General features: G+C 70.9%; 46 protein-coding genes (1 of these 46 cut by a window edge). 28 read left to right on the forward strand and 18 right to left on the reverse strand.

Annotation, left to right across the window (positions count from 1 at the left end; translation table 11 throughout):
- Positions 1–567, forward strand: the final stretch of a protein-coding gene (locus ABEA33_RS05195) for a sensor histidine kinase (RefSeq protein WP_345525565.1). The gene continues 915 nt to the left of window position 1, outside the view; 567 of the gene's 1,482 nt are visible here — the last part of the coding sequence; its start codon lies beyond the left edge, outside the window; the stop codon is at positions 565–567.
- 82 nt (positions 568–649) lie between these two features.
- Here the strand turns inward: ABEA33_RS05195 and ABEA33_RS05200 are convergent, their stop codons facing one another.
- Together ABEA33_RS05200 and ABEA33_RS05205 are read right to left on the reverse strand one after the other, a co-directional pair.
- Entirely contained in the window at positions 650–2,731 is a 2,082-nt protein-coding gene (locus tag ABEA33_RS05200) for a 3-hydroxyacyl-CoA dehydrogenase NAD-binding domain-containing protein (RefSeq protein WP_345525566.1), read from the reverse strand.
- A 1-nt stretch (position 2,732) separates the two neighbouring features.
- Complete coding sequence (locus tag ABEA33_RS05205) at positions 2,733–3,944, reverse strand: thiolase family protein (protein WP_345525567.1); 1,212 nt, start codon at positions 3,942–3,944, stop codon at positions 2,733–2,735.
- A gap of 189 nt (positions 3,945–4,133) precedes the next feature.
- On the opposite strand from ABEA33_RS05205, the gene ABEA33_RS05210 reads away from it, so the two are divergent.
- From ABEA33_RS05210 to ABEA33_RS05240, 7 genes are all read left to right on the forward strand, one after another.
- The gene (locus ABEA33_RS05210; protein WP_345525568.1) at positions 4,134–4,802 is read left to right on the forward strand and encodes a hypothetical protein; all 669 of its coding nucleotides are present in this window, start codon (positions 4,134–4,136) and stop codon (positions 4,800–4,802) included.
- A 53-nt stretch (positions 4,803–4,855) separates the two neighbouring features.
- Entirely contained in the window at positions 4,856–6,049 is a 1,194-nt protein-coding gene (locus ABEA33_RS05215) for a proprotein convertase P-domain-containing protein (protein WP_345525569.1), read from the forward strand.
- 88 nt (positions 6,050–6,137) lie between these two features.
- Positions 6,138–7,097, forward strand: coding sequence for a proteasome assembly chaperone family protein (locus tag ABEA33_RS05220; RefSeq protein ID WP_345525570.1), 960 nt, complete (start codon positions 6,138–6,140; stop codon positions 7,095–7,097).
- 1 nt (position 7,098) lies between these two features.
- Positions 7,099–7,947 (forward strand): acyl-CoA thioesterase, encoded by an 849-nt coding sequence (locus ABEA33_RS05225; protein ID WP_345525571.1) that lies wholly within the window; start codon positions 7,099–7,101, stop codon positions 7,945–7,947.
- On the forward strand, positions 7,947–8,825 hold the full coding sequence (locus ABEA33_RS05230; RefSeq protein ID WP_345525572.1) for an acyl-CoA thioesterase: 879 nt from the start codon (positions 7,947–7,949) through the stop codon (positions 8,823–8,825). Before ABEA33_RS05225 ends, ABEA33_RS05230 begins: the two co-directional genes overlap by 1 nt.
- Positions 8,826–8,838: 13 nt before the next feature.
- Entirely contained in the window at positions 8,839–9,954 is a 1,116-nt protein-coding gene (locus ABEA33_RS05235) for a DNA glycosylase AlkZ-like family protein (protein WP_345525573.1), read from the forward strand.
- 51 nt (positions 9,955–10,005) lie between these two features.
- A complete protein-coding gene (locus ABEA33_RS05240; RefSeq protein ID WP_345525574.1) occupies positions 10,006–10,662 on the forward strand; it encodes a sigma-70 family RNA polymerase sigma factor in 657 nt (218 codons plus the stop codon).
- Positions 10,663–10,674: 12 nt separating this feature from the next.
- Here ABEA33_RS05240 and ABEA33_RS05245 read toward each other — a convergent pair whose 3' ends face one another.
- A complete protein-coding gene (locus tag ABEA33_RS05245; RefSeq protein ID WP_345525576.1) occupies positions 10,675–11,178 on the reverse strand; it encodes a PaaI family thioesterase in 504 nt (167 codons plus the stop codon).
- Positions 11,175–11,549: a winged helix-turn-helix transcriptional regulator gene (locus ABEA33_RS05250; RefSeq protein WP_345525578.1), complete on the reverse strand. Its 375-nt coding sequence runs from the start codon at positions 11,547–11,549 to the stop codon at positions 11,175–11,177. Before ABEA33_RS05250 ends, ABEA33_RS05245 begins: the two co-directional genes overlap by 4 nt.
- Before the next feature lie 18 nt (positions 11,550–11,567).
- Here ABEA33_RS05250 and ABEA33_RS05255 point away from each other — a divergent pair, with 18 nt between their 5' ends.
- The gene (locus ABEA33_RS05255; protein ID WP_345525580.1) at positions 11,568–12,926 is read left to right on the forward strand and encodes an MFS transporter; all 1,359 of its coding nucleotides are present in this window, start codon (positions 11,568–11,570) and stop codon (positions 12,924–12,926) included.
- Positions 12,927–13,116: 190 nt separating this feature from the next.
- On the opposite strand, the gene ABEA33_RS05260 is transcribed toward ABEA33_RS05255, so the two are convergent.
- Positions 13,117–13,926: a MaoC/PaaZ C-terminal domain-containing protein gene (locus tag ABEA33_RS05260; protein WP_345525581.1), complete on the reverse strand. Its 810-nt coding sequence runs from the start codon at positions 13,924–13,926 to the stop codon at positions 13,117–13,119.
- Between the two features lies 1 nt (position 13,927).
- A complete protein-coding gene (locus ABEA33_RS05265; RefSeq protein WP_345525583.1) occupies positions 13,928–15,292 on the reverse strand; it encodes a 3-oxoacyl-ACP reductase in 1,365 nt (454 codons plus the stop codon).
- Positions 15,293–15,388: 96 nt separating this feature from the next.
- On the opposite strand from ABEA33_RS05265, the gene ABEA33_RS05270 reads away from it, so the two are divergent.
- Positions 15,389–16,681 (forward strand): acetyl-CoA C-acetyltransferase, encoded by a 1,293-nt coding sequence (locus tag ABEA33_RS05270; protein ID WP_345525585.1) that lies wholly within the window; start codon positions 15,389–15,391, stop codon positions 16,679–16,681.
- A 64-nt stretch (positions 16,682–16,745) separates the two neighbouring features.
- Here the strand turns inward: ABEA33_RS05270 and ABEA33_RS05275 are convergent, their stop codons facing one another.
- The 3 genes from ABEA33_RS05275 to ABEA33_RS05285 all read right to left on the reverse strand — a co-directional run bounded on the left by ABEA33_RS05275 (position 16,746) and on the right by ABEA33_RS05285 (position 19,279).
- Entirely contained in the window at positions 16,746–17,426 is a 681-nt protein-coding gene (locus tag ABEA33_RS05275; RefSeq protein WP_345525586.1) for a TetR/AcrR family transcriptional regulator, read from the reverse strand.
- Positions 17,427–17,524: 98 nt separating this feature from the next.
- Positions 17,525–17,752: a PLD nuclease N-terminal domain-containing protein gene (locus tag ABEA33_RS05280; RefSeq protein WP_345525587.1), complete on the reverse strand. Its 228-nt coding sequence runs from the start codon at positions 17,750–17,752 to the stop codon at positions 17,525–17,527.
- Between the two features lie 9 nt (positions 17,753–17,761).
- Positions 17,762–19,279, reverse strand: coding sequence for an ATP-dependent DNA ligase (locus ABEA33_RS05285; RefSeq protein WP_345525588.1), 1,518 nt, complete (start codon positions 19,277–19,279; stop codon positions 17,762–17,764).
- A 41-nt stretch (positions 19,280–19,320) separates the two neighbouring features.
- Here ABEA33_RS05285 and ABEA33_RS05290 point away from each other — a divergent pair, with 41 nt between their 5' ends.
- Complete coding sequence (locus ABEA33_RS05290; protein WP_345525589.1) at positions 19,321–20,337, forward strand: App1 family protein phosphatidate phosphatase; 1,017 nt, start codon at positions 19,321–19,323, stop codon at positions 20,335–20,337.
- Entirely contained in the window at positions 20,334–21,320 is a 987-nt protein-coding gene (locus ABEA33_RS05295) for a 5'-3' exonuclease H3TH domain-containing protein (protein ID WP_345525590.1), read from the forward strand. Before ABEA33_RS05290 ends, ABEA33_RS05295 begins: the two co-directional genes overlap by 4 nt.
- An 89-nt stretch (positions 21,321–21,409) precedes the next feature.
- Here ABEA33_RS05295 and ABEA33_RS05300 read toward each other — a convergent pair whose 3' ends face one another.
- Both ABEA33_RS05300 and ABEA33_RS05305 read right to left on the reverse strand, forming a co-directional pair.
- A complete protein-coding gene (locus ABEA33_RS05300; protein WP_345525592.1) occupies positions 21,410–22,105 on the reverse strand; it encodes an alpha/beta fold hydrolase in 696 nt (231 codons plus the stop codon).
- A gap of 63 nt (positions 22,106–22,168) precedes the next feature.
- Positions 22,169–22,954, reverse strand: coding sequence for an enoyl-CoA hydratase/isomerase family protein (locus ABEA33_RS05305; RefSeq protein ID WP_345525593.1), 786 nt, complete (start codon positions 22,952–22,954; stop codon positions 22,169–22,171).
- Positions 22,955–23,007: 53 nt separating this feature from the next.
- On the opposite strand from ABEA33_RS05305, the gene ABEA33_RS05310 reads away from it, so the two are divergent.
- The 7 genes from ABEA33_RS05310 (at position 23,008) to ABEA33_RS05340 (ending at position 28,487) form a co-directional block, all read left to right on the forward strand.
- Positions 23,008–23,937 (forward strand): DNA-3-methyladenine glycosylase family protein, encoded by a 930-nt coding sequence (locus ABEA33_RS05310; protein ID WP_345525594.1) that lies wholly within the window; start codon positions 23,008–23,010, stop codon positions 23,935–23,937.
- Positions 23,938–24,007: 70 nt separating this feature from the next.
- Complete coding sequence (locus tag ABEA33_RS05315; protein ID WP_345525595.1) at positions 24,008–24,769, forward strand: DUF4397 domain-containing protein; 762 nt, start codon at positions 24,008–24,010, stop codon at positions 24,767–24,769.
- 25 nt (positions 24,770–24,794) lie between these two features.
- The gene (locus tag ABEA33_RS05320; protein ID WP_345525596.1) at positions 24,795–25,409 is read left to right on the forward strand and encodes a class F sortase; all 615 of its coding nucleotides are present in this window, start codon (positions 24,795–24,797) and stop codon (positions 25,407–25,409) included.
- Positions 25,406–26,281, forward strand: a complete 876-nt coding sequence (locus ABEA33_RS05325) for a hypothetical protein (RefSeq protein WP_345525597.1) — start codon at positions 25,406–25,408, stop codon at positions 26,279–26,281. Before ABEA33_RS05320 ends, ABEA33_RS05325 begins: the two co-directional genes overlap by 4 nt.
- A 127-nt stretch (positions 26,282–26,408) precedes the next feature.
- A complete protein-coding gene (locus ABEA33_RS05330) occupies positions 26,409–26,849 on the forward strand; it encodes an STAS domain-containing protein (RefSeq protein WP_345525598.1) in 441 nt (146 codons plus the stop codon).
- Between the two features lie 167 nt (positions 26,850–27,016).
- Positions 27,017–27,703 carry a GAF and ANTAR domain-containing protein gene (locus tag ABEA33_RS05335; protein WP_345525599.1) on the forward strand — a complete coding sequence of 229 codons (687 nt, stop codon included), beginning with the start codon at positions 27,017–27,019 and terminating at the stop codon, positions 27,701–27,703.
- A gap of 52 nt (positions 27,704–27,755) precedes the next feature.
- Entirely contained in the window at positions 27,756–28,487 is a 732-nt protein-coding gene (locus tag ABEA33_RS05340) for a GAF and ANTAR domain-containing protein (protein WP_345525600.1), read from the forward strand.
- On the opposite strand, the gene ABEA33_RS05345 is transcribed toward ABEA33_RS05340, so the two are convergent.
- From ABEA33_RS05345 to ABEA33_RS05365, 5 genes are read right to left on the reverse strand one after another with little or no spacing between them, the layout of a single operon-like run.
- On the reverse strand, positions 28,484–29,746 hold the full coding sequence (locus ABEA33_RS05345) for a phospholipase D-like domain-containing protein (protein ID WP_345525601.1): 1,263 nt from the start codon (positions 29,744–29,746) through the stop codon (positions 28,484–28,486). The two genes, ABEA33_RS05340 and ABEA33_RS05345, sit on opposite strands and share 4 nt — an antisense overlap.
- Positions 29,747–29,776: 30 nt before the next feature.
- Entirely contained in the window at positions 29,777–30,364 is a 588-nt protein-coding gene (locus ABEA33_RS05350) for a GTP-binding protein (RefSeq protein WP_345525602.1), read from the reverse strand.
- Positions 30,345–30,722, reverse strand: coding sequence for a DUF742 domain-containing protein (locus ABEA33_RS05355; protein WP_345525603.1), 378 nt, complete (start codon positions 30,720–30,722; stop codon positions 30,345–30,347). Before ABEA33_RS05355 ends, ABEA33_RS05350 begins: the two co-directional genes overlap by 20 nt.
- 4 nt (positions 30,723–30,726) lie before the next feature.
- Positions 30,727–31,161 (reverse strand): roadblock/LC7 domain-containing protein, encoded by a 435-nt coding sequence (locus ABEA33_RS05360; protein ID WP_425577333.1) that lies wholly within the window; start codon positions 31,159–31,161, stop codon positions 30,727–30,729.
- Positions 31,158–33,707: an ATP-binding protein gene (locus tag ABEA33_RS05365; protein WP_345525604.1), complete on the reverse strand. Its 2,550-nt coding sequence runs from the start codon at positions 33,705–33,707 to the stop codon at positions 31,158–31,160. Before ABEA33_RS05365 ends, ABEA33_RS05360 begins: the two co-directional genes overlap by 4 nt.
- A 183-nt stretch (positions 33,708–33,890) precedes the next feature.
- Between ABEA33_RS05365 and uvrB the strand changes: the two genes are divergently transcribed.
- From uvrB to ABEA33_RS05405, 8 genes are all read left to right on the forward strand, one after another.
- Positions 33,891–36,032, forward strand: a complete 2,142-nt coding sequence (gene uvrB / locus ABEA33_RS05370) for an excinuclease ABC subunit UvrB (protein ID WP_345525605.1) — start codon at positions 33,891–33,893, stop codon at positions 36,030–36,032.
- Entirely contained in the window at positions 36,029–36,466 is a 438-nt protein-coding gene (locus ABEA33_RS05375; protein WP_345525606.1) for a VOC family protein, read from the forward strand. The genes uvrB and ABEA33_RS05375 overlap by 4 nt, the downstream gene beginning before the upstream one ends.
- 67 nt (positions 36,467–36,533) lie before the next feature.
- Entirely contained in the window at positions 36,534–37,328 is a 795-nt protein-coding gene (locus ABEA33_RS05380; protein WP_345525607.1) for a hypothetical protein, read from the forward strand.
- A gap of 34 nt (positions 37,329–37,362) precedes the next feature.
- Complete coding sequence (locus ABEA33_RS05385) at positions 37,363–37,755, forward strand: DivIVA domain-containing protein (protein ID WP_345525608.1); 393 nt, start codon at positions 37,363–37,365, stop codon at positions 37,753–37,755.
- A gap of 563 nt (positions 37,756–38,318) precedes the next feature.
- On the forward strand, positions 38,319–39,614 hold the full coding sequence (locus ABEA33_RS05390; protein ID WP_345525609.1) for an MFS transporter: 1,296 nt from the start codon (positions 38,319–38,321) through the stop codon (positions 39,612–39,614).
- 178 nt (positions 39,615–39,792) lie between these two features.
- Entirely contained in the window at positions 39,793–40,605 is an 813-nt protein-coding gene (locus ABEA33_RS05395) for a hypothetical protein (protein ID WP_345525611.1), read from the forward strand.
- Positions 40,606–40,910: 305 nt separating this feature from the next.
- Positions 40,911–41,459, forward strand: a complete 549-nt coding sequence (locus tag ABEA33_RS05400) for a hemerythrin domain-containing protein (RefSeq protein ID WP_345525613.1) — start codon at positions 40,911–40,913, stop codon at positions 41,457–41,459.
- A 3-nt stretch (positions 41,460–41,462) separates the two neighbouring features.
- Positions 41,463–41,840, forward strand: a complete 378-nt coding sequence (locus ABEA33_RS05405) for an MmcQ/YjbR family DNA-binding protein (protein WP_345525615.1) — start codon at positions 41,463–41,465, stop codon at positions 41,838–41,840.
- On the opposite strand, the gene ABEA33_RS05410 is transcribed toward ABEA33_RS05405, so the two are convergent.
- Together ABEA33_RS05410 and ABEA33_RS05415 are read right to left on the reverse strand one after the other, a co-directional pair.
- Complete coding sequence (locus ABEA33_RS05410) at positions 41,837–42,511, reverse strand: ion channel (protein WP_345525617.1); 675 nt, start codon at positions 42,509–42,511, stop codon at positions 41,837–41,839. The two genes, ABEA33_RS05405 and ABEA33_RS05410, sit on opposite strands and share 4 nt — an antisense overlap.
- Positions 42,508–43,062 (reverse strand): DUF1707 SHOCT-like domain-containing protein, encoded by a 555-nt coding sequence (locus ABEA33_RS05415; protein ID WP_345525619.1) that lies wholly within the window; start codon positions 43,060–43,062, stop codon positions 42,508–42,510. Before ABEA33_RS05415 ends, ABEA33_RS05410 begins: the two co-directional genes overlap by 4 nt.
- Positions 43,063–43,315: 253 nt before the next feature.
- On the opposite strand from ABEA33_RS05415, the gene ABEA33_RS05420 reads away from it, so the two are divergent.
- A complete protein-coding gene (locus ABEA33_RS05420) occupies positions 43,316–43,645 on the forward strand; it encodes a GIY-YIG nuclease family protein (protein WP_345525621.1) in 330 nt (109 codons plus the stop codon).
- Positions 43,646–43,700: the final 55 nt, after the last annotated feature.

Below are 43,700 nucleotides of genomic sequence, written 5' to 3' on the forward strand. Positions count from 1 at the left end.
GTCGCGCACGTCCAGGTCATCCGGCGCAACGCCACCCGGCTCCAGACCCTCCTGTCCGACCTGTTGCAGGTCGGACAGGTCGCCGAGGTCAGCCTCCAGCTGCAGCGCGCCGACGCGGACCTGGTCGCCGTCGCGCGCGAGGCCGTGGAGGCGGCCCGGTTGTACGCGGACCAGAGCGGCGTGGGCGTCGAGCTCGACGTACCCCACCGGCTCCTGACGCTGGTCGACGCACAGCGCATCCGGCAGGTGCTGGACAACCTGCTGTCCAACGCCGTGAAGTACAGCCGCGCGGGCGGCACCGTCACCGTCTGCCTGCGTGAGGCGGCCGACGGGATCGTGCTCGAGGTCAGCGACACCGGGATGGGCATCGCTGCCGACGAGATCGACCAGGTCTTCGGACGGTTCTTCCGGGGCGGCGAGGCGCTGCGCCAGCAGATCCCCGGGACCGGGCTCGGCCTCAACATCGTGAGCTCGATCGTGGCGGCTCACGGCGGCGAGGTGACCGTCGACAGCGAGCTGGGTCGGGGCACCACGTTCCGCGCCACCCTGCCGCACGTGACCGACTGACGACGCCGGGACGTCATACGTTTCGTGGGCCCCGGGCCTCGATTCGTATGACGTCCCGAGCGGTCGTCAGTGAACTCGCCCATCAATGGAACTGGCCGAGGCCCTCGCGCTCGAGCAGCATCGTCAGGCCGCCGTTCCAGAACGAGAAGCCCGCGCCGGTGATCATCGCGAGGTCGAGGTCCTCGGCCGCGACGACGACGCCCTCGTCGAGCATCCGGCGGGCCTCATCGGCCAGGCCGGTGAGCACCCGCGTGCGCACCTCGGCGGACGACAGCACCACCGGATCGGGCGGCGACTCGAGCAGCGCGACGACCTCGGGGTCGAGAGCGCCGTCGGGGCCGTAGTACGACGACTTCCCCGCTGCCACCACGCGCTCGAGCGCGGGGGAGACGTAGAAGCGATCCGGGAACGCGCTGTGCAGGGTCTCGTTGTTGTGCAGCGCGATCGCGGGGCCGACGAGCGACAGCAGCACGAAAGGCGGCATCGGAGCGACGCCTGCGAAGGCGCCATCCACCACCGGCACGGGCGTGCCCTCGTCGACGATCCGGCCGACCTCGCCCATGAAGCGCCCGAGGAGGCGGTTGACGATGAACGACGGGCTGTCGTTGACCAGGATCGTGGTCTTCTTCAGGGCCTTGCCGGTGCCGAACGCCGTCGCCAGCGTGGCGTCGTCGGTCCGCTCGCCCTTGACGATCTCGAGCAGCGGCATCACCGCCACCGGGTTGAAGAAGTGGAAGCCGACGACCCGCTCGGGGTGCTCGAGGTCGGCGGCCATCTCGGTGATCGACAGCGACGAGGTGTTGGTCGCCAGGATGCAGGTCGGCGAGACGGCCTTCTCGACGTCGGCGAAGACCGACTTCTTGACCGACATCTCCTCGAAGACCGCCTCGATCACGAAGTCGGCGTCCGCAAAGACCTCCGACTTGTCGATCGCGCCGGTGACGAGCGCCTTGTGCCGGTTGGCCTTGTCGTGGTTGATCCGCCCCTTGGCGAGCAGCTTGTCGATCTCGGCGTGGACGTAGCCCACGCCCTTGTCGACGCGCTCCTGGTCGAGGTCGGTCAGCACGACCGGGACCTCGAGGCGACGTACGAACAGCAGCGCGAGCTGCGATGCCATCAGGCCGGCGCCGACGATGCCGACCTTGGTGACCGGACGCGCGAGCGAGCGGTCGGGCGCACCGGCGGGCCGCTTGGCCCGCTTCTGCACCAGGTCGAAGGCGTAGAGCGAGGCGAGCAGCTCCGGTGTACGCGACATTGCCTCGAGCGCGTCGTCCTCGGCGGCGAAGCCCTCGTCGCGGGTCGCGGTCCGCGCACCGGCGATCAGCTCGACGACCTTCGCGGCGGCCGGGCTGGCCCCGCCGGTCTTGGCCTCGGCGAGCTGGGTCGCCCGGGCCACGGCGGCGCTCCACGCCTCGCCCTTGTCGACCTCCGGTCGCTCGACGACGAGCTCGCCGTTGAGCACCGAGGCCGCCCACAGCAGCGACTGCTCGAGGTAGTCCGCGCCCGAGAAGCATGCGTCGGCGAGGCCGATGTCGTACGCCGCCTTGCCGCCGAGCGTCTTGCCGTTGTTGAGCGGGTTCTCGAGGATCACGGTGACGGCCTTGTCGGCGCCGATGAGGTTGGGCACCAGGTAGGCGCCGCCCCAGCCGGGGACCAGACCGAGCATGACCTCGGGCAGGCCGAGGGCCGGCGCACTGTCCATCACCGTGCGGTAGTCGCAGTGCAGGGCGACCTCGAGGCCGCCGCCGAGGGCGAGGCCGTTGATGAACCCGAACGACGTCTTGCCGCCGTCCTGGAGCTTGCGGAAGACCGCGTGGCCGAGCTCCGCCACGACGCGTACGGCGTCGGAGCCGCCGCCCGCGATCGAGGTGAGGTCGGCGCCGGCCGCGAGGATGAACGGCTTGCCGGTCACGCCGATCGAGGTGATCTCGTCGTCGGCCAGGGCCGCGTCGATCGCCGCGTTGAGCGCGATCAGCGAGCGTGGGCCGAAGGTGTTGGGCTTGGTGTGGTCCTCGCCGTTGTCGAGGGTGATCAGGCCCATCACGCCGGCGCTCTGCCCATTGCTGGCGGGGAGGGTCACCTTGCGCAGGTGCGCCTCGGTCACGCGCTCGGCGTCGGACGAGATCTCCTGGGCGCGGTTCAGCAGGTTCTTCAGGTCAGTCATGTCAGGCCACCTGTCCGGTGTAGTGCGGGTTCTCCCAGATCACGGTGCCGCCCATGCCGATGCCGATGCACATGGTGGTCAGGCCGTACTGCACCTCGGGGTGCTCCTCGAACGTGCGGGCCAGCTGCGTCATCAGGCGTACGCCGGAGGAGGCCAGCGGGTGGCCCATCGCGATCGCGCCGCCGTACGGGTTGACTCGGGCGTCGTTGTCGGCGATGCCGAAGTGCTCGAGGAAGGCCAGCACCTGCACGGCGAACGCCTCGTTGACCTCGAACGCCCCGATGTCGTCGATGGTGAGGCCGGCCTGCTTGAGGGCCTTCTCGGTCGCCGGGATCGGGCCGGCGCCCATCACCTCGGGCTCGACGCCCACGTAGGAGTACGAGACCAGCCGCATCCTGATCGGCAGGCCCAGCTCCTTCGCGGTCTCCTCGTCCGCGAGCAGCGACGCGGTTGCGCCGTCGTTGATGCCCGCGGCGTTGCCGGCGGTCACCTTGCCGTGCGCGCGGAACGGCGTCTTCAGCGAGGCGAGCGTCTCCATCGTGGTGCCCGGACGCATCGGCTCGTCGGTCGACGCCAGGCCCCAGCCGAGCTCGGCCGACTTCGTCGCCACAGGTACCAGGTCGGGCTGGATCTTGCCGGCGTCGTACGCGGCGGCGGTCTTCTCCTGGGAGCGGACGGCGTAGGCGTCGACGCGCTCCTTGGTGATCGTGGGGTAGCGGTCGTGCAAGTTCTCGGCGGTCTTGCCCATCACGAGCGCGTCCGGGTTGACGATCCGCTCGGACAGGATCCGCGGGTTGGGGTCGACGCCCTCGCCCATCGGGTGCCGGCCCATGTGCTCGACGCCGCCGGCGATGGCGACGTCGTACGCGCCGAAGGCGATGCCGGAGGCGGTGGTCGTCACGGCGGTCATCGCGCCGGCGCACATCCGGTCGATCGCGAAGCCGGGCACGCTCTGCGGCAGCCCGGAGAGCAGCGCAGCCGTACGGCCGATGGTCAGGCCCTGGTCGCCGATCTGGGTGGTGGCGGCGACGGCCACCTCGTCCACGCGCTCGGGCGGCAGCGACGGGTTGCGTCGCATCAGCTCGCGGATGCACTTGATGACGAGGTCGTCGGCGCGGGTCTCGGCGTACTGGCCGGTGGCCTTGCCGACGCCGAAGGGGGTTCGGACGCCGTCGACGAAGACGACCTCTCGCAGCTGTCGGGCTGATGCCATGTCGGGGGAGTCTCCTCGGGGATTCGGGCGGGTCCGCCCAACATTACCGGGTGGTAACAACCGTCCCCGCGGGTGGTCAGGTGCCGCCGCGAGTCCCCCATTCGGGTCATGCGCCGGGGGTGGCGTCGACAAAAGACTGGCCCGCGATGGACGAGAGCCGTCCACCGCACGGACGCAACGGAGGTTGCCATGCGCAAGCTCGTCTACATCGCAGTCGGAGGGATCCTGGGACTCGCCCTGTCGGGAGGGGCCGCGGTCGCAGGAGGCCTGATCCACGGCAAGGACCTGGCCAAGGGGACGATCACGAGTCGCGAGCTCGGGGCCAAGAGCGTGACCAGCGCCAAGCTGTCCAAGAGCGTGAAGAAACAGCTCGGCAAGCCCGGGCCGGCAGGACCGGCTGGACCGGCCGGAGCGCGAGGGCCGGCGGGCGGGTTCGACTTCGTCGACCAGAACGGAACCGTCATCGGTGAGTCGGTCGGCTTCTACAGCGGGGTCTACCCCATGGTGCGGATGGGTGACGGGACGATCGTGCTCTACGACAACGACCCCGCCACCTCCAGCGCGGTCGCCCTGGTCACCTCGATCTACTACCCGCAGGCGGGCTGCACGGGCACCGGCTACGCGAACGCCGGCGGCCAGGCCTTCCAGACAGCCATCATCACGGCCAACCCGGCGATCGCCGGCTCCCAGATCTACAAGCAGGTCCCGGGCACCCCGCAGAACTTCACCGCGGCGTCGGTGAAGAACAGCAGCGGGTGCTCGGCGAGCACGACAGCCGTCACGAAGGCGTACGCCGTGACCGAGGCCGGGAAGGTGCCGGCGGCCGCCAAGCCGCTCATCCTGAAGCCGGTGGGCTGATCGCGCCCATGCCCTGGTGACCGCGCGCAGGACCGGTGGCCGACACTGGCCCCATGAAGTCGCAGCACCTCGGCAGGTCCCATCGGTGGCAGGCAGCTCTGCTTGCGCTGGGGGTCGCGGCCGCCGGACTGGTCATGACCACGACGGCGGTCGCGCCCGCCCAGGCGGCATCGACGTGGTCGACCTACGCCGGGACCGGGACGGGCCCGATCGCGGACGGCGGGAACGATCCCTGCACGCCCGGGGATCCGCTGGCGGTCCAGTTCGAGGCCTCTGGCATGCCGCTGGGGCCACTCCGCGGGGTGAGGGTCGCCGACCTGATGATCGAGCACACCTGGGTCGGTGACCTCACGGCGACGCTGACCGCCCCTGGTGGCAGCAACGTCGTGCTGTTCTCCCGGACGGGTGCGGACCCGGCGGGCGCGGGCTACCTGAGCGACGTACGCGGTCCGTACACCTTCTCGGACGCCCCCACCCCGAACGACTGGTGGGCCGAGGCTGGGGCCCAGGGCGACGCGGGCACCATCCCGGCCGGCCGCTACCGCGCCAGCAGGCCCGGCGGTGCCGAGGGTGGGGGCGCCGTGCAGCCGATCACCGCGGCGTTCGCGGGGGTGACGAACCCCAATGGGACATGGACCCTGACGGTCACCGACCGCTGCTTCGGCGAGACGGGCGCCGTCAGTGCCGTCAGCCTTCAGCTCCAGCCATCGGCTCTCAGTGGTGCCTGTGCGGCCTACCAGGAGGCGGTGGACAGCGCGGCCGGTGCCGTGAGCGGTGCCACCACCACCGCGGCGACCGCGCGGACGACGCTGGTGCAGCGCTCGGAGGCGGTCGGCATCGCACAGTCGAGCAGGCAGCTGGCCGCGGCCGATGCCACCAGGACCACGGCCGCCCTCACCGCGGCAGTGACGGGGCTGAAGGTAGCGAAGACCCGCGTGGCCAAGGCGGCCAAGACGCTGAAGACCGCCAAGCGGTCGCACCAGCAGAAGAGGATCGCCAAGGCGGTGACGGCGCTCAAGGTGGCGCAGGCGAAGCAGAAGGTCGCGCAGACCGTCGTCGCCGTCAGGCAGGAGGCCGCCTCGGCTGCCGGCACGGTCCTGGCCACTGCCACTCAGGCTCAGCTGGACCGGCAGCAGGACCGCGACACCGCGATGGTCGGGCTGACCGCTGCCCAGAGCGCGCTGACCGATGCAGTCGCGGTCCAGGGGGAGAGGCAGCGCGAGCTCGCGCAGTGCCTCGATGCCTAGGTCGATGTGGAACAAGGAGCACGCCCACTACGGTTAGGCGAGAGCATCGGCGACCCGTTCGCCGACCACTGACCGGAGAAGGGGACCCGTGAGCAAGCTCGAGCGCCTGGTGCACATCGTCGACGAGGTGCCGGAACTGGACGCGGTGCGCGAGGCGGGCGGGGATCTCGTCATGGTGCTGGTGCTCGACGGCTTCCTGGACGCGGGCAACGCCGCCGCCCGTGCTGCCCAGCACCTGACCGACCTCTCGGACGGGCCGGTGGTGGCGACGTTCGACGTCGACCAGCTCCACGACTACCGCGCCCGGCGCCCGGCGATGACGTTCGCCCGCGACCACTACGAGGGGTACGACGCCCCGCGGCTGGTCGTCCGCCAGCTGCGCGACACCGGCGGGACGCCGTACCTCCTGCTCAGCGGGCCGGAGCCCGACAACCGGTGGGAGGCGTTCTGCCGTGCCGTCCGCGAGGTCGTGGAGCGGCTCGGCGTCACCCGGGTCGTCGGCATCGGCTCGGTACCGATGGCGGTCCCGCACACCCGGCCGATCGCGCTGACCCCGCACGCCAACGACCCCGACCTGCTGACCACGGTCAGCCCATGGCGAGGCGAGCTGCGCATCCCGAGCAGCGCCCAGGCGCTGCTGGAGATCCGGCTGGGCGAGTGGGGCCACCAGGCGATGGGCTTCGTCGCGCACGTCCCGCACTACCTGGCGCAGATGGACTACCCGCTCGCCGCGGCGGTGCTGCTCGAGCAGGTCGAGATCGCGGGCCGGCTGACCATCGACCTGTCCGGGCTGCGGGCCGAGGCCGAGGACAAGGAAGCCGAGATCGCCGGCTACCTGACCGCCAACGAGGAGGTGGCCGAGGTGGTGGCCGCGCTGGAGCGCCAGTACGACGCCTTCGAGCGTGCCGAGCAGGACGGCTCCAGCTTGCTGGCCCGCGACGAGCCGCTGCCGACCGGCGAGGAGATCGGCCGGCAGTTCGAGCAGTTCCTCGCCGGGCTCGACGGCCCCCAGGACCAGCAGGGCGACACCGACCAGGAGCGCGACTGACATGCCCGGTGACGCTGCCGAGCTGCTCGCCCTGCTCGACCTCGAGAAGCTCGACGACGACCTCTTCCGTGGCACCCAGATGCCGACGTCGCGGTCGATGGTCTTCGGCGGACAGATCGCCGCCCAGTCGCTGGTCGCCGCGTCGCTGACGGTCGACACGCCGTACGTCGCGCACTCGCTGCACTCCTACTTCCTGCAGCCGGGAGACCCGAGCGTGCCGACGGTCTACGACGTCGAGAACCTCCGCGACGGACGCTCCTTCGTCACCCGGCGGGTGATCGCGCAGCAGCACGGCTGCCCGATCTACGCGCAGACCGTCAACTTCCAGAAGGACGAGCCGGGTTACGACCACGAGGAGCCGATGCCCGACGTGCCCGGCCCCGACCACGAGTCGGTCCGTCCGGCCAGCCGCCAGGTCCAGGAGGAGCTGCACGCCGACCAGTGGAACGTCGCCGACATCCGCTTCGTCGGCTCGTCGTCCGGCAGCCTGGAGCCGGATCCGCGTCACCCGGGTCAGCAGCAGGTGTGGCTGCGGGCATCATCCACGCTGCCCGATGACCAGTTCTGGCACCGGGCCGCGTTCACCTACCTCTCCGACATGACGCTGATCGGGGCCGCGATGGCGCCACACGGCATCAGCTTCGGCCGAGGGGACGCGTTCGTCGCCTCCCTCGACCACGCGGTCTGGTTCCACCGGCCGTTCCGGGCCGACGAGTGGTGGCTCTACGACCAGGTCTCGCCGTCGGCGTCGGGTGGTCGCGGGCTGACCCTCGCGCGGGTCTTCCAGGACGGCCACCTGGTGGCCTCGGTCGCCCAGGAGGCCGTGCTCCGTCCTCGTAAGGAGTCGTGATGAACCCCACCGAGGAGCTCGTGGACCTGCTCGACCTGGAGCGGCTCGACGGCGATCTGTTCCGCGGCAAGCAGCCGGAGTCCGCGCGCGCCCGGGTGTACGGCGGGCAGGTCGCCGCCCAGGCCCTGATGGCCGGCATCCGCACAGTTCCGACCGAGTTCGCCGTGCACTCGCTGCACTCGTACTTCCTGCTCGGCGGCGACTACGCCGTCCCGATCGTGTACGACGTCGAGCGGATCCGCGACGGCCGGTCGTTCATGACCCGGCGCGTGGTCGCCCGCCAGCACGGGCGCCCGATCTACTACCAGACCCTGAACTTCCAGCTCCCCGAAGACGGCTATGAGCACCAGGACGCCATGCCCGAGGTCGGCGCGCCGGAGACCGGGTTCGACCTGGTCGAGGTGATGCGCAAGGGCGGCAACGACGAGGCCGACGCGCTCGGCAAGGAGTGGGGCGCGCTCGACGTGCGCTGGCTGGGCAACACCCTCTTCGGGCTCGAGCCGGACGACGGTCACGTCTCCCAGGCCCGGATGTGGATCCGACTGCGCGAAGGGCTGCCGGACGACCCGGCCATCCAGGTCGCCGCGTTCACCTACGCCAGCGACGTCAGCCTGCTCGGCGCGACCCTGTCGGTCCACGACGTGAACCCGTCGAAGACGCAGATGGCCTCGCTCGACCACACGCTGTGGTTCCACCGGCCCTTCCGGGCCGACGACTGGTGGCTCTACGACCAGTGGTCGCCGTCGGCTCAGGGTGCCCGCGGGCTCGCCTTCGGCCGGATCTTCACGGCCGACGGGACGCTCGTGGTCACCGCCGCGCAGGAGGGTCTGATCCGGCCGCGGCGCCCCGGCAGCGAGGGTCCGGGCGTCAGGGAGTAGCGGGGAGCAGACAGTGCCGGAGCCGCACCAGCTGACCCGCGCCGACGCGCGGCGGATCGCGGTGCGGGCCCAGCTGCTGGCGACGCCCCGACCGACCGACCTGCTCGACGTCGTACGCCACCTGACGGTGCTCCAGGCCGAGCCCACCAGCGCCGTCGCGCCCAGCGCCGACCTCGTGCTGTGGAGCCGCCTCGGTCCGTCGTACGACGTGGGCGCGCTGCGCGACGCGATCGACGAGCAGGTGCTGATCGAGCATCAGGGTTTCATCCGCCCGGCGGAGGACATGGCGCTCTTCCGCGCCGAGATGGCGCAGTGGCCGGGGAGCGGCGACCTCAAGGAGTGGCAGGTCGCGCGGGCTGAATGGGTCGAGGCCAACGACGGCTGTCGACGCGACGTCCTCGACCGGCTGCGCAGCGACGGCCCGCTTCCGACCAGCGAGCTGCCGGACAGCTGCGAGGTGTCGTGGAAGTCGTCGGGCTGGAACAACGACCGCAACGTGCGGATGCTGCTGCAGCTCATGGTCGCGCGCGGCGAGATCGCGACGGCAGGACGGCAGGGGCGCGAGCAGCTGTGGGACCTGGCCGAGCGGATCTACCCCGACGACCCGGTGCCGGACGTCGAGGAGGCGCGCCGGATCCTGGACCGGCGTCGGCTGAGTGCGCTCGGGATCGCGCGGGCAAAGGCCGCGGCGTCGCCGGGGGAGCAGCACGGCGTCGGGGAGGCCGGCGAGCCCGCGGTCATCGAGGGGGTGCGGGGTGCCTGGCGGGTCGACCCGGCGTTGCTCGAGGTGCCGTTCGAAGGTCGGGCGGCGCTGTTGTCGCCGTTCGACCGGCTCGTGCAGGACCGCAAGCGGCTGGCCGAGGTCTTCGAGTTCGACTACCTGCTGGAGATGTACAAGCCGGCCGCGCTGCGGCAGTGGGGCTACTACGCGCTGCCGATCCTGTACGGCGACCGGCTGGTCGGGAAGCTCGACGCGACCGCCGACCGGGCCGAGGGGGCGCTGGTCGTCACTGCCGTCCACGAGGACGAACGCTTCTCGGCGCGGACCCGGGAGGCCATCGACACCGAGATAGCGGCGCTCGCCGGCTGGCTCGACGTCGAGGTGGTCGGGCCGGCCGAACTGGTCTAGTCAAACGGTGAAGTACCCCGGCAACCTGCCGATGGGATCTTCATGTCCAGCATGAGTGGTGCGAACGAGACCGACCCTGGCGCGCGGATGAGCGCCCAGGAGCTGGCCCTCGAGTCGATGTCGATGGTCCGGTCGATCGTGGACGGGGTCATCGCCCGGGTCCCGAAGTCGGTCCGGCGCGACACCCTCGAGTCCGCTGGACTGGTCGCGCTGACCAACGCCGCCGGTACGTTCGACCCCGAGCGTGATGGCGCGTTCGAGGTGTACGCCACGGCGCTCATCCGCAGCGCGCTGCTTGACGTCGTCATCGCCAGCCAGGCCCAGCAGGTCGAGGCTCGGATCCCGGCCGAGCCCCCGGTGCCGGCCGTCGACCCCGCCGAGACCGACGACCGGCTGGTCAGTCTCCGCGCGGCCGTCGGCGAGCTGTCCGAGCGGCACCGCCGCGTGGTCGGCCGCTACTTCTTGGACAACGAGCCCGTCTCGGGCATCGCCTCCGAGCTCGGCGTGGCCGAGGCACAGGTGGTGCAGCTCCGCACCGAGGCGCTGATGCTGCTGCGTGACTCCCTCGCCGCGAGCATCGACCCCAAGGCCGAGCCGTGGGAGCGGGACGGCGCACGCCGCGCGATGTACGCCGCACTCGCGAGCCGCCGGTGCCTCGTGCAGGCGAGCTCGATGCCCGACACCCGCGACCTGCGCCTCGAGGCCTGATCCTCGAGAGAACTACAGGTCGAAGACGAGCAGCGTGCTGCTCGCGGTCGCGACCAACGCGCCCGAGCCGTCGGTCACCGTCGCCTCGGTGAAGCCGACCCGCGACCCGGCCTTGACCACGGTGCCGGTCGCGGTGAGCAGGCCGCTGCTGGCGCGCACGGCCTTGAGATAGCTGACCTTGATCTCGACCGACGTGTAGCCCTTGCCCTGGGGGAGCGTCGTGTGGAGCGCGCAGCCCGCCGCGGAGTCCAGCAGGGTGCACACCAGCCCACCGTGCACGGCTCCGATCGGGTTGTAGACCGACTCGTCCGGCGTGCACGTGAAGACGGCTCGTCCGATCTCGGCCTCGACGAGCTCGAACTGCATCGTCGCCGCGATCGGCGGCGCCGGCAGCTCGCCCTTCATCACCGCTTGCATGTAGTCGATGCCGGGCATCGACAGCCCTTGCAGCGTGCCCGGCCCGGGGTCCTGCCAGGTGATGGTGCGGTTGCGGCTGGTCGTCGGGTCCTCGGTCATGCGGTCAGTCTCCGGTATCGCTTGAGTCGTCGGGGATCGTCGGGTGCGACCACGTGCTTGTCGCCCCAGGCCAGCAGAGCATCGAGCACCGACAAGAGGTCCTGCCCGGACTCCGTCAGGTGGTAGTCGAAGCGCTCCGGGCGCTCCTGGTACGCCGTGCGCCCGATCACGCCGGCCGCCTCGAGCGTCTTGAGCCGGGCCGCGATCCGGTCGCGGGGGGCGCCGGTGCCGCGGACGATGTCGCCGAAACGCGTACTGCCCAGCGCGATCTCGCGCACCACCAGCAGCGCCCAGCGCTCGCCCACGAGCTCGAGCGACGCCGCGATCGGGCACGGCCGGCCGGGGAGCTCGGCTAGAGGAACCGTGGTCATGGGTGTAGCGTCCCTCTAGTGAGTTTGGAAGTCAAACCAACTGCTGACATCAGGTCCTTGCTGCCGATCGCGCTCGGGACCGCTCTCGTGCTGGTCACCTACGTGACGCCGATGGCGACGATCCCGCGCACCGCGGCCGACCTGGGCGCCGGCCCCGTCGCCCGCGCCTGGATCCTCAGCTCGATGTCGGTCGGCCTGGCCGCCGCGCTGCTGGCCGCCGGCGTGCTCGGCGACGCCTACGGCCGTCGCCGGGTGTACGCCGCGGGTCTCGGGGCGATCGGCGTCGGCGCGCTCGTCTGCGCGGTGGCGCAGGAGCCGGTGCTGTTCATTGCGGCGCGGGTGCTCGAGGGGGGCGGGGGAGCGGCGGTGCTGGCCTGCGGCCTCGCCGTCCTCGCCCACGACTTCGCGCCCGGCTCGGCCCGGGTGCACGCCACCTCGATCTGGGGCGCCAGCGTCGGGCTCGGCATCACCGCCGGCGCGATCCTGTCCGCGGCCCTGGACGTCGGCACCGGATGGCGCGAGTCGTACGCCGTCGTCGGCGTCGTCGCGCTGCTGCTGCTCTGGCCCAGCCTGGCGCGGATCGGCGAGTCGTCGGCAGCGGAGCCGCGGCGGATCGACGTGCCCGGTCTGGGCCTGCTCGTCGCGGCGATGACGTTGCTGGTCTGCGCGCTGACCCAGGGCCGCAGCGGCATCGACGTCCCGACGATCGTCCTCGGAGTGCTCGCGGCCCTGGCGGCGGTGGGCTTCGGCGTCGTCGAGCGCCGGGTGCCGCAGCCACTGGTCGACCCGGCGCTTCTGCGCGCTCCGCGGTTCCGGGCCGCGACCCTGGGCTCCCTCACGCTCGGGCTCGGCATCATCGGGATGTCGTCGTTCGTCCCGACCGTCGCCCAGCTGGGCCTCGGCGCCAGCCTCTGGACCGCCAGCCTGCTGGTCGTCGTGTGGTCCGGCACGAGCGTGGTCACGGCGTACCTCATCCGGCACCTGCGCCGCCCGCTCGAAGGGCCGCGCCCGATCGCCGCGCTGCTCGTCGTCGTCGCCGTCGGCCAGCTGACCGGCTACGGCCTCGACGCCGCCTCCGGCGTGTGGCGGCTCGCCGTACCGATGTTCGTCGCGGGCCTCGCGACCGGCGTCCTCAACGCGCTCCTCGGTCGCGAGGCCGTCGCCAGCGTGCCGCCGGACCGCGCCGCGATGGGCAGCGGCGCCAACAACACGGCGCGCTACCTGGGCGCCGCCTGCGGAATCACGCTCTTCGTGGTCGTCGCGACCCACGCCGGCGCCGACCTGCTCGCAGGGTGGAACGTCGCGGTGCTCGTCGCGGTTGCCCTCAGCCTGCTCGGCGCCGCGACCATCGCATGGTCTGGGCGCGCGCGGGCATGAGACGTGACTGACTACAACGCGAGCATCATCGAGGAGCTCCGGGCCAACCACGGCATGGTCGGCGGCTGATCTACTCCGCCGACCGCGACGAGCAGTACGCCGAGCAGGCCGCGCTCTTCTCCGGCTTGGCGGACTACGAGAAGAAGACCGACCGCGAACCGTGCCAGCGGCGAGGTGTGCGTGGCGCGCGTCAGGTTCTGACAGTTCGACCCAGCACGTGTGGAGCGCCGGTCTTCGGGTTGCTGAGCGAGAAGGCGTAGCCGTCGTCCGTCGGACGTGAACCGAGAGCGACCGAGCCGGGCAGCAGGACCGGCGTCTTGAAGGCGACGTCGACCCGGACCTGGCGCGGGAGCCTGTTCTCCAATGCGCCGACGCACCGGGCCAGCGACCACATGCCGTGCGCGATCTGGCGCGGGAAGCCGAACGCCTTCGCGCTCAGACCGTAGAGGTGGATGGGGTTGTGGTCGCCGGAGATGCCGGCGTACCTGCGGCCGAGGTCGCCGGGCAGCTTCCACACCGTGCCGGTCGGCGGCGCTTCGGGGTACGTCGCACCTGTGGTCGCGTCGTCGGATCCCGGGCCGCGACGCAGGAACGTCGAGGTCTCCTCCCACACCAGCTCGCCGGCCGAGTGCACCGTGGTGAGCAGGTCGAAGGCCTGTCCCTTGGCGTGCGGGCGCAGGTTGTCGGGGCGGGCGGTGACCTGCAGCTTCTCCGTCATCGCGATCGGGCGGTGCTGGGTGATGGAGTTCTCGAGGTGCACGGTCCCGATCGCGGGGAACGGGAACGACCTGTCGGCCATGATCCGCAGGTGCAGCCCGAACGCCAGCAGGTGCGGGTAGGGCAGCGGCAGGGTGTCCTTGCGCGGGAAGCCGCAGAGGCCGGCGTACGCCGCCGCGTGGTCGACGTCGATCGGGACGTCGTGCCGCACGAGCGACAGGTCGGGCAGCTCGCCGCCCGCGTGGATCTTCGGGAGCGCGGCCTTCAGCAGGACGGGGATCACGTCAGGCGCCCAGCATCATCTGGCCGCACACGCGGACCACGTTGCCGTTGACGGCGGTCGAGGCGGGATTGGCGTACCAGGCGATCGTCTCGGCGACGTCGACCGGGAGCCCGCCCTGGGCCAGTGCATTGAGACGTTGGCCGACCTCGCGGGTCGCGAACGGCACGGCTGCGGTCATCTGCGTGATGATGAAGCCCGGCGCAACGGCGTTGATGGTGATGCCGTCCTTCAGCTCGTCGGCGAGCGAGTCGACCAGCCCGATGACACCCGCCTTGGAGGCTGCGTAGTTGGTCTGCCCGACGTTGCCGGCGATGCCCGCGATGCTCGCGACTCCGATGATCGAGCCGCCCTTGTTGATCACGCCCTGGTCGAGCAGCCCGCGGGTGATCCGCTCGGGCGCCGTCAGATTGACGGCGATGACCTGATCGAAGCGGTCGCCCTCCCGGGAATTCCGCGCAGCAGTGGGTGCGGCCAGGTTGGCGAGCCTGCGGTCGCGGGTGATGCCGGCGTTGTGGACGACCACGTCGACGCCGCCGTGCTTGGTCTTCAGGTGGTGCGCGATCCGTTGGGGAGCGTCCTTCGCGGTGATGTCGAGGACCAGGTGGTCGCCGCCCAGCTCCCGCATCACGCCCTGGAGCTCGCTGGCCGCCTGGGGCACGTCGATGCCGACGACGGTCGCGCCGTCCCGGTGCAGCACCCGGGCGATCTGCTCCCCGATGCCGCGGCTCGCGCCGGTGACCACCGCGACCTTGCCGTCGAGGGGACGGGTCCAGTCGGCGACCTTGCCGGGCTTCGTGGCGCCGTGTGCGCCGACCCGGACGACCTGGCCGGAGACGTACGCCGACTTGGGGGAGAGCAGGAAGGCCAGTGTGCTCGCGACCGAGCCCTCGGCGCCGTCCGCGACGTACACGAGCTGGACGGTGCCACCACGGCCGATCTCCTTGCCGAGGCTGCGGGTGAAGCCCTCCAGTGCGCGCTGGGCGACGCGCTCGCTGCCCTCGACCTGCTCGGGCGGGGTGCCGATGACGACGATGCGTGGGCACCGGTCGAGGCTGCGCAGGAGAGGAGTGAAGAAGTCGCGGAGCGCGACCAGCCGGTCGCTGGAGGTGAGGCCGGTTGCGTCGAAGACGAGGCCCTTGTACCGCTGCTCGGGATCGGCCGACTCGACTCCGGCGATGCCGAGGGTGTCGAGGATGCCCACGAGCGACTCGGCCAGCCGGCCGCGCCCGCCGACCGCGACGGTGCCGTCGACGAGCGGCGCGCCCTCGGCGTACCGCTCGAGCCTGGTGGGCTGCGGGAGGCCGAGGAGCCTGGTGATCTGCCTGCCGATCGCAGACGACGTGAAGTCCTGGTAGAGGTCACTCATGCTGCTATGCAACTCCTTGTGTAACTCCGTGTCCAGATTTCGTGATCTGGCCCTCATAGCCTTCTCTCCGCGCGAGTCGCGATCAAGGATGGATCCATGGAACTCAGCAGCTCGAGGCACACCCGTCGGGTCGCCGTGATCGGCGGCAACCGGATCCCGTTCGCCCGCTCCAACACCGTCTACGCGGATGCCTCCAACCAGGACATGCTCACGGCCGCGATCGACGGCCTCGTCGAGCGGTTCGGCCTCGAGGACGAGCGCGTCGGCGAGGTGGTCGCCGGCGCCGTGCTCAAGCACGCCCGCGACTTCAACCTGACGCGCGAGTCCGTGCTCGGCTCGAAGCTGTCGCCCGAGACGCCCGCGACCGACATCCAGCAGGCCTGCGGCACCGGGCTCCAGGCCGCGATCCAGGTGGCCGACAAGATCGCGCTGGGTCAGATCGAGGTCGGCATCGCCGGTGGCACCGACACGACCTCCGACGCTCCGGTCGCGATCAGCGACAAGCTGCGCAAGAAGCTGATGAAGCTCAACGCCGCGCGCGACACCGTGGGGAAGGTGAAGGCACTGGGTGCGATCCGGCCCGGCGACATCGGCCTCGAGATCCCGCAGAACGGCGAGCCGCGCACCGGCCTGTCGATGGGCGAGCACGCCGCGTTGACCGCCCTCGAGTGGCAGGTCACCCGCGAGGAGCAGGACGAGCTCGCGGCCGCGTCGCACCAGCACCTCGCGGCAGCGTACGACGCGGGCTTCCTCGACGACCAGCTCACGCCGTACCGTGGCGTCTCGCGGGACCAGAACCTGCGGGCCGACTCGTCGGTCGAGAAGCTCGCGAAGCTCAAGCCGGTCTTCGGCCGCGGTGAGGCGGCCACGATGACCGCCGGCAACTCGACCCCGCTGACCGACGGCGCCTCCGTCGTACTGCTGGCGTCCGATGAGTGGGCGTCCGAGCACGGGCACGAGGCGCTCGCCTACCTCGTCGACCACGAGACGGCCGCGGTCGACTACGTCCATGGCGGCGAGGGCCTGCTGATGGCGCCGGCGTACGCCGTCCCGCGGATGCTTGCGCGCAACGGGCTGACTCTGCAGGACTTCGACTTCTACGAGATCCACGAGGCGTTCGCCTCCCAGGTGCTCTCGACGCTGAAGGCGTGGGATGACCCGATCTTCTGCAAGGAGCGCCTCGGCCTCGACGCGCCCTTGGGCTCGATCGACCGCTCCCGGCTGAACGTCAACGGCTCCTCGCTGGCCGCCGGGCACCCGTTCGCCGCCACCGGTGGCCGGATCGTCAACGTGGCCGCGAAGCTGCTCGCCGAGAAGGGCTCCGGCCGGGCGCTGATCTCGATCTGCGCCGCTGGTGGTCAGGGAGTCGTGGCGATCCTGGAGCGGTAGAGCGTCGCCCCGGACGTCATCCGAATTGCGGCCTGGAGCGCTCGATTCGTATGACGTCCTGGCGTCAGCGGGTCGCCAGCGCCAGCGCGGAGGCGACCAGGTAGTCGCGCACTTGCTCGGGGGAGATGGTGCCGACGGTGGGGATGCCGGGGGCGGCCTCCTTCACCAGGATGCCGACCCGGGCGAGCTGCAGGGCGCCGAGCCCGCTCGCGTAGAGCGTGTTGGCGAGCAGCACGGGGTCCTCGACCCGGAACACGCCCTCCTCGACGCCGTGCTCGAGCACCTGCGTGAGCACCGCCAGGCAGCCGGAGATCCCGCGACCGAGGCGGAAGAGCGCGCTCTCCGACATCTCGTCGAGCAGGTCGGGCCCGGTACGCCGCATCAGGGTCTGCGCGCAGTCGACGAACGCGGGGTGTGCGACGCCGTAGTCGACGAACGCCGTGACCAACGCCGTCAGCTGCTCCTCGGCGTCGGTCGAGGTCGCGATCGCCGCGATCAGGTCGGCCCGCAGCTCGTCGAGGTAGCCGACCAGGGTGAGCGCGAACAGCTCCTCCTTGCCGGTGAAGTGCCGGTAGACGATCGCCCGGTTGATCCCGACCGCCTTCGCGATGTCCTCGATCTGGGCGTCCCGGACTCCGCGCTTGTCGAACAGGCCGCGGGTCGCCGCGATGATGTCCTTCTCGCGGGCCCGCCGCCGCGCCGCCGCTGCCGTACGCCGGCCGTCGTTCTCGGGGGCAGTCGTCATGGCGACATGTTAGGGGCGGCGCTGGACCTCTGTGCAACTGGCAGTTGCACGGTTGTGACGGGTCGGCGTCGTGTCGCAAACGGCAGGGGCTGGAGCGCTCAGCCTGCGGAGCGTCGACCTCTCAGGAGGTACGCGATCGGCCCGAACGGCTGCACGGTGAACGCCAGTGCCCACTGCCACTTGCGGCCGCGGACCTCGTGCGCGGGCCGCCGGACCAGGTCGCGCAGGGCGACGCCGGTCAGCACCACCTCCACTGCCGCTCCGGCGATCAGCGCCTTCTGCTGCGTCGGGGTGAGGTCGCTCCACTTCTTCTTCTCGCGGGTCACCGTCCGAGCCTACGAGAGGTACCCACGCACGGCGTCGATCGTGTCGATGTCGGCGACCGGCTTGTCGTCGCGGTAGCGCACCACCCGGGCGAACCGCAGCGCAACGCCACCGGGATAGCGGGTCGAGCGCTGGACGCCGTCGAACGCGATCTCGACTACCTGCTCGGGGCGGACCTCGACGACGTAGCTGCCCCGGATCGTCTCGGGAGAGACCGCGAGCTCGGTGAACCGCTCGGTCTGCCAGGCGAGCATCTCGTCGGTCATCCCCTTGAACGTCTTGCCGAGCATGACCAGCTCGCCCGAGGACGGGTCGCGGGCGCCGAGGTGGATGTTGGAGAGCCAGCCCTCACGCCGGCCAGAGCCCCACTCGACCGCGAGCACGACCAGGTCGAGGGTGTGCACCGGCTTCACCTTCACCCAGGCGGCGCCACGGCGACCGGCGTCGTACGGCGCGGTCAGCGACTTCACCACGACACCCTCGTGGCCGGAGCCGAGCGTCTGCTCGAGGAAGGCCGAGGCCTCCGACACCGAGGCGGTCACCAGCCGCGGCACCCGGTGCTCGGGCGGCACCAAGCGCTCGAGCGCCTCCGCTCGCACCGACGCGGGGGAGTCGAGCAGGTCCTCGCCGTCGAGGTGCAGGGCGTCGAAGAAGTACGGCGTCACCACGACGCCCTCGCTCATCGCCGTGCGTGACGCCGTCTCCTGAAACGGTCGAGGCCGCCCGTCCTCGCCCAGCGCCAACGCCTCGCCGTCGAGCACGAAGGACGACGCCGGCAGCGACCGCGCTACCTCGACGACCTCCGGCAGGCGGGCGGTGATGTCGTCGAGCGACCGGGTCGCGACCAGCACGTCGTCGCCGGAGCGGTGCACCTGGATGCGGATGCCGTCGAGCTTCACATCGACCGCGACCTCCGCGCCACCGCCCGCCTTGGCGAGGGCGTCAGCCACCGTCGGTGCGCTGGACGCGAGCATCGGCACCACCGGGCGCCCGACCTCCAGCCCGATCGCGGCAAGCGCGTCCACCCCGTCGAAGGCGGCCCGCGCCACCGCCACGGTCGAGCCGGCCAGCATCGCCGCCCGTCGTACGGCGGCCAGCGGCACCTCGGCTGCGACAGCGAGGCCCTCCTGCACCAGCGAGTCCAGCGCCCCCTGCCGTACGGCGCCGGTGACCACGCCTCGAAGCCACACCTGCTCGTCCGCGGTCGCCCGCCCGAAGAGATCGGCCACCGCCGCCGAGCGGGCCGCCTGCGACCCCGACCCCGACAACTCCGCCAACGCGTCGAACGCCGCGTGCACCTCCGCCACCGTCAGCGACGGATCCGACGCCGGGGCAGGCAGCGAGGACAGCCCGCGCCAGCCCAGTCCCGTGCGGCGCTGGCGCAGCGCGCCGCCGACGTACGCCGTCACTGTCTCCACCTCGTCGGGCGACGCGACGGCGAGCAACGACGCGATCGCGGCCATCTTGGCCTTGCGCGACCGGGTGGCGGCGACCGTCGCCGAGGCGGCGACCACGTCGGCAAGCAGCATGCGCCCATTCAAGACCAACGCACCGACACTAGGTTTGCCCCGTGGGACGCAAGCAGTGGTTGCTGGTGGAGGCCGAGCGCCGGTGGGATGCCGCTCGGCTGCGCCGCAAGGCCGGCCGGACCCCGGAGAGCTTCCGGATCGACGCCTACCTCGGCCACGGCGGCCCGGAGGGCGTCGTCGTGCGCGGACGGGTGCTCGACAACCCGCCGATGACGCCGGCCATGGAGGGCGAGGGAGCGGGTGCGGCGCTGCGCCGCAGTCTGAGCCAGTTCGTGACCGACGAGCTGCCCGGCGTACCCCTGCGGATCACCGTGGGAGACGCCACCGCCGAGGTCGAGACCGACGACGAGGGCTACTTCCGGGCCGAGCTTCATCCGACGTCGCTGACCGACCCCTGGCAGGACGGCGAGGTCGAGCTGGCGGGGGAGTACCGCGGCCTGACCGAGCCCCATCGCACCCCGCTCCGCATCCGGGTGCCCGGCCCGGAGACTCGCTTCGGCGTCATCTCCGACGTCGACGACACCATCCTCGAGACCGGCGTCCAACGGGTCGGCATGATGCTGCGCCAGACCTTCACCGGCTCGGCACTCACGCGTACGCCGTTCCCAGGCGCCGCCGAGCTCTACCAGGACCTCGCCCAAGGGGCGAACCCCATCTTCTACGTGTCGTCGAGCCCCTGGAACCTCTACGGCTTCCTGATCGGATTCCTCCGGCACCGCGACTTCCCGCTCGGGCCCCTCCTGCTCCGCGACCTGATCGGCAACCGCGAGGGCCGCGCCCGCAAGCACGAGCGGATCGCGGAGATCCTCGACCTGCACCCGCACCTGTCCTTCGTGCTGATCGGGGACTCGGGCGAGAAGGACCCCGAGATCTACGCCGACGTCGTGCGCGAGCACCCCGGCCGGATCCTGGCCGTCTACATCCGCGAGGTCCGCCTCGACCCCGGTGACGGTCGGGTGGAAGCCGTCACTGACAGCTGGGACCACGACGTCCCGTTCGTGCTGGCGGCCGACACCGACGCCGTACGACGTCACCTGGTCGGACTGGGACTCCTGTGACCGACCGTCGCCTGCTGCTCGCCGTGGACGCGCCGTCCCTGCTGCACCGCAACCACCACGCCCGGGTCGAGTCCCAGCTGCACGACCGCGGCGGTCGGCCCGCGTGGGCCCTGCACGGGATGCTGCGCCAGATCCTGGAGGCGATCGACCAGTTCGCGCCCGACGCCGTGCTCTTCGGCCTCGACGACCGGACTTCGTCGCTGCGCGAGCAGGCCTACCCGGCGTACAAGGCCGGTCGCGCCGAGAAGGATCCCGCGCTCGTCGACCAGCTCGACCGGGCCGGCGCCCTGCTCGACGCGCTCGGGATGCGCACGGTCACCCCGCCCGGTCTCGAGGCCGACGACGTCAACGCCTCGGCGGCGACGTGGGCCGAGCGCCAGGGATGGAACTGCGTCCTCATCACGTCCGACCGCGACGTGTTCGCGCACATCAGCGACCACACCCAGGTGCTGCGGCTGATCAGCGGTGGGATCACCGGATCGCCGCTGCTCAACCCCGCCCGTCTGCACGCCATGTACGGCGTCGCGGCGGAGCACTATCTGGAGTACGCCGCGCTGCGCGGCGACGCCAGCGACAACCTGCCGGGCGTGCCCGGCCTCGGCGAGAAGTCCGCGTCGGTCCTGCTGTCCCAGATGGGCTCGATGCAGGCCGTGTGGGCCGACATCGAGCACTGCGACGGCGCGACCCTCGTGGCGACGCTCGACTCCTACTGCGAGGAGCAGGGCACCCGCCGCATCGGCGCCGCCGTCCTGAAGCGGCTGGTCACCCCTGAGGCCAGGGAGCGGTTCGACTTCAACCTGGCGATGATGTCGGGGCGCACCGACCTCGACCTCGGCCTGACGCCCGACGTGCCGGGCAGCCCGGGGCTGCTTCCGCTCGAGCCGGACCGGGTCGCCCGGGTGGTCGGCCATCTCGGGGTCCCGTCGACGACAGACCTGGCGCTGCGGGTGCTGACCGAGCCACCGGCTTCATTCGATTCCTAGTGGTTGCGGCTCGCCCGCAGGACGTCATGCGGACAGTGCGTCCGCTTGCTCCATCCGCATGACGTCCCGCGGCGATCGACCTGGGCGTGCTAGCCCGAGACCCCCGCGACGGCCGCCTCGATCAGTGCGACCACCTCGTCCGGCTGCGAGACCATCGGGACGTGGCTCGACGCGACCTCGACGGTCGTGGCCCCCATCCGGGCCGCGAACTGCCGCTCGGCGTCGGGCGGGATCGCCTCGTCGTTCGTGGCGACGAGGTACCACGACGGCAGGTTGCGCCAGGCGGGCACACCCATGACGTCGCCGAAGGCCGACAGTGAGATCGGCTGCTGCACCGCGTGCATGACCTTGGCCTGCGCGGGGTCGACGTCAGCCGCGAAGTGGCCGACGAAGTCGCCCTCGGGCAGCCAGGCGAACCCGAGCGCGTCGACGTCCAGGTTGGCCAGGGCCGGGGAGGGCGGACCGCTCTCGACGAGCGCGCCGATCGACTCGCCCTCGTCGAGGCCGAAGGCGGCGATGTAGACCAGAGCTGCCACGTTGGGCGCGTCCTCGTTGAGGGCGGTGATGATCTGGCCGCCGTACGAGTGCCCGACGACGACCGTCGGACCGCTCCGCCGATTGAGCACCTGGCGCAGCCGCGCCACGTCGGCGGCGAGTGAGGACTCGGGGAACTGGGGCGCGGTGACGCCGTAGCCGCGCTCGTGGAGGCGGCTGATCACGGAGCTCCAGCAGGAGCCGTCTGCCCAGGCGCCATGCACCAGGACGATGTGAGGGAGATCGGTCATGGCGACGACGCTAGAGCGTTGGGCGCGCTCCCACCAGAGGCCGACCGAGATGTAACGGGCCGTTCACCAACCTGGGGGAAGCGACGTGAAGTCGGGCTCGCGGCCTTCGGCGAACGCCGTCAGTGCCTCGAGGTTGGCCGGCCCGCCCATCAGCTCGGCGAAGGCGGCGTTCTCCCGCTCGCGCGCCGCGGCGATCCCGGCCCGCAGCGGCTCCGTCATGGTCCGTTTCACGGCGACCAGCGACGAGATCGGCCGAGCGGCGAGCACCTCGGCGTGCCGACGTGCTTCGGGCAGCAGATCGTCGGGCTCACAGACGCGCCACACCAGCCCCATCGCCAGTGCCTCCTGCGCCGAGACCCACTCCGCGGAGAGCAGCATCCAAGCGGCGTCCTGACGACCGACCAGCTGCGGGAAGAGGTACGACGATCCCGCCTCGGGCGCCACGCCGAGGCTGGTGAAGGGGCATTTGAGCCGAGCGTTCGTCGACATGAAGGCGAGGTCGGCGTACCCCAGGATCGTGGCGCCGATGCCGAGCCCGACGCCGTTGACCGCGCAGACGAGCGGCTTCGGGAAGGCGACGAGCGCATCGAGGAGACCGAGGAAGCCGTGCTTGCCGGGCACGAAGTCGGGGTCGGTCGCCCGGGCGTGCATCTCCAGCAGGTCGGTGCCGGCGCTGAACGCGCGGCCGTTGCCGGTCAGCAGCACCACCGCCACTCCCGGGTCCTCGGCCGCCTCCAGCAGCGCCTCAGCGGTGGCGTCGTAGAGCGCCTCGTCGAAGGCGTTGAGCGCCTCGGGGCGGTCCAGGGTGATGGTGCGGACCCGGTTGCGGTCGTCGATCTGCAGCGTCATGGGCCAAGACTAGAACGTGTTCCAGTGTCCTGGGGTGCGGCTAGGGTCGACGCGTGGACGGGCTGGTGAGGGAGTGGCGACCCGACTGGCCGTGCTCGGTCGGCGCGGCGCTCGGCCTCCACAAGCGCGGCGGTGGCGACCCGACGTACCGGGTCGCCGGCGACCGGCACTGGCGCGGCATCCGTACGCCGGCGGGGCCGGCCACCCTCGCCATCGAGCCACGCTCCTGCGAAGGCGTCGTCCGGGCGGAGGCTTGGGGGCCTGGCGCCGACTGGGCGCTGGAGTCGGTGCCGACGCTGCTCGGTGCCGACGACGACCTGTCCGGGTTCGAGCCGCGCACGCCCGAGGTGGAGCAGGGCTGGCGCCACTACCGGCAGTGGCGGATCGGCCGCACCGGCCTGGTGATGGAGGCCCTGACACCCGCGGTCATCGAGCAGAAGGTGACCGGGCAGGAGGCGTTCGCGGGGTTCCGGATGCTCGTGCACCGGTACGGCGAGCGCGCGCCCGGCCCCGGCGCCGACCTCAAGCTCTGGGTCCAACCCTCGGCTGGCACCATCCGCCAGGTGCCGTCCTGGGAGTGGCTCCGGATGCACATCGACCCGGCGCGCTCGCGCGCTCTCGTCACCGCTGCCCGCGTCGCCGACTCGCTGGAGCGCACGGTCGGGCTGCCCGGCGACGAGGTCGAGCGGAGGCTGACCAGCCTGTCCGGCATCGGAGTATGGACCGCCGCCGAGGTCCGGCAGCGTGCCCACGGCGACGCCGACGCGGTCTCCTTCGGTGACTACCACGTCGCGCAGCAGGTCGGCTGGGCTGTGACGGGGCGGGACTTCGACGACGCCGAGCTCGCCGACTACCTGGAGCCGTGGCGTCCGCACCGCAACCGCGTCGTCACCCTGCTGCTGCTCACCGGTCGCAACCGGCCGCGCCACGGAGCCCGGATGGCGCCACGTACGCATCTCCCGGCCAGAGTCACGCGCACCTGACGGCTACCCAAGTTCGGGTAAACCATGGCCGCGCGCGATCGGCAGCCCGGGAGCGGGGTACGCGTAGGACATGTCAACACGTCGCGTCCTCATGATCCCGATCGTCGTCATGGCCGCAGCGGCCGTGTCGACGACCTCCGCCGCGGCTCCTGCTGCCCACGCACCGGCGAGCCCGGGCCAGCTCTTCGTCGTGCAGGCGGTCCCGGGCGCGACGTACGCCGTCTCGGTCGATGGCGAGGAGCAGACCGACAAGGCGGACGTCGGTGCCGTGCTGGGGCCCATCGAGCTGGACGCCGGTGACCACACCGTGCGTTTCGAGCCGGGCTCCGGAGAGCCCATGAGCGCCAACGTCCGCATCCGTGCCGGAGGGAGCGTCGACCTGGTCCTGCACCTGCCGGCCGACCCCGGCGGTGACCCGGTCGCGGACGTCTACCGGGTCTCCGCGAAGCCAGCCGCGCCGGACACAGCACGTGTCCTCGTCGCCCACACGGCGACCGTGCCGCCGGCCGACGTTCGCGTCGACGGACAGGTCGTGTTCGAGGACATCGCGAACGGCGAGTTCGCGACGGCCGACGTGCCTGCCGGCCAGCACTCCGCGGAGGTGGTGCCCGCGGGGACGTCCGATGACCCGATCCTCGGGCCTCTCGACGTCGACCTCCCGGCTGGGACGGTGACCATGGTCTACGCAGTGGGGACGCCGACGGACGGCTCGATGAACGTGATCAGCCACCAGGAGTCGATCGGTACGACGAACGCCGCACCGCTCCGGGAGATCGGAACCGGCTCGGCAGGGCTGGTCCGCACTCGACAGGTCACGATCTACGGGCGTTGACGCCGTGGTCCCGTCAAGGTCCCTCGTGGCAACCGGAGCCGTGGTCCTCGCGCTCACGGGTGCCTGTGCGGACGGTGACCGGCAGGGGACGCCGAGCGCGTCGACCCGCCCCGACGACGGAGTCCGGTCGCTCGACGCGCGTCCGGCCGAGCGCGCCGGTCCTCCCGCCGCCGAGCGACCGGTGAGTGTCCGCCTACCCAGCGGCACCGTCGTCCCCGTCCGAGCCGCCGGCACGCGCGGACGTGGTCTGCTCGACGTGCCCGACGACGTCACCGAGGCCGGCTGGTGGCGGACGGGTGCGCGGCTCGGCGACCCGTTCGGCTCCACCCTGATCGCCGGCCACGTCGACGCCGTCGACCAGGGTCTGGGGTCCTTCGCCGAGCTGCTCGCCGTACGAGAGGGGCAACGCCTGCGGGTCCGGTCGCGGGGCCTGGAGCAGACCTTCGCGATCCGGTCCCGGGAGCTCGTGTTGCGGTCGAGGCTGCGCGACGCCACCCGCATCTACTCGGTCCGGGGGCCACGCCGCCTGACGCTCGTCACCTGCGCGCCGCCGTACCTGGCCGATCGAGGTGGGTACCAGAACCTCGCCGTGGTCACGGCGGTCCCCGTGGGCCCTCCGCACGCCAGGAGCCGGGCGTGAAGCCGAGCTCGCGCGCTGTACCGCCCGGTCGCCCGGTCCGCAGCGGCCATGGCAGGTCGACGTCCAGGCCGGTACGGCGACCGCCGCACCGGATCGCGACCCGCGCGGTCGAGAGCGAGACGCCAGAACGCGAGCCGGAGCACGAGTCCGACCCGTCGGCACCCGAGCGACCGCGCAGCCGGCGGCGGAGGGTCGTCGCGGTCCTGGTGGGCGTGGGAGCGGTGCTGCTGGTGTTGGAGTGCGTCGCCATCGTCCGCTACCTGCGCTCGGACGACTCCGATCCGCAGAGCGCCGCCCCCACCGTCCTCCCGCTGCTCGCGCCGGTCGACCTCCCCGAGCGCGGATCGCTCGTGTTGAGCGAGATCCGCGCGGACGGCAGCGTCGAGGTGAGCCAGTGGCTCCGCGACGGCGACGGCATCGACGAGCTCTCGCTCGCCGCACCGGTGATGAACGGGCGGACCGGCTCGATCCGCGCCACCGACGGGAGACTCGTGGCAGCGGACGGCACCGTCATCGCCGACGACCTCACGATCGGAGCCGAATCCCGCCTGGTCCGGTTCGACGACTCGACGACCATGCTGCGCGCGACGTACGTCCTGCGCGGGGTCGTCGAGCGGAGCGCCACGGTGACGGGGCGGCTCAGCGCGCGCGTCGTCTCGCTCGACGCGGATCTGTCGGCGCTGTCCGGGCCGACGGTGGTGGTCGTCGAGGTGGAGGCGGGGGGAGAGGTGCGGGGCCTCGCGTGCGCCAACGCCCGCTCCGCCGTCGAGCTGCTCCGGCCGTGTGGGACACCGGACGGCTCGCGTTGGCGGGTGCGCCTCGACCCGGTGAGCCGCGAGGACCGGGTGGCGGCGGTGGTGGACCTCCCGTGAGCGGGGGTAAAGCCTCGCAGGCCCCCCGTTTGGGGCATGTACTTCCAAGCGCCCGAGGAGGATGATGGAGACGTCAGTGGCCCGGACCCCGCCATCGAGAGCCATGACCTCCATCGAGGTTCCGGGGATGGTCACTCATCGCAGGTTTCGCCGCTCGTCGTACACGTCGTTGCACACCGCGGTCGACCCGAGCAGGTTCGGTGCGGCGGTCGCCGCGCCGACCGTCCTGGTGCGTCGCTACTGGTTCGGCTCGTGGACCATCCTCCAGGTGGAGGGGGAGATGGACATCCAGGCACGCCCGCTCGTCCACGGGCTGATCGGTGACGCGGTCAGCCACGTCGCGTTCGAGCTCGACGGGGTGACCTTCCTGGACGCCTGTGGCCTGGGCATCCTGTTCGGCGTACGACGACGTCTCGGCGAGGCGGGCGTCGTGCAGCTGATCGCGCCGTCGCCGCCCGTACGCCGGGTGCTGGCGCTCACCGGCTCGGACGGCTTGTTTCCCACGATCGTCTCTGCCGACAAGGCGGTCGCGGTCCTGCTGGCCGCTGATCCCTGGCCGGTCTCATGAGGCGTCACTGACGCAGCGGCGCTGTAGGGTGCGACAGACCACGTGGTCGAAACCGCGTCCGCGTACGTCCGGTCAGGCGGGAGCCTCGTGATCGTCCAGCCACGTGGTCGCCGTTTGCGAGTCCGGTGAGCGGCCCCGGTCCCCGTCTCGCGCAGGTGCGGGCACTGGTGGAGAACGAGGACGCGGCGCCCGGGGACCAGCCCGGGATCGTCGGACGGATGCAGCGTCTCTGTCGGGCGGCGTCGGACGCGCTCACGGCCAGAGGGGTCGGCATCTGCCTGATCGCGGAGGTCGATGCCCAGTTGACGGTGGCGGCGTCCGGTCCGGTGACCGAGCAGGTGGAGGGGCTGCAGTTCGCGCTGGGTGAAGGCCCTTCCCTCGAGGCGCACGCGGCCCGCCGACCGGTTCTCTGCTCCGACCTCCGAGGCTCCGCAGGGACCCGGTGGCCGGGCTACGTGCCGGCCGTCCGGGCCTACGGCGTCCGGGCCGTGTTCTCCTTCCCGCTGCAGATCGGCGCCGCCCGGTTGGGCGCGATGGGCGTCTACCGGGAAGTGGTCGGCGGTCTGTCGGACGAGCACCTGGCGCAGGCGCTCACGTTCGCAGAGGTGGCGACGGTCGAACTGCTCGACTCGCTGCCCGCGCCAGGTGGGCCGCACCGGGTCGTGCAGGACGCCGTCGACAACCGCTACGAGGTCTACCAGGCGCAGGGCATGCTGACGGTTCAGCTGGGGGTGGGCCTGGTCGAGGCGATGGCTCGGATGCGGGCCTACGCGTACGCCCAGGATCGACTGCTCGGCGACCTCGCTCGGGACATCCTGGCCGGTAGAGTTGTCCTCGAACCGGACGAGCCATGAGGTCACGAGCAGGAGACACCCGAGCCTGGCCGCTGTCCGTGAAGGAAGTGCAATGACGATGGTTACCGCCGAGAGGCTCGCCGAGGTGCTCGTCGAGGTCGCCGACACCCTCGTCGATGAGTTCGACCTGATCGAGTTCCTCCAGATGGTCACCCGACACACGTCCGATCTGGTGCGGGCCGAGGGCGCCGGGATCCTCATCGCCGACCACCACGGTCGGCTCAGGCTGATGGCGGCCACCGACGAACGGGCCGAGACGGTCGAGCTGTTCCAGGTCCAGACCGAGGAAGGTCCTTGCCAGGACTGCTTCCGGCAGGGGTCGCCCGTGATCGACGTCGACCTCGCCGAGTCGGGCGACGTCTGGCCAAACTTCGCGCCACGGGCCGTGGCTGCCGGCTTCCGCTCGGTCCACGCCTTTCCGCTGCGGCTGCGCGGGACCGTGATCGGCGCGCTCAACCTCTTCGGGACCCAGACCGGGTCGATGACGCCGGCTGACGTCCGCATCGTCCAGGCCCTCGCCGACGTGGCGACCATCGGGCTGCTCCAGGAGCGCGCCATCAGCCGCGGTGAGGTGCTCACCGAGCAGCTGCAGGCGGCTCTCAACCACCGCGTGGTGATCGAGCAGGCGAAGGGGGTGCTGGCGCAGGTCCATGCCGTCGGTGTCGATGATGCCTTCGACCTGTTGCGTTCCTACGCCCGCAGCCATCGGCGAGGGCTGAGCGAGGTCGCCCGGGCCGTCCTCGAGGACCCGAAGAGCGTCCCCGAGCTCACCAGCCGCGCTTAGAGCAACGGCCGCAGGGGCGCCAGGATCATCTCGGTGAACTTGCGGTGCAGGTCGCGCGCCGCCCACTCACTCGCCGTGAGCTCGAGGCAGTTCGACTCGTCGGCGGCGTAGATCTCCTCCATGGTTGCCGCGAAGCCCGGGTCGATCACCTCGACGTTGATCTCGTAGTTGCCCTGGAGGCTGAGCCGGTCGACGTTCGCGGTGCCGATCGTCGACCAGGTGCTGTCGATCGTGGACGTCTTCGCGTGCACCATCGCCCCGCGGAAGCGGAAGATCCGCACGCCGGCATCGAGCAGCTGGGTGAAGTAGCCGCGCGAGATCCAGTCCGCGACGATGTGGTTGGACTTCAGCGGCAGCAGCAGGCGTACGTCGACGCCGCGCTGCGAGGCCGCCTTCATGGCATCCACGAAGTCCTGGTCGGGGCAGAAGTAGGCGTGCGTCATCCAGACCCGTCGCGAGGCCCGGTTGATCGCCTCGATGTACATCGAGCGGATCGGGAACATCCACAGCCGCGGCACGTTGCGGTGGAACCTGATCCGGGTCTCCCAGGTCGACGCGGTCTCGAGGAGCAGCGGTCGCTCCGACGTACCGATGCGTCGTCGGCGGTTGAGGTTCCAGAAGTCCGCGAAGGCGCGCTTGAGGTCCCAGACCCCGGGGCCCGTGATGCGCACGTGGGTGTCGCGCCACTCGGTGGCGTACGCCGTGCCGATGTTGTAGCCGCCGACGAACCCGACGGAGTCGTCGACGACCAGGATCTTGCGGTGGTCGCGGCCGTAGCGGGCGAAGTCGTAGAACTTCCAGCCCGCCGGGTAGATCGGGTAGCGCAGCACCTTCATCGTCGGCGGGAAGCGCTTGAACCGCGGCGAGACCACGAGGTTCGCGAAGCCGTCGTAGATGCAGTAGACCTCGACGCCGCGGTCGGCAGCGGCAGCGAGCGCGGCCTTGAACTTCTCGCCGACCTCGTCACCCTTCCAGATGTAGGTCTCGAAGAGGATCTGCCGCTGGGCTCCGTCGATCGCGGCCAGCATCGCGTCGTACAGGTCGCGCCCATAGGTGTACGGCGTCAGGGTGCCTCCGCCGACGGACACCTCGCGCGGTGGCGTGATGGGGAACGGCTTCGACTTCTTGCCGCGGCGCCGGTACGAGTCGACCAGCGACATGCCGATCGCCAGCGTCATCTGCACGCCGAACAAGGTGAGCAGCGTCCGCCGCAGCACTCGCAGCAGACGCTCGAGCGGGGACTGCGCAGGGCTGCTCACCGGGCCAATCTAGCGACCACGCGCAGGTGGCTACGCGCCGACAGCAGCGCTCAGCCGCTCCAACGAGAACTCCGTCACCCGCACCAGAGCCTCCTTGACCGACTCGCGGCGGCGTGCGTCGATGCGGATCACGGGTACGCCGGGGGAGAGAGCGAGCGCGGCTGCCACGTCCTCCAGCGGGTACGTCGCGGCGTCCTCGAACTGGTTGACCGCCACGATGAAGGGCAGGCCGCGCTGCTCGAAGTAGTCGAGCGGCGAGAACGCTTCGTCGAGCCGCTCGGTGTCGACCAGCACGATCGCGCCGATGGCACCCAGGCACAGGTCGTCCCACATGAACCAGAAGCGGCGCTGGCCCGGCGTACCGAACAGGTAGAGGACGAGGTCCTCGCCGAGGGTGATCCGGCCGAAGTCCATCGCCACCGTCGTCGTGCCCTTGCTCGGCACGGCGGCGAGGTCGTCGATGCCCTCGGACTGATTGGTCACCAGCGCCTCGGTGCGCAGCGGCATGATCTCGGAGACCGTCCCCACGAGGGTGGTCTTGCCGACGCCGAACCCGCCGGCGACGACGATCTTCGTCGATGCCGCGGTGCGCTGGTCGCTAGAGCGTGCGTAGTCCACGGAGCGTCCTCTCGATCAGCTCTCGGCGTTCGGCGAACGACGAGTCCTCTTGGATGGTGGTCTGCACCCGGACCTGCCCGAGCTCGACGAGGTCGGCGAGCAGCACCCGAACGACGCCGATCGGCATGGCGACCAGGGCAGAGACCTCGGCGACGGAGCGCCGGTCGCAGACCTCGAGGATCCGGGTGAGGTGAGACTCCACCGGGCCGGCGGTCGCCGCGCCGAGACGACGCAGGGTCGCCTCGACCGGTAGGTCGACGCGCGGGGTCGTGCGGCCCGACGTGAGCGTGAAGGCGCGCACGCGGACGGCCGGCGCACCGCTGGGCACGTCGTCGTCGGGCGAGGTGTCGGCTGCCATCGGGTCACCTGGGCGTATCACTCAGGACGCGGGCTCGAGCCTGGACCATCTGACCGACCCGGTCCACCAGCAGCGCCATCTCGTAGCCGACCTGGCCGATGTCGGCGGAGTCCTGGGTCAGGACAGCCAGGTGGGAGCCGTCGCCGACGCTCATCAGCAGCAGGAAGCCCTGCTCCATCTCGACCACGGTCTGGAGCACGGCGCCGCCGTCGAAGAGCCGGGCCGCCCCGACGGCGAGGCTGGCCAGCCCGGAGGACACCGCCGCCACCTGCTCGGCACGGTCCTCGGGGATGCCGGTGCTGGCAGCCATCAACAGCCCGTCGGCGGAGACGAGGATCGCGTGGGCGGCGGAGGGCACGTCCTCCACGAATCTGGTCACGACCCAGTCGAGCTCACGGGTCGGCTGTGCCACGGACGGGGCGAAGGGGTTCGCGTTCATGCTGGGTCGGCATCCTTCTGTGACGGGTCGGCGGGTTCGGCCGAGAGGCTGGTGCGGGCGCGCGACACCCCGGCGGCGTGGGCGGCCAGCCGTGCCCGGATGGCTTCCGGGTCGCGTACGACCGGGGGTGCGGCCGCAGTGACGCCACCCGGGACGAGCCGCTGGCCGGGGCGACGGACCGGAAGGCCGCCCGCGCCGAGCGCGTCGCTCGGCGCCTCGGTGACCCGGTGGGCCGCCTCCCAACCGGCCTCGACCTCGGTCGACGCCCAGCCCTGTCGCGCGCTCGTCGAGCTGCTGAACCAGTTCGACTGCAGCGTCGCGAAGATCGGGGACTCCTCGGCGCCGATCTCTCCTCCTGCGGACATGGGCTCGCGCAACGGCTCCCATCGAGGCTCGGGCACGACGGCGACGGGCTCGGCCTCGGGCTGGGATTCGGCGGCGACGACGACGGGCTCGGGCTCGACGGGTGCGGCCTCGACCGGTTCCGGCTCCGGCACCACCGCGGCCGGCTCGCTGACCCGCGAGGGCTGACGTTGGGGCAACCGGGTGAGCGCGTCGATCGCGGCGAGGTACCTGGTCGTCGACTGGTCCTCCCCCTGGGGCGGGGCCGGGGTCGTGGCCGCGGCCATCGGCGCGGGGCGGGGAGCGAGCGTCGAGGTGGGAGCCGCGGCGGCGACCGGTTCGTCGCTGGTCGCCGCGGCCGTCGGGCTGAGCGGCGAGACGACCGGGGTCGGCTCCGGGGCCGGCGCCGGCGTACTGCCGGGGAGGAGCGACGGGGGGAGCACCACGCGAGCGGTCACCCCGCCGCGGTCGTTGAGCTCGAGACGGACCTGGATGCCCCGGCGCAGAGCCAGCCGGCTGACCACCAGGAGGCCCATCCGGCGAGCGGTCTCGGCGTTCACCTGGCCGCCGGACGCGAGCTCGGCGTTGAGGCGGGTCAGGTCGTCGGCGGCGACACCGAGGCCGGCGTCGGCGATCTCGATCTCGACGCCGTCGGCAGTGCTGATGGCGTCGACCATCACCGGAGCCGTGGGCGGCGAGTAGTTGAGCGCATTGTCGACGAGCTCGGTGAGCAGGTGCACGACGTCAGGCGCGGCACCGCCGGCGAGGCGACCGTCCGGGGTCGACAGGATCTGCACGCGCTGGTAGTCGCGCACACCGGCGATCGCGGCCTGGAGCAGGTCGGCGAAGGTGAGGTCGGCGCCGTCGGCCCCCGGGGTCGGGGCGTCCGCGAGGACCATCAGGCTCTCCGCCGTACGCCGCATGCGGGACGCGAGGTGGTCCAGCCGGAAGAGGCTCTCCAGCCGGCGCGGGTCCTCCTCGTCCTGTTCGAGCTCCTCGATCAGGCCGAGCTGCTGGTTGATGAGCGTGGTGTTGCGGCGCGACAGGGTCGCGAACATGTCGCCCACCTGCGAGCGCAGCTCCGCCTCGCCTGAGGCCAGGGTCACCGCCTGCCGGTGCAGGTCGTCGAAGGCACGGGCGAGCTGGCCCATCTCCTCCTCGGTGGTGATGCCGATCGGGGCGATCTCGCCAGGGGCCTCGCCAGCGCGGATCCGCCCGACGGTCTCGGGCAGCTCCTCGTTGGCGACTTGGATGGCGCCGTCGCGCACGGTGCGGATCTGGCGCAGCATGGTGCGCGCGATCATCAGCGCGATCAGCACGGCGACCAGGAGGCACATGCCGGTGACCACGGCACTCGCGATTGCGGTGAATCGGGCCTGCCCGGCCGCCGCGGTCAGTTCGCCGTCGATGTCGGCGAGCAGATCGGCGGTCAGCTCGTCGTACGGCTCGTACGCCTCGGCTCCGCCCATGTCCACGCCGCCGGCCCGGATCTCGCCGAACCGCTGGGCATTGCTCTGGTTGAGCGCCATGACGCGGTCGTCGTCGATTCCGAGGGAGGTGCCGAGGCGGTCGATGGCCGCACCCTCGACGCCGACCTCGGCGGAGAGATCGACCGGGTTGGCGGTCGCGCCCTTCGCGTACGCGACCTGGAACTGCTGCATCGCGAGCGCCAGCCGTCCGTCGAGGGCTTGCGTGAGCAGCGGCAGCTTGGGTTCGGGCTGCGCCTGCTCGTTGACGATCTGGGCGATGAGCTGGGTGATCCCCTGGTGCAGCTGGCGCACCTGCGACACCGACTGGCCGACGCTGAGGTAGCCGTCGTTGGAGCGCAGCTGCTGGCTGAGGTAGAGGATCGACTCGACCTGATTGCGCTGCTCGTTGCTCAGGTCTGCGTCGACGGTGGCGGCCTCGAAGGCGCTCGCCGCCTCGTCGACCTTCGCGACCGCGGCATCCCGCTTGGCGTCGACGGCGGCGGTCTTGCGGCGTGCGAGGACAGCTGCGCTCTCCGCGGCGTCGAGGAACGCGACGGCCGAGGGCAGCACGGTCACCTGGCTGGCCGCGGCGGCGTGGTCGGAGCTCTCGATCACCTGGCGCGACACGCGAGCGACGCCGAAGGAGACGGCGAACACGAGCGGAAACACCAGGACGAGGGCCAGCTTGCGTCGCAGGCTCCAGCCCGAGACGTTGAAGAGCTTCTTGCGTGACATCGACATCCCCTTGGTCACGAGGCGATGATCAGAGCACTCAGACTCGGGTATTTGCGGACACCGGCAACATCGGCCATCTGGCCAGGAGCTCCCGCAAGAAGGGCTATGCCTGCTGCGCGTCGTCTCGCGACGGTAGCCCCTTCTCGTGGGACCTCTGTCGGATGGCCCGTCTAGGCTCGTGGCATGCGACCAGTGACCGATCTCGAGCGCCGGGTGGCGCCCTTCAAGGTCGTCTCCGACTACCAGCCGTCTGGGGACCAGCCGGCCGCGATCGAGGAGATCACCAAGCGGATCAACGGCGGCGTCCAGGACGTCGTGCTGCTCGGCGCCACCGGCACCGGCAAGACCGCGACCGTGGCGTGGGTGGCGGAGCAGGTCCAGCGGCCGATGCTGGTGCTCCAGCCCAACAAGACGCTGGCCGCGCAGTTCGCCAACGAGCTGCGCCAGCTCTTCCCGGACAACGCGATCGAGTACTTCGTCTCCTACTACGACTACTACCAGCCCGAGGCCTACGTCCCGCAGACGGACACCTACATCGAGAAGGACTCCTCGATCAACGAGGAGGTGGAGCGGCTGCGGCACTCGGCGACCAACAGCCTGCTCACCCGGCGCGACGTGATCGTGGTCAGCACCGTCTCCTGCATCTACGGCCTGGGCACGCCGCAGGAGTACGTCGACCGGATGCTGCGGCTGCGCGTGGGCGAGGAGCGCGACCGGGACTCGATCCTGCGGCAGCTCGTCGAGATCCAGTACACCCGCAACGACATGTCGTTCACCCGCGGCACCTTCCGGGTCCGCGGCGACACCCTCGAGATCTTCCCGGTCTACGAGGAGCACGCGGTCCGCATCGAGTTCTTCGGCGACGAGATCGAGCGGCTGATGACGCTGCACGCCGTGACGGGCGAGGTGATCACCGAGGACAAGGAGCTCTACGTCTTCCCGGCGACCCACTACGTCGCCGGACCGGAGCGCATGGAGCGTGCGATCAACGGCATCGAGCTCGAGCTGGAGGACCAGCTCGCGGCCTTCGAGCGGCAGGGCAAGCTGCTCGAGGCTCAGCGGCTGCGGATGCGCACGACGTACGACGTCGAGATGATGCGCCAGGTCGGCTCCTGCTCGGGCATCGAGAACTACTCGATGCACATGGACGGCCGCACCCGCGGCTCGGCGCCCAACTGCCTGCTCGACTACTTCCCCGAGGACTACGTGGTCGTGGTGGACGAGTCGCACGTCGCCGTACCCCAGATCGGTGGCATGTACGAGGGCGACATGTCCCGCAAGCGCAACCTCGTCGACCACGGCTTCCGGCTGCCGAGCGCCATGGACAACCGGCCGCTGCGGTGGGAGGAGTTCCTGGAGCGGATCGGCCAGACGATCTACCTGTCCGCGACGCCGGGCAACTACGAGCTCGACAAGGTGACGGCCGACGGCGGTCGGCCCGACGTCGTCGAGCAGATCATCCGGCCGACCGGCCTGATCGACCCCGAGGTCGTCATCAAGCCGACCAAGGGCCAGATCGACGACCTGATCCACGAGATCAACGCCCGGGTCGAGAAGGACGAGCGGGTCCTGGTCACCACACTGACCAAGAAGATGTCCGAGGACCTCACCGACTACCTGCTCGACGCCGGCATCCGCACCCGTTACCTCCACTCGGAGGTCGACACGCTGCGGCGCATCGAGCTGCTCCGCGAGCTGCGGATGGGGGAGTACGACGTGCTCGTCGGCATCAACCTGCTCCGTGAGGGCCTCGACCTCCCCGAGGTGTCGCTGGTCGCGATCCTCGACGCCGACAAGGAGGGCTTCCTGCGCTCCGACAAGTCGCTGATCCAGACGATCGGTCGCGCGGCGCGCAACGTGTCCGGCCAGGTGCACATGTACGCCGACAAGATCACGCCGTCGATGGAGAAGGCGATCGACGAGACCAACCGCCGCCGCGCCAAGCAGGTCGCCTACAACAAGGCCGCCGGGGTCGACCCGCAGCCGCTGCGCAAGAAGATCGCGGACATCACCGAGATGCTCGCGCGCGAGGACGAGAACACCCAGGCACTGCTGGAGACCTGGGCCGGCACGGCCGCGAAGGGCCGCGCCGGTGGGGTCAAGGCCCGCCAGCCCGTGCCCGGTCTGTCCAAGGCGGCCGCCGGCCAGCATGGCGCCGACATCGCCGGGATGCCGAGCTCCGATCTCGCCCAGCTCATCCAGGAGCTCACCGACCAGATGAAGAACGCCGCCGCCGAGCTCCAGTTCGAGGTCGCTGCTCGGATGCGCGACGAGATCTCCGACTTGAAAAAGGAGCTCAGACAGATGATGGAGGCTACGAAATGACGGACATCCGGGAAGTCCAGGTCACCTTCGACTGCGCCGATCCGCGGGCGCTGTCACTGTTCTGGAACGCCACCCTCGGCTACGAGTTCCCACCCCCGCCACCGGGCTTCGACTCCTGGGACGGCTTCTCGGAGACGCTGCCGGAGGAGAAGCGCAACATGGCCTCGGCGTCCGAAGACCCCGCCGGCGCCGGCCCGCGGATCTTCTTCCAGCGCGTCCCCGAGGGCAAGACCGTCAAGAACCGGGTCCACCTCGACGTCCGGGCCGCGCCCGGTCTCGCCGGCGACGAGCGGATGGCGGCGCTGGAGGCGGAGTGCGAGCGCCTGGTCGCCCTTGGCGCGACCCGGGTCGAGCGGCACGAGCCGAGCCCGCCGATGGGCGGTGGCCACATCGTGATGCAGGACCCGGAGGGCAACGAGTTCTGCCTCGACTGAGGCCGATGTAACGCTCCCGCCCAGTTCGTCGCTCTACTGGTGACAGCTCGTACTTGGGAGGGTTCTGATGAAGAGGTTCGGCACTCGCGCTGTGGGCGCGATCGCGGCGGTCCTACTGGTGACGGGGGTCTCGGCCGTGCCGGCCGCAGCTGCGGCCCGGTATTCCGCAGCCGCGCGAGTGGCGCAGGTCACCCTGAAGGCCAACGCCGTGCGAGTCGATGCGGGTAAGCCGCTGGTGCTGACGGGCAAGGTGCGCAACCGCCCGGCGGGCACGAAGATCATGCTCGAGAAGTTCCGTGACGGCTGGGGCTGGAGCAAGGAGCGCACGCTCAAGGTGGGCAAGGGCGGCGCCGTCCGCTATGTCGACCACCCGAAGCAGGCGGGCGCGCGCCAGTACCGGCTCGTCGTGCCGAAGGCAGGAGCCCGCCCCCGGGCGACCAGCAACGCCGTGCCGGTGACGGTCTGGCGCTGGATCAACCTGAGCGACCTCAACTACAGCCAGCGTCGTGCGACGTTCCAGGCTCAGATCGACAGCTTCCTGGACGGGGTCAGGTACGAGGACGTCATCCTCGCCGATCCCGTCGTCGACAGCGGCTACATGGCGTGGGACATCCGCGGCGAGTGCTCGCGGGTCCGCGCGTCCTTGGCCGCCACCGATCGCGGGACCCTGCAGTTCGCCCACGTCCGGCTGAGCGCGGACGGGGTGGTTCTCGCCGAGGGCGAGGTCGAGGACAGCAGCGGCCGCGATATCGGCGTCGCCGCCGACCTGCTCGGCAAGCAGAGCCTCCGGTTCGAGTGGGAGAAGCAGGACAGCGACGCTACGGCGGCGATGTACGAAGCCACGGTCTACTGCGCGTTCTGACCCGAGCTGCTGCGCGGCTCTATAGTTTGTCGCCGTGTCCACCGATCGAGAGCTCCTCATCCAGGAGATCAGCCACGTCCAGTTCACGCCCGTGCGGTTGCGCGAGGGCTACGACATGGGCGAGGTCGACGCGCTCCTCGAGCGGTTGCTGAGCGCGCTGCGGGCGGCAGAAGCGGTGGACGAGCTCGTCCGCACCGCCCGGTTCACACCCGTCCGGATGCGCGAGGGCTACGACATGGGCGAGGTCGACCAGTTCCTGGACCGGGTCGTGTCCGCCGCCGCTACGGCCGATCACACACCACCGAGGTACGAGGATGCATCCCCGCAGCCGACCGTCCCGCCGTCCGCCGGCACGGTGCCCGCGGCCCCGGCAACCAGCGTCGTCCAGGAGCAGCGCGGGCTGCTGGCACGGCTGTTCAAGCGCTGATCCCACCCAGGACCACGGCGGCCGTCTGCTCGACCCGGTCGTCGGTGTGCCCGTCGGGTCCGCGGAGGCCTCGGCCATCAGCCCGGGCACGGCGACCCGGGCCGGCGGAGTCGTGAGCAGCTCGGCGGTCGTCCGCACCAGCTCTCGGACGTCCTGGTCGAGCACCCCGGTGCGGCGCGTCTCTCGGGCCACGTGGTCGCGGAAAGCCGCCTCGTGCACCAGGTCCGCCAGGGTCGGTAGACAGCCGGTCGCGACGTCCCTGCCCGCTCTGCGATCGCGGCGACGGTCGACCGAGCCCGACGCCGCGATCGAGGTCTACACCGAGGCCACGTCGAGGTCGAGCTGGAGTCGCTGATGCCGCTGGCGATCCACGTCGGTGGCGGGTACGGCGGTGACTCGGACTGGGCCGGGCCGTCTGGCGCGAGACGGGCCAGAACCCCGAGGAGGGCTGGGGTCACTACGAGTACGGCGTCATCGGCGTGCACCACCCGACCGGGTTCAGGGACCGGTTCGTCAACGCCCCGCGAGCCGGGTGGAAGACCGCCGCGCCTAGACTCGCGGGAGTGACATCCGCGCCCACCACCATCACGGCTCGCGCCTGGTCGGTGTGGCTGGTCGGGCTCCTCGTCTACCTCGTCGCGGTCTTCCACCGCTCGTCGCTCGCGGTCGCCGGGCTCGCCGCGACCGAGCGGTTCGACATCTCGGCCTCCCAGCTGGCGACGTTCACGATGCTGCAGCTGCTCGTGTACGCCGGCATGCAGATCCCGGTCGGCCTGATGGTCGACCGGTTCGGCTCGCGGAGCGTGCTGCTCTGCGGCGTCACTCTCCTGACCGTCGCCCAGGCCGGCTTCGCGATCGCGGAGAGCTATCCCGCGGCGCTGGTGGCCAGGTTCTTCGTCGGCATGGGCGACGCGATGACCTTTATCTGCGTCCTCCGCCTGGTCGCGAGCTGGTTCCCCTCGCGCCGGATCCCGTTGGTCACTCAGCTCACCGGCACCCTCGGCCAGCTGGGCGCCGTGCTGGCCGCCGTACCGATGACCTGGGCGCTCGGGCACCTCGGCTGGACCAAGGCCTACCTGATCGCCGCATCCATCGGCCTGGTCCTCGCCGTCATGACGCTGCTGGTGCTCCACGACTCACCGACCCACCGCAACCTGCGTGGGCCGTCGCTCTCCTTCGCCGCCGTACGCCGCAGCCTGGCGATGTCATGGGCCCACCCCGGCACGCGGCTCGGCTTCTGGATGCACTTCTCGACCCAGTTCAGCGCCACGACGCTGAGCCTGCTGTGGGGCTACCCGTTCTTCGTGAAGGGTGAGCACCAGACGCCGGCGACGGCCGGCGTACTGCTCACCGTGATGGTGCTCGCCGTGATGGCGGCCGGTCCGACCCTGGGCTGGCTGGTGGGAGCCCACCCCTGGCACCGGTCCACGATGGTGCTCGCCATCGTGTCCGCGATCGTGGTGGTGTGGACGGTGGTCCTCTCCTGGCCCGGTCACGCCCCGACCTGGCTGCTCTTCGTGCTCGTCGTCGTGGTGGGCATCGGGGGACCGGCGGCGATGATCGGGTTCGACGTCGGGCGCACGTCCAACCCCCACGAGCGGTTCGCGAGCGCCAGCGGGATCATCAACCAGGGCGGCTTCGCGGCCAGCCTGGTGCTGGTGATCTCGATCGGCCTGGTGCTCGACTGGCGTACGCCGGGCGGCGGCTCGGACTACACCCCGTCGGCGTTCCGCTGGGCGATGAGCACGCAGTACCTCATCTGGGCGCTCGGCCTCGTGCAGGTCTACCGCTACCGGATCCGCACCCGCCGCGTGGTCGACCGCGACGAGCTCGAGGGGATCACCCCTCCGATCACCTGAGCCCGATGTAACGCGTTGGGGCCGTCGCGCGCTCTGTGAGGTGAGGCAGGAGCCACGGTGGCTCCCGACGAGTCTCGGACGGACAGCGGCCGGAAATACGGCGATGTCCGATCCCGCGGCTTACCGTGGGTGAGGGTTGCCCGATCAGGTGCCTCGAGATGAAACGGAGACTCAGACCATGAACCTCGCCAGCAAGCTCGGCGTCGCCGCCCTCGCGGCGGCACTCACCGCCGGCCTGACCGTCCCCGCGGCCACCGCGGGCAACGCCCCCGTGGAGCGCAAGGCGGCGTACAAGCCGACGCTGAAGGCGAGCGCGAAGAGCGTCGAGGCCGGCAAGAAGCTCGTGCTGTCCGGCAAGGTCAAGCCCGCGACCAAGGGCGCCACCGTGATCGTGCAGCGCAAGCTCGCCGGCAAGCCGTGGGTCAAGACCGGCAAGACCGCGGTCAAGAAGTCCGGCGCCTTCACGTTCACCGACAAGCCGAACGTCCCCGGTGTGCGGCAGTACCGCGTCGTCGTGCCGAAGGTCGGCAAGGTCAAGGCCGGCAAGAGCAAGCCGGTCAAGGTCACTGTGCTGACCTGGCGGGCCCTTTCGACCTTGCCTTTCCGCCAGCAGGAGTCCACCAGAATCCTGACCAACGCCAGCATTGCGGGCACGTCGTACTCCGGTTCGATCGGGCCCATCCCAGGCGCCGCCGAGGGCACTGCGGACTGGAACATCCCGACGACGTGCACGTCCCTCCGGGTCCGGCTCGGCAACGGTGACCAGACCGACGTGGGCGCGCAGGCCAACATCACGCTGGACGGTGGCCCCGGCCAGTTCGTGCACACGGGCTCCTACGGCCTGGGCAAGTCCGAGCTCAAGACGTTCGACGTCAGCAACGTCCTGCGGCTGACGTTCACCTGGACGTCGACCGTCGGCGCGAGCCCGGTACCCGCCGCCGGTGCGCAGCCGCTCCTGGCCCAGCCCGAGCTGCTCTGCTCCACCCCCTGACGCGTCTGGTCCCCGGCCTGGCGGCGCAGCAGCGCCGCCAGGCTGATCAGGGCACCGATCGTGCTGCCGATCAGCGCCTGCCCGATCCGGAACGACCACGGTGGCAGCGCCAGCACCGTGGGCGACGTGAGCGCGTGCGCCATGGCGCCGAGCAGCGATGCGAAGAGCACGGCCGACGGGAAAGCGGGAGCGAGAAGCTCACGGCGAGGATGACGGCCGCGGCGGTCACCAGGCCGGTGGCCTGCAACGGCGGGCGCTCTCGCCTGTCATCTCGCCACCCTATGACTCGACACTAGGGTGTTCGCATGACCGCCATTGACCTCGGCAGACCGGTCCAGGGAGACGTCGTCGAGCTGATCCTCGATGACCACCGACGCTTCGAAACCCTGCTGCGCGACCTGCGCAACAGCAGCTCCGACCGCGACGCCGTACGCCGCGCCTTCGCCGCCCTCCATGTCGCGCACGCCGAGGCGGAGGAGAAGTACGTCTATCCCAAGCTGCGCAAGAAGCACGCCGTCGGGGCGCACGAGGCCGAGCACGGCGAGGAGGAGCACGCCGAGGGCCACCAGGCTCTGCTCGCCGTCCTCGAGCTCAAGGGCACCGACACCCAGGCGTTCGATGACGCGGTCGAGGAGCTCGCGAAGGTGGTCAACCACCATCTGACCGAGGAGGAGCTCACCATCCTCAACCCTGCCCGGGAGGACGTCGGACCGCAGGTCCGCGCCGAGCTGGGTGAGCAGTTCGCCACCGAGCGCAACGCCCAGATCGACGCCGACTGCGGCACCCTCACCAACGTCCGCAAGATCGTCGCCGCCGCCCGCACGGAGGGCCTGCTCGACGACGACGAGGACTGAGCGGTGGACGTGGGGGAGCTCCAGGCGTACTGCCTGGCCAAGCCGGGCGCCTGGGCGGACTTCCCTTGGGAGCACGAGCACCCCGTGATCAAGGTCGGTCCCGAGGGTGCCGGCAAGATCTTCGCCTTCCTCAGCGCCACTGGCGTCGGAGTGAAGGGCGGCGCCACTCGCGAGGTCGCCGACGAGTGGCTCCAGCGCTTCCCGGGCGACGCCAGCGTGATGCGCTACATCGGCCGGTCGGGCTGGAACGACCTGTCCTTCGAGGGTGCCATCCCCGACGAAGAGCTGCTCGACGCCGTCGACGACTCCTACCGGCTGATCGTCGCCAAGCTGCCGAAGAAGCACCGCCCCGAGGGGTGGGACACCCAGGGAGTCGCCTAGTCCTCTGGCTGGCGCTTGACCACCGCGAGGCTGACGAGACGGGCTACGACGAGCGCGACGTAGAAGACCCCGGCGACCATCTCGACCATCGCCAGCGACCGGGCGTGCGCCTGCACCGGGAGGACGTCGGACAGGCCGACGCTCGTGAGCGTCGTGAACGACAGGAAGAGCAGCTCGAACCAGCTCCGGTCGCCAGTGCCGTCGGCGCCGATGAACGAGTCGGGCCAGAGCACCTGGCACGCGGCGTACAGGTAGGCGAATCCCCACGCGACGACGGTGAATGCCGCTCCGGTCGCGAACAGCTCGTCACGGGTCACCCGGTCGTCGTGGAAGAGATAGCGGAGCATCGCGTACGAGATGTAGAAGTAGAACGGCGCGTGGAACACCGCGGACAGCAGCACGATCGAGTCGGCGTGCGGCTGGATCGCCTCGAGGATGGTGAGGACCATCGCCGGCGCACCGAAGAGGACCGCCACCCAGGTCAGCGCAGGGCTCGGGCGTACGGCGGCGAGCGCAGCCAGCACGATGCCCAGCTGGACGACCCCGATCACGGCGCGACCCGATGCCGTCTGGGCGAAGAACGGGTAGGCGAGGACAGCGATCAGCTGCGCGCACAGCAGGATCGCGGACGGATGGGCGAGGGCGGTGTCGACGTGCTGCCGCGTCCTCACTCGGCGGCCTTGTCGTTGGGAGACCAGGGCTGTCCGAGCTCCTTGGCGCGCTTCTTCTCGAGCCTGCGAATCTCGCTGTCGATGATGTCCTGCCGTGACGCGGCGGTGCGGATCAGGTTCATCAGGCTGAAGGCGATGACGAACGCTGGCCAGAAGAAGTACGGGTCGAAGCCGTCTTTGCCCCATGCCGTCGCGAACCAGATCAGCGAGGTGATCAGGCTGGCCCCGAGGAACGAGAATGCGGCCTCGCGGCGCTTGCGCTCCCAGTGGCGGCGGGCGAGCAGCTCCATGTCGCTCCGGCGCGTGGGCACGGCACCGTGTGACGTCGCAGCGACCAGGTCACCCACGATCGGCACCAGCTCACCCAGGGTCCGCGACCCGGTCGCCTGCTCGGTGCGCTCGTCGAACTCCTCGCGGTCGAGCCGCCCGTCGGCGTACGCCTCCGTCAGCGTCTGCTGGACGACCCCGCGGTCGAGGTCCGACGCCCGCATGGACCGGTACTGCTCGTCGCGCGGGTCGTGACTGAACGACGACCAGAACTCTTTGTCCACGGGGTCATGGTAGGAGCCATCTGGCGCCGGGGGGTCTCGAGGCTCAGGCCTGACGGCCTTCGCACCTCAACCACCGTCACGGTGGTTGAGGTGCGAAGGCGCGCTGGCGCCGAGCCTCGAAACCACCTCTGCCGTCGGGCGGTCACGGTGGTTGAGGTGTGAGGCGCGCCAGCGCCGAGCCTCGAAACCACCGTTGTCCACAGGCGCGTCGTACGCCGTTGCTGCCTCCGCTTTCCGGTCGGACCCTGGAGCCATGCCTTACACCTACATCGTCCGCTGCGCTGACGACACCTACTACGTCGGCAGCACCTGGGACGTCGAGGCGCGGGTCTGGCAGCACAACAGCCCCGACCTGGGTGCGGCGTACACCCGCCATCGCCAGCCCGTCGCTCTCGTCTGGTGCTGCTGGTACGACTCGATCGAGCAGGCCTTTGCGTTCGAGAAGCGGGTCCAGGGCTGGAGCCGGAAGAAGCGCGAGGCCCTGATCCGTGGGGAGTACGACGACCTGCCGGACCTGTCGCGACGACTGGCCGTGCAGCGGCGGAGTGCCGAGCGGGATGGTGGTTTCGAGGCTCAGGCCTAGTGACCCGGATTTGAGATCCGCTGCATAAGTCGTCCGAGGCTGCTGAGGATCTGTT

Origin of the sequence: Nocardioides endophyticus (assembly GCF_039543845.1) — a bacterium.
GTDB lineage: Bacteria > Actinomycetota > Actinomycetes > Propionibacteriales > Nocardioidaceae > Nocardioides > Nocardioides endophyticus.

Bases quoted from the DNA above. Each gene is read 5' to 3' on its own strand.
- ABEA33_RS05200 (WP_345525566.1), bottom strand. From the start codon at position 2,731: ATGACTGACCTGAAGAACCTGCTGAACCGCGCCCAGGAGATCTCGTCC.
- ABEA33_RS05205 (WP_345525567.1), bottom strand. From the start codon at position 3,944: ATGGCATCAGCCCGACAGCTGCGAGAGGTCGTCTTCGTCGACGGCGTC.
- ABEA33_RS05210 (WP_345525568.1), top strand. From the start codon at position 4,134: ATGCGCAAGCTCGTCTACATCGCAGTCGGAGGGATCCTGGGACTCGCC.
- ABEA33_RS05215 (WP_345525569.1), top strand. From the start codon at position 4,856: ATGAAGTCGCAGCACCTCGGCAGGTCCCATCGGTGGCAGGCAGCTCTG.
- ABEA33_RS05225 (WP_345525571.1), top strand. From the start codon at position 7,099: ATGCCCGGTGACGCTGCCGAGCTGCTCGCCCTGCTCGACCTCGAGAAG.
- ABEA33_RS05230 (WP_345525572.1), top strand. From the start codon at position 7,947: ATGAACCCCACCGAGGAGCTCGTGGACCTGCTCGACCTGGAGCGGCTC.
- ABEA33_RS05240 (WP_345525574.1), top strand. From the start codon at position 10,006: ATGAGTGGTGCGAACGAGACCGACCCTGGCGCGCGGATGAGCGCCCAG.
- ABEA33_RS05245 (WP_345525576.1), bottom strand. From the start codon at position 11,178: ATGACCGAGGACCCGACGACCAGCCGCAACCGCACCATCACCTGGCAG.
- ABEA33_RS05250 (WP_345525578.1), bottom strand. From the start codon at position 11,549: ATGACCACGGTTCCTCTAGCCGAGCTCCCCGGCCGGCCGTGCCCGATC.
- ABEA33_RS05265 (WP_345525583.1), bottom strand. From the start codon at position 15,292: ATGAGTGACCTCTACCAGGACTTCACGTCGTCTGCGATCGGCAGGCAG.
- ABEA33_RS05270 (WP_345525585.1), top strand. From the start codon at position 15,389: ATGGAACTCAGCAGCTCGAGGCACACCCGTCGGGTCGCCGTGATCGGC.
- ABEA33_RS05275 (WP_345525586.1), bottom strand. From the start codon at position 17,426: ATGACGACTGCCCCCGAGAACGACGGCCGGCGTACGGCAGCGGCGGCG.
- ABEA33_RS05285 (WP_345525588.1), bottom strand. From the start codon at position 19,279: ATGCTGCTTGCCGACGTGGTCGCCGCCTCGGCGACGGTCGCCGCCACC.
- ABEA33_RS05300 (WP_345525592.1), bottom strand. From the start codon at position 22,105: ATGACCGATCTCCCTCACATCGTCCTGGTGCATGGCGCCTGGGCAGAC.
- ABEA33_RS05305 (WP_345525593.1), bottom strand. From the start codon at position 22,954: ATGACGCTGCAGATCGACGACCGCAACCGGGTCCGCACCATCACCCTG.
- ABEA33_RS05315 (WP_345525595.1), top strand. From the start codon at position 24,008: ATGTCAACACGTCGCGTCCTCATGATCCCGATCGTCGTCATGGCCGCA.
- ABEA33_RS05330 (WP_345525598.1), top strand. From the start codon at position 26,409: ATGGTCACTCATCGCAGGTTTCGCCGCTCGTCGTACACGTCGTTGCAC.
- ABEA33_RS05340 (WP_345525600.1), top strand. From the start codon at position 27,756: ATGACGATGGTTACCGCCGAGAGGCTCGCCGAGGTGCTCGTCGAGGTC.
- ABEA33_RS05355 (WP_345525603.1), bottom strand. From the start codon at position 30,722: ATGGCAGCCGACACCTCGCCCGACGACGACGTGCCCAGCGGTGCGCCG.
- ABEA33_RS05360 (WP_425577333.1), bottom strand. From the start codon at position 31,161: ATGAACGCGAACCCCTTCGCCCCGTCCGTGGCACAGCCGACCCGTGAG.
- ABEA33_RS05365 (WP_345525604.1), bottom strand. From the start codon at position 33,707: ATGTCACGCAAGAAGCTCTTCAACGTCTCGGGCTGGAGCCTGCGACGC.
- uvrB (WP_345525605.1), top strand. From the start codon at position 33,891: ATGCGACCAGTGACCGATCTCGAGCGCCGGGTGGCGCCCTTCAAGGTC.
- ABEA33_RS05375 (WP_345525606.1), top strand. From the start codon at position 36,029: ATGACGGACATCCGGGAAGTCCAGGTCACCTTCGACTGCGCCGATCCG.
- ABEA33_RS05380 (WP_345525607.1), top strand. From the start codon at position 36,534: ATGAAGAGGTTCGGCACTCGCGCTGTGGGCGCGATCGCGGCGGTCCTA.
- ABEA33_RS05395 (WP_345525611.1), top strand. From the start codon at position 39,793: ATGAACCTCGCCAGCAAGCTCGGCGTCGCCGCCCTCGCGGCGGCACTC.
- ABEA33_RS05400 (WP_345525613.1), top strand. From the start codon at position 40,911: ATGACCGCCATTGACCTCGGCAGACCGGTCCAGGGAGACGTCGTCGAG.
- ABEA33_RS05420 (WP_345525621.1), top strand. From the start codon at position 43,316: ATGCCTTACACCTACATCGTCCGCTGCGCTGACGACACCTACTACGTC.